46 protein-coding genes (2 of these 46 cut by a window edge) are annotated in these 57,671 nt (G+C 69.4%); 17 read left to right on the top strand and 29 right to left on the bottom strand.

Annotated features, from left to right (window positions below; translation table 11 throughout):
- Window positions 1-491, top strand: the 3' portion of a protein-coding gene (locus ACIGJO_RS30870; protein ID WP_266922497.1) for a histidine phosphatase family protein. 148 nt of this gene lie to the left of the window's left edge; 491 of the gene's 639 nt are visible here — the last part of the coding sequence; its start codon lies off the left edge, out of view; it ends in the stop codon at window positions 489-491.
- Window positions 492-523: 32 nt separating this feature from the next.
- Here the strand turns inward: ACIGJO_RS30870 and metG are convergent, their stop codons facing one another.
- Window positions 524-2,245, bottom strand: coding sequence for a methionine--tRNA ligase (gene metG, locus ACIGJO_RS30865; RefSeq protein ID WP_266922496.1), 1,722 nt, complete (start codon window positions 2,243-2,245; stop codon window positions 524-526).
- 326 nt (window positions 2,246-2,571) lie between these two features.
- Here metG and ACIGJO_RS30860 point away from each other — a divergent pair, with 326 nt between their 5' ends.
- Both ACIGJO_RS30860 and ACIGJO_RS30855 read left to right on the top strand, forming a co-directional pair.
- Complete coding sequence (locus tag ACIGJO_RS30860; protein ID WP_399963792.1) at window positions 2,572-3,876, top strand: nucleotide sugar dehydrogenase; 1,305 nt, start codon at window positions 2,572-2,574, stop codon at window positions 3,874-3,876.
- A gap of 14 nt (window positions 3,877-3,890) precedes the next feature.
- Window positions 3,891-4,904, top strand: a complete 1,014-nt coding sequence (locus tag ACIGJO_RS30855) for an NAD-dependent epimerase/dehydratase family protein (RefSeq protein WP_266922494.1) — start codon at window positions 3,891-3,893, stop codon at window positions 4,902-4,904.
- Window positions 4,905-5,032: 128 nt separating this feature from the next.
- On the opposite strand, the gene ACIGJO_RS30850 is transcribed toward ACIGJO_RS30855, so the two are convergent.
- Window positions 5,033-6,178: a DNA cytosine methyltransferase gene (locus tag ACIGJO_RS30850; protein WP_266922493.1), complete on the bottom strand. Its 1,146-nt coding sequence runs from the start codon at window positions 6,176-6,178 to the stop codon at window positions 5,033-5,035.
- A 384-nt stretch (window positions 6,179-6,562) separates the two neighbouring features.
- Here ACIGJO_RS30850 and ACIGJO_RS30845 point away from each other — a divergent pair, with 384 nt between their 5' ends.
- Genes ACIGJO_RS30845 through ACIGJO_RS30835 form a run of 3 tightly spaced genes read left to right on the top strand, consistent with a single transcriptional unit; the run spans window position 6,563 to window position 14,867 of the window.
- Window positions 6,563-8,395 (top strand): hypothetical protein, encoded by a 1,833-nt coding sequence (locus ACIGJO_RS30845; RefSeq protein ID WP_266922492.1) that lies wholly within the window; start codon window positions 6,563-6,565, stop codon window positions 8,393-8,395.
- The gene (locus ACIGJO_RS30840) at window positions 8,395-9,834 is read left to right on the top strand and encodes a hypothetical protein (protein ID WP_329167193.1); all 1,440 of its coding nucleotides are present in this window, start codon (window positions 8,395-8,397) and stop codon (window positions 9,832-9,834) included. Before ACIGJO_RS30845 ends, ACIGJO_RS30840 begins: the two co-directional genes overlap by 1 nt.
- Window positions 9,831-14,867 carry an FtsK/SpoIIIE domain-containing protein gene (locus tag ACIGJO_RS30835; RefSeq protein ID WP_266922490.1) on the top strand — a complete coding sequence of 1,679 codons (5,037 nt, stop codon included), beginning with the start codon at window positions 9,831-9,833 and terminating at the stop codon, window positions 14,865-14,867. Before ACIGJO_RS30840 ends, ACIGJO_RS30835 begins: the two co-directional genes overlap by 4 nt.
- A 124-nt stretch (window positions 14,868-14,991) precedes the next feature.
- On the opposite strand, the gene ACIGJO_RS30830 is transcribed toward ACIGJO_RS30835, so the two are convergent.
- The 8 genes from ACIGJO_RS30830 to ACIGJO_RS30795 all read right to left on the bottom strand — a co-directional run bounded on the left by ACIGJO_RS30830 (window position 14,992) and on the right by ACIGJO_RS30795 (window position 23,604).
- Window positions 14,992-15,495, bottom strand: coding sequence for a very short patch repair endonuclease (locus ACIGJO_RS30830; protein ID WP_266922489.1), 504 nt, complete (start codon window positions 15,493-15,495; stop codon window positions 14,992-14,994).
- Between the two features lie 202 nt (window positions 15,496-15,697).
- Window positions 15,698-15,886: a hypothetical protein gene (locus tag ACIGJO_RS30825; protein WP_073788316.1), complete on the bottom strand. Its 189-nt coding sequence runs from the start codon at window positions 15,884-15,886 to the stop codon at window positions 15,698-15,700.
- Between the two features lie 608 nt (window positions 15,887-16,494).
- The gene (locus ACIGJO_RS30820; protein WP_399963787.1) at window positions 16,495-17,034 is read right to left on the bottom strand and encodes a Pycsar system effector family protein; all 540 of its coding nucleotides are present in this window, start codon (window positions 17,032-17,034) and stop codon (window positions 16,495-16,497) included.
- A 206-nt stretch (window positions 17,035-17,240) separates the two neighbouring features.
- Window positions 17,241-18,689: a DUF4407 domain-containing protein gene (locus tag ACIGJO_RS30815; RefSeq protein WP_399963785.1), complete on the bottom strand. Its 1,449-nt coding sequence runs from the start codon at window positions 18,687-18,689 to the stop codon at window positions 17,241-17,243.
- The gene (locus tag ACIGJO_RS30810) at window positions 18,682-19,758 is read right to left on the bottom strand and encodes a hypothetical protein (protein WP_399963783.1); all 1,077 of its coding nucleotides are present in this window, start codon (window positions 19,756-19,758) and stop codon (window positions 18,682-18,684) included. Before ACIGJO_RS30810 ends, ACIGJO_RS30815 begins: the two co-directional genes overlap by 8 nt.
- Window positions 19,755-22,031: a hypothetical protein gene (locus ACIGJO_RS30805; RefSeq protein ID WP_399963781.1), complete on the bottom strand. Its 2,277-nt coding sequence runs from the start codon at window positions 22,029-22,031 to the stop codon at window positions 19,755-19,757. The genes ACIGJO_RS30810 and ACIGJO_RS30805 overlap by 4 nt, the downstream gene beginning before the upstream one ends.
- Window positions 22,024-22,887: a hypothetical protein gene (locus ACIGJO_RS30800; RefSeq protein WP_399963779.1), complete on the bottom strand. Its 864-nt coding sequence runs from the start codon at window positions 22,885-22,887 to the stop codon at window positions 22,024-22,026. Before ACIGJO_RS30800 ends, ACIGJO_RS30805 begins: the two co-directional genes overlap by 8 nt.
- A gap of 93 nt (window positions 22,888-22,980) precedes the next feature.
- Window positions 22,981-23,604, bottom strand: coding sequence for a Crp/Fnr family transcriptional regulator (locus ACIGJO_RS30795; RefSeq protein ID WP_329942852.1), 624 nt, complete (start codon window positions 23,602-23,604; stop codon window positions 22,981-22,983).
- 793 nt (window positions 23,605-24,397) lie between these two features.
- On the opposite strand from ACIGJO_RS30795, the gene ACIGJO_RS30790 reads away from it, so the two are divergent.
- Window positions 24,398-25,204: an SGNH/GDSL hydrolase family protein gene (locus ACIGJO_RS30790; protein WP_399963776.1), complete on the top strand. Its 807-nt coding sequence runs from the start codon at window positions 24,398-24,400 to the stop codon at window positions 25,202-25,204.
- A gap of 107 nt (window positions 25,205-25,311) precedes the next feature.
- Here ACIGJO_RS30790 and ACIGJO_RS30785 read toward each other — a convergent pair whose 3' ends face one another.
- Entirely contained in the window at window positions 25,312-26,664 is a 1,353-nt protein-coding gene (locus tag ACIGJO_RS30785) for an MFS transporter (RefSeq protein ID WP_399963774.1), read from the bottom strand.
- Between the two features lie 193 nt (window positions 26,665-26,857).
- Here ACIGJO_RS30785 and ACIGJO_RS30780 point away from each other — a divergent pair, with 193 nt between their 5' ends.
- On the top strand, window positions 26,858-27,388 hold the full coding sequence (locus ACIGJO_RS30780) for a winged helix-turn-helix transcriptional regulator (protein ID WP_399963772.1): 531 nt from the start codon (window positions 26,858-26,860) through the stop codon (window positions 27,386-27,388).
- Window positions 27,389-27,601: 213 nt separating this feature from the next.
- Here the strand turns inward: ACIGJO_RS30780 and ACIGJO_RS30775 are convergent, their stop codons facing one another.
- Together ACIGJO_RS30775 and ACIGJO_RS30770 are read right to left on the bottom strand one after the other, a co-directional pair.
- On the bottom strand, window positions 27,602-27,961 hold the full coding sequence (locus tag ACIGJO_RS30775; protein WP_399963810.1) for a nuclear transport factor 2 family protein: 360 nt from the start codon (window positions 27,959-27,961) through the stop codon (window positions 27,602-27,604).
- 146 nt (window positions 27,962-28,107) lie between these two features.
- Window positions 28,108-28,944 (bottom strand): class I SAM-dependent methyltransferase, encoded by an 837-nt coding sequence (locus ACIGJO_RS30770; protein WP_399963770.1) that lies wholly within the window; start codon window positions 28,942-28,944, stop codon window positions 28,108-28,110.
- Window positions 28,945-29,033: 89 nt separating this feature from the next.
- On the opposite strand from ACIGJO_RS30770, the gene ACIGJO_RS30765 reads away from it, so the two are divergent.
- Window positions 29,034-30,848 carry a S9 family peptidase gene (locus ACIGJO_RS30765; RefSeq protein WP_399963768.1) on the top strand — a complete coding sequence of 605 codons (1,815 nt, stop codon included), beginning with the start codon at window positions 29,034-29,036 and terminating at the stop codon, window positions 30,846-30,848.
- Window positions 30,849-31,177: 329 nt separating this feature from the next.
- Window positions 31,178-32,080 carry an SURF1 family protein gene (locus ACIGJO_RS30760; protein WP_399963766.1) on the top strand — a complete coding sequence of 301 codons (903 nt, stop codon included), beginning with the start codon at window positions 31,178-31,180 and terminating at the stop codon, window positions 32,078-32,080.
- A 250-nt stretch (window positions 32,081-32,330) separates the two neighbouring features.
- On the opposite strand, the gene ACIGJO_RS30755 is transcribed toward ACIGJO_RS30760, so the two are convergent.
- Both ACIGJO_RS30755 and ACIGJO_RS30750 read right to left on the bottom strand, forming a co-directional pair.
- Window positions 32,331-33,404 carry a DUF917 domain-containing protein gene (locus ACIGJO_RS30755; protein ID WP_399963764.1) on the bottom strand — a complete coding sequence of 358 codons (1,074 nt, stop codon included), beginning with the start codon at window positions 33,402-33,404 and terminating at the stop codon, window positions 32,331-32,333.
- 66 nt (window positions 33,405-33,470) lie between these two features.
- Window positions 33,471-35,000, bottom strand: coding sequence for a hydantoinase/oxoprolinase N-terminal domain-containing protein (locus ACIGJO_RS30750; protein WP_399963762.1), 1,530 nt, complete (start codon window positions 34,998-35,000; stop codon window positions 33,471-33,473).
- Between the two features lie 809 nt (window positions 35,001-35,809).
- On the opposite strand from ACIGJO_RS30750, the gene ACIGJO_RS30745 reads away from it, so the two are divergent.
- On the top strand, window positions 35,810-36,526 hold the full coding sequence (locus ACIGJO_RS30745) for a PucR family transcriptional regulator (RefSeq protein WP_399963759.1): 717 nt from the start codon (window positions 35,810-35,812) through the stop codon (window positions 36,524-36,526).
- Here ACIGJO_RS30745 and ACIGJO_RS30740 read toward each other — a convergent pair.
- The 5 genes from ACIGJO_RS30740 to ACIGJO_RS30720 form a co-directional block, all read right to left on the bottom strand.
- A complete protein-coding gene (locus ACIGJO_RS30740; RefSeq protein ID WP_399963757.1) occupies window positions 36,496-37,839 on the bottom strand; it encodes a hypothetical protein in 1,344 nt (447 codons plus the stop codon). The two genes, ACIGJO_RS30745 and ACIGJO_RS30740, sit on opposite strands and share 31 nt — an antisense overlap.
- The gene (locus ACIGJO_RS30735; RefSeq protein ID WP_073719508.1) at window positions 37,836-38,411 is read right to left on the bottom strand and encodes a SigE family RNA polymerase sigma factor; all 576 of its coding nucleotides are present in this window, start codon (window positions 38,409-38,411) and stop codon (window positions 37,836-37,838) included. Before ACIGJO_RS30735 ends, ACIGJO_RS30740 begins: the two co-directional genes overlap by 4 nt.
- A 359-nt stretch (window positions 38,412-38,770) precedes the next feature.
- Window positions 38,771-39,835, bottom strand: coding sequence for an aspartate-semialdehyde dehydrogenase (locus ACIGJO_RS30730; protein ID WP_399963755.1), 1,065 nt, complete (start codon window positions 39,833-39,835; stop codon window positions 38,771-38,773).
- Entirely contained in the window at window positions 39,832-41,103 is a 1,272-nt protein-coding gene (locus ACIGJO_RS30725; RefSeq protein ID WP_399963753.1) for an aspartate kinase, read from the bottom strand. The genes ACIGJO_RS30730 and ACIGJO_RS30725 overlap by 4 nt, the downstream gene beginning before the upstream one ends.
- Window positions 41,104-41,403: 300 nt before the next feature.
- Window positions 41,404-42,426 carry a hypothetical protein gene (locus ACIGJO_RS30720; protein WP_399963750.1) on the bottom strand — a complete coding sequence of 341 codons (1,023 nt, stop codon included), beginning with the start codon at window positions 42,424-42,426 and terminating at the stop codon, window positions 41,404-41,406.
- 592 nt (window positions 42,427-43,018) lie between these two features.
- Here ACIGJO_RS30720 and ACIGJO_RS30715 point away from each other — a divergent pair.
- The gene (locus ACIGJO_RS30715) at window positions 43,019-43,393 is read left to right on the top strand and encodes a PaaI family thioesterase (protein WP_399963808.1); all 375 of its coding nucleotides are present in this window, start codon (window positions 43,019-43,021) and stop codon (window positions 43,391-43,393) included.
- Window positions 43,394-43,522: 129 nt separating this feature from the next.
- Window positions 43,523-44,641 carry an abortive phage infection protein gene (locus ACIGJO_RS30710; protein WP_399963747.1) on the top strand — a complete coding sequence of 373 codons (1,119 nt, stop codon included), beginning with the start codon at window positions 43,523-43,525 and terminating at the stop codon, window positions 44,639-44,641.
- A 42-nt stretch (window positions 44,642-44,683) separates the two neighbouring features.
- Here ACIGJO_RS30710 and ACIGJO_RS30705 read toward each other — a convergent pair whose 3' ends face one another.
- The 3 genes from ACIGJO_RS30705 to ACIGJO_RS30695 form a co-directional block, all read right to left on the bottom strand.
- A complete protein-coding gene (locus ACIGJO_RS30705) occupies window positions 44,684-45,343 on the bottom strand; it encodes a DUF5063 domain-containing protein (protein ID WP_266922467.1) in 660 nt (219 codons plus the stop codon).
- A 65-nt stretch (window positions 45,344-45,408) separates the two neighbouring features.
- Window positions 45,409-46,008, bottom strand: coding sequence for a recombination mediator RecR (gene recR, locus ACIGJO_RS30700; protein ID WP_266922466.1), 600 nt, complete (start codon window positions 46,006-46,008; stop codon window positions 45,409-45,411).
- Window positions 46,009-46,074: 66 nt separating this feature from the next.
- Window positions 46,075-46,410, bottom strand: coding sequence for a YbaB/EbfC family nucleoid-associated protein (locus ACIGJO_RS30695; RefSeq protein WP_399963806.1), 336 nt, complete (start codon window positions 46,408-46,410; stop codon window positions 46,075-46,077).
- Window positions 46,411-46,829: 419 nt separating this feature from the next.
- Between ACIGJO_RS30695 and ACIGJO_RS30690 the strand changes: the two genes are divergently transcribed.
- Complete coding sequence (locus tag ACIGJO_RS30690) at window positions 46,830-47,621, top strand: SLATT domain-containing protein (protein ID WP_399963744.1); 792 nt, start codon at window positions 46,830-46,832, stop codon at window positions 47,619-47,621.
- Window positions 47,622-47,752: 131 nt separating this feature from the next.
- Here ACIGJO_RS30690 and ACIGJO_RS30685 read toward each other — a convergent pair whose 3' ends face one another.
- The 3 genes from ACIGJO_RS30685 to ACIGJO_RS30675 all read right to left on the bottom strand — a co-directional run bounded on the left by ACIGJO_RS30685 (window position 47,753) and on the right by ACIGJO_RS30675 (window position 50,875).
- On the bottom strand, window positions 47,753-48,403 hold the full coding sequence (locus ACIGJO_RS30685) for a hypothetical protein (RefSeq protein ID WP_399963741.1): 651 nt from the start codon (window positions 48,401-48,403) through the stop codon (window positions 47,753-47,755).
- A gap of 184 nt (window positions 48,404-48,587) precedes the next feature.
- Entirely contained in the window at window positions 48,588-49,391 is an 804-nt protein-coding gene (locus tag ACIGJO_RS30680; RefSeq protein ID WP_399963738.1) for a GntR family transcriptional regulator, read from the bottom strand.
- Window positions 49,392-49,501: 110 nt separating this feature from the next.
- Entirely contained in the window at window positions 49,502-50,875 is a 1,374-nt protein-coding gene (locus ACIGJO_RS30675; protein WP_399963735.1) for an aspartate aminotransferase family protein, read from the bottom strand.
- A gap of 160 nt (window positions 50,876-51,035) precedes the next feature.
- Between ACIGJO_RS30675 and ACIGJO_RS30670 the strand changes: the two genes are divergently transcribed.
- Together ACIGJO_RS30670 and ACIGJO_RS30665 are read left to right on the top strand one after the other, a co-directional pair.
- Window positions 51,036-51,692: a DJ-1/PfpI family protein gene (locus ACIGJO_RS30670; RefSeq protein ID WP_399963731.1), complete on the top strand. Its 657-nt coding sequence runs from the start codon at window positions 51,036-51,038 to the stop codon at window positions 51,690-51,692.
- Window positions 51,689-52,216: a MarR family winged helix-turn-helix transcriptional regulator gene (locus tag ACIGJO_RS30665; RefSeq protein WP_399963729.1), complete on the top strand. Its 528-nt coding sequence runs from the start codon at window positions 51,689-51,691 to the stop codon at window positions 52,214-52,216. The genes ACIGJO_RS30670 and ACIGJO_RS30665 overlap by 4 nt, the downstream gene beginning before the upstream one ends.
- A 118-nt stretch (window positions 52,217-52,334) precedes the next feature.
- On the opposite strand, the gene ACIGJO_RS30660 is transcribed toward ACIGJO_RS30665, so the two are convergent.
- Entirely contained in the window at window positions 52,335-53,162 is an 828-nt protein-coding gene (locus ACIGJO_RS30660; RefSeq protein WP_399963726.1) for a response regulator transcription factor, read from the bottom strand.
- Window positions 53,163-53,955: 793 nt separating this feature from the next.
- Between ACIGJO_RS30660 and ACIGJO_RS30655 the strand changes: the two genes are divergently transcribed.
- Window positions 53,956-55,917 (top strand): ABC1 kinase family protein, encoded by a 1,962-nt coding sequence (locus tag ACIGJO_RS30655; protein ID WP_399963724.1) that lies wholly within the window; start codon window positions 53,956-53,958, stop codon window positions 55,915-55,917.
- A gap of 102 nt (window positions 55,918-56,019) precedes the next feature.
- On the opposite strand, the gene ACIGJO_RS30650 is transcribed toward ACIGJO_RS30655, so the two are convergent.
- Together ACIGJO_RS30650 and ACIGJO_RS30645 are read right to left on the bottom strand one after the other, a co-directional pair.
- On the bottom strand, window positions 56,020-56,862 hold the full coding sequence (locus ACIGJO_RS30650) for an ABC transporter permease (RefSeq protein ID WP_399963722.1): 843 nt from the start codon (window positions 56,860-56,862) through the stop codon (window positions 56,020-56,022).
- A 37-nt stretch (window positions 56,863-56,899) separates the two neighbouring features.
- Window positions 56,900-57,671, bottom strand: partial view of an ATP-binding cassette domain-containing protein gene (locus ACIGJO_RS30645; RefSeq protein WP_399963804.1) — the 3' portion only. Its footprint extends 170 nt past the window's final position; only the last 772 of its 942 coding nucleotides appear in the window; the start codon falls outside the window, past its right edge; it ends in the stop codon at window positions 56,900-56,902.

The raw sequence follows: 57,671 nt of genomic DNA, 5'->3' as shown, positions 1-57,671 counted from the left end.
GACTCGTGGCCGACCAGATGCTCGTCAGCCCGATGTCCAGATGTAGTGAGTCGGCCGCACTCCTTACGGCCCCGCTCACGCCGGCCGACGCACGCGTGGACGATCGACTGGCAGCGAAGAACAGCGGCCATCTTGGTGGCCGGCCCAGAGACCTCGCGGCGGCAGAAGCCGACCGTCAAGGTGTCCCCATCTACCAGCTCCGCACGCCGGGCGGCGAATCATCCGAAGACGTACAAGCCCGCTACTCGCACCTGTGGGACGAACTATCCACCGGACCGCACCGCACGACCGTGCTGGTCGGACACGGCGGTGGGATCGCCTGCCTCCTGCTGAAGCTCACGCAACACGGCTTCGAGCACTACCTCGAGTATGTGCCCGGCTCCGGAGGCGTGACATGGATCGAGATCGACGAAGGTACCCCTCGAATCCAGCTCATGAACGTGCCGCCCTCCGAACTGGCCGGGCGTCTCAACGCCCGTACCGCCCGATGAGGCCAGGGCCGGTACGGGCGCACGGGGCCTCGTCAGACGTCGGCGCCGCCGAAGCGGGTCCTGTAGGACTCCAGGTCCTCCTCCGAGATCTTCGCGAAGAGCACTGGCGGCACAGTGAAGGCTGTACCGGCGGGAACGGCGTCCAGGGACTTGGCCTGCTCGGCGGTCACCCAGGTCGCGGTGTCGCCTTCCAGGGCGAAGGCACCGCGCATTGCGGCGGCCGAAGCCGGGATGAACGGCTCGGAGACGACCGCGTAGAGGTGGATGAGGTTCATCGCCGTACGCAGGGTCAGGGCCGCACCCTCCGGGTCGGTCTTGATCTCCAGCCAGGGGGCCTTCTCCTCCAGGTAGGAGTTGCCCGCCGACCACAGGGCGCGCAGCGCGGCCCCGGCCTTGCGGTACTGGAGGGCTTCCATGTGCTCCTCGTACTCGGCCAGCAGGCGCGCGATCGCGTCTCCCAGCCGCGCCTCCACCTCGCCGGCTGCGTTGCCCTCAGGGACGTCGTCCCCGAAGCGCTTGCGGGAGAAGGACAGCACGCGGTTGACGAAGTTGCCGAGGGTGTCGGCGAGGTCCTTGTTGACCGTGGCGGCGAAGTGCTCCCAGGTGAAGGAGGAGTCGTCGGACTCGGGGGCGTTGGCGATCAGGAAGTAGCGCCAGTAGTCCGCCGGCAGCATCTCCAGCGCGGCGTCAGTGAAGATGCCTCGCTTCTGGGAGGTGGAGAACTTGCCGCCGTAGTATGTGAGCCAGTTGAATCCCTTGACGACGTCGACCTTCTTCCACGGCTCGCGGACACCGAGTTCCGTGGCCGGGAACATCACCGTGTGGAACGGGACATTGTCCTTGGCCATGAACTGGGTGTAGCGCACGGTGTCGTCGGCCTCGTACCACCACGACTTCCAGTCCCGCAGCTCGCCATCCGGTGCAGCGTCCGACCACTCCTTCGTCGCGCCGATGTATTCGATCGGGGCGTCGAACCAGACGTAGAAGACCTTCCCCTCGGCCGCGAGCTCCGGCCAGGTGTCGGCCGGAACCGGGACGCCCCAGTCCAGGTCGCGGGTAATCGCCCGGTCGTGCAGACCCTCGGTGAGCCACTTGCGGGCGATGGAGGAGGACAGCTGAGGCCACTGCTCCTCGTGCCGGGCGACCCACGCCTCGACCTCGTGCTGGAGCTTGGACTGCAGCAGGAACAGGTGCTTGGTCTCGCGGACCTCCAGTTCCGTAGAGCCGCTGATCGCCGAGCGAGGGTTCAGCAGGTCGGTCGGGTCGAGTACGCGGGTGCAGTTCTCGCACTGGTCACCGCGGGCCTTGTCATAGCCGCAGTGCGGGCAGGTGCCCTCGACGTACCGGTCCGGGAGGAAGCGGCCGTCGACCGGCGAGTACACCTGGCGGATCGCCCGTTCCTCAATGAAGCCGTTCTTGTGCAGCTGGCGCGCGAAGTGCTGCGTGATCTCGACGTTCTGCTGCGAAGAGCTGCGTCCGAAGTAGTCGAAGGCGAGCTGGAAGCCGTCGTACACGGCCTTCTGCGCGTCGTGGGCCTGCCCGCAGAACTCCGCCACCGACACTCCGGCCGCCTTGGCCGCCAGCTCGGCCGGTGTCCCGTGCTCGTCGGTCGCGCAGATGTACAGGACGTCGTGACCACGCTGGCGGAGGTACCGGGAGTACACATCCGCCGGAAGCATCGACCCGACCATGTTGCCCAGGTGCTTGATCCCGTTGATGTAGGGAAGCGCGCTGGTTACCAGGTGTCGAGCCATCCTTGGATGCTCCATTTCGTACGTAAGGCGCCGGCGGCGGTGCCGCGGCGGGCCCAAGTCGGGAGGCTGCAGCAGGCGCGACCACTCAGGTCGCTCAGTCGGGTGACGCACGGTGATGGGTCGGGTCTGCAGGCCGCCGCCATCGTATCGAACCTGGGCATCCCCCCGGCGAGCTGTTTATCCCGCGGACGAGCCCGCGTGGAAAAGGCGCTCGGCCGTCCGAGACAGGCGGCCAAGCGAGTCTCGTACGGCCGAGGCATTCCTCATTTTAGGACAACCGCGCCCCGGCAGTTCTGCACGCACTGTCCTCAACCCACTCCAAAGAGGTGGTCCGCATGATCACGAAGAGCGAGGTTCAGCCGCGGCACGTACTCATCGTGGGGCAGGGGTACGTCGGGCTCCCCCTCGCTGTCCGGGCTGCTGAGGTGGGGCACCGCGTCGTCGGCTTCGACGTCGCTGCCGAGCGTGTGAAGCGGTTGATGGCTGGCGAGTCGTACGTCGAGGACGTTCCGGACGCGAGGCTAGTTCCGCTCCTGGCCTCCGGGGCCTATCGCGCCAGCCTCGACACGGCTGACTGCACGGACTTCGATCTCGCGATCGTCACTGTCCCCACGCCACTCCGGGATGGAGCCCCCGACCTCTCGCACGTCGAGGACGCTGCGTGGATGCTCGGTCGTCACCTCAAGCCTGGGGCGACCGTCGTCCTGGAGTCCACTACGTACCCCGGCACGACCGAGGAGCTCTTCGGCCCGATCCTCGAACGAGCTTCCGGCCTGACCGCCGGCCGTGACTTCCAGCTCGGCTACAGTCCCGAGCGCATCGATCCCGGCAACCGGGAGTGGCGGCTGGAGAACACTCCCAAGGTCGTCTCCGGCATCGACGCCGCATCGGCAGCGGCCATCCAGGACTTCTACGGCTCGCTCGTCGACACGATCGTCCAGGTCTCCAACTGCAGGGAGGCCGAGCTGGCGAAGCTGCTGGAGAACACCTTCCGGCACGTGAACATCGCCCTGGCCAACGAGCTGGCAATGTTCGCCCACGACCTGGGCATCGACATCTGGGCCGCGATCGACGCCGCGGCCACCAAGCCCTTCGGCTTCATGCGCTTCACGCCAGGACCTGGCGTCGGCGGTCACTGCCTGCCCATCGACCCGTCCTACCTCTCCTGGCAGGTCCAGCGGACTCTGGGCCGCAGCTTCCGCTTCGTCGAACTGGCCAACGACGTCAACAACCACATGCCTGACTACGTGGTCCGTCGCCTCGTGGACGCACTCAACAAGCGCAGGAAGGCGCTCAACGGCTCCCGCATTTTGCTGCTGGGCCTGGCCTACAAGGCCAATACCGGCGACGCCCGAGAAACCCCAGCGGCTCGCATCGCGGAACTACTGACAGGCATGGGCGCCGAGGTCCAGGCCGCGGACCCTCACGTGAACGACGATGCCCACCCCCGTGCTGCCGCTCTGGAGAACCTCCAGCGTGTCGATGCCACCCCGGAGCACCTCGCCGCAGCCGACGCCGTCGTTCTTCTAGCCGACCACGACGCCTTCGACTACGCCGCGATCACCGCTCACGCCCCGTACGTACTCGACTGCCGCCGCCGGCTGGCCGGCGCCCACATCGACGCTCTCTGAAGGGAAACCTCCTCGTGAACATCGTGATCACCGGCGGCGCCGGATTCATCGGCAGCAACCTCGCCCGGACCCTGGCGAACGACCCTGCGATCACCCAGATCCGAGTGATCGACAACCTCAGCACCGGGTCGAAGCAGAACCTCGCGGACCTGGACGTCGACTTCTTCGAAGGTGACATCCAGGACGTCGCTCTCCTGGACGAGGCGTTCCACCGCGCGGACGCCATCGTTCACCTCGCCGCTCTGCCATCCGTCCCTCGCTCCGTGAAAGATCCGCTGGCCAGCCACCATGCCAACGCGACGGGAACGCTCCAGGTCCTCGAAGCCGCCCGCCGTGCCGGCAACCTGCACGTGATCGCGGCTTCCTCATCCTCGGTCTACGGCTCGAATCCATGCCTGCCGAAACATGAGGGCCTGGCCACCGCCCCGATGAGCCCGTACGCAGTCACCAAGCTCGCCACCGAGGCGTACCTGGGGGCGTACCACCACAGCTACGGCCTGCCGGTCCTGCCGTTCCGCTTCTTCAACGTCTACGGCCCGGGGCAGCGAGCCGACCATCCTTACGCCGCCGTCATCCCGAAGTGGATCAGCGCCACACTCGCCGGCCAACCTGTCACTGTGCACGGCGACGGCACTCAGACGAGAGACTTCACGTACGTGGGCACTGTCTGCCGCGTCCTCACGGACGCGCTCCTCCGCCGGGCCTCCGAGCCGCGCCCCGTGAACCTGGCCTTCGGAACCCGCATATCCCTCATGGACCTGATTCGAGTGATCGAGACCGCCACTGGTCGCACCGTCCAGCGCAAGCACTCGTCCAATCGCGTCGGCGATGTCCCGCACTCTCAAGCCGACAGCAGCCACCTACGAGCGCTCTTTCCGGCAGTGACACCCGTGGCACTTAGGGAGGGAGTCACCACGACAGTGGACTGGTTTCGCCCCTCTATCGAGAGCGCAGACCCAGCTGAATTGCAGGAAAGAAGAAATCGAGGTAAGCCGATTGCGTTCGCCGCCCTACCTAGTAACTCGTGATTCCGCCAGCACTACTTGATCATTTGCGGCAGAGACTCTTTGCGTGAAGCGCTCCGTGAAAATACGGCCACCACCAGGATAATTGCCCGCCTCTACTACCCTCGGCCGGACATCAGTTCGTTGGAGGCTCAGCAGGCGAGATCTACAGCAGCGGTAGCGAAGCCATCATCGCGCTGTCGAGACGCGTCGCTCTTCGCCTGCAGAACTTCAGCATCGAAGAGCCTGGAGGTCAACGCCTCGGTCAGGGGTGGGGGTACGGCGTTGCCAATGATGACCTGAACCTCGGTGCGAGTCAGCTCGTAGCGAGGCTTGACCCTCTCGTCGACGAACTTGAAGTAGTCCGGGAAGCCCTGGATGCGCGCGGCCTCATGGGCGGTTAGACATCGAGGAACAGCAGGGTGGACAAAGCGTCCGCGCCCCATCGTCGCAAATCCGCTGGTAATGGTCTGAGACGGACGGTCCCACCATAGACGGCCATACATGGCGGTATAGTTATGCTCGCCGCGATGGCATTCGGGGCGCTCTTCGTTCGGCAGATTGTGCTCGTCATTCTCGAAGAGATACTTCATACGCCGCTGGTTGTCCGCGTTGGGTATGGCAGCTTCATCAAAAAATGATTTGGCGGGAACGTCGAGCAGGTCACCGATCGCCCAACGCAGGTCATGCGGTACGGCAATGCCGTCCTCGACCTTCAGCAAGTCAGCAGCCGAGAACCCAAAAGGCAGCGCGTCTTCGCGGATGGCCAGTAGTATGTGGCGCTTGCGTGTCTGAGCGACCCCGAGCTTGAGCAGGTCGATACGCCCAGTGGCGACATCGTATCCAAGCCTCTTGAGGTGAACGATGGCGCGGGAGACCACCTGCTGCTTGTCGTTGACAACGGCCAGCACGTTCTCAATGACGACTGCGCTGGGGCGCAGAACCTCTGCGGCACGAGCCATACGCAGGTACAGCCGGTTCTTGGGATCATCGCGGCGGGTGTGGTTGTTGAGGTTACTGTGCCCCTGACACGGTGGCCCACCGATCAGGAGCTCCACCTGACCCACCGTGGATAGAGTCTTCTCCTCCTGAGCGGTCAACGTGGCGCCAAGGTCACCATCGAAGAAGGATTCGACGGTCCCCTGTTGGACGTTGGCCTTGGGAAAGTTAGCCTTGAAGACCTTGGTGGGAGCCGCCTCAAAGTCAACCGCGAGACGAACGTCGAGCGAGACGTCAAGCCTGTGCGCTGCCTGGGCAATACCGAGGGTGAGGCCACCGCAGCCGGCGAAGAGGTCCACGACTCGCAGGGAACCGACACCCTCCTCAAACTTCGGCCGACGCTTGGCCCGCAAGGGGTGTCGCTCACCCACGTATGACCCCCATCTGCACTTGCTCGTAGAACCGGCGGAACGAGCGGTCATCGTACTCGATCAAGGTTGATCACGCGCTGCAGACGGGCACATACCCATCGGCTGACGTGCCGATCACGTCGGGTTCGCGCCCCCTGAACAACCTCGTCAACGACCATCGTCCTGCGGCCCTGTTGCTGCCTACGTTCCTTCAAGGGGGCCAGAGCCAAGCCAGGAGCGTTTTCGCGCCGTGTCGCAGCATTTGATCTACTGTCAGGCTCGCTGGCAGCTAAAATTCTGCAGCTCTGGGTTCGGTCGACGAAGGACAGCAGCATGCCGCTAGAGGTCAACAAACACGTCCAACGGATACGTCGTTATCAGCCGTTCGACGTCGACACCTCTGAGATGGTCTATGAGCTGCAGGCAGACTGGACACAGCCACAGTTCCCCGTCGTGACGCTGGACTACCTGCTAAGCGCCATCGAGCGACAGACCACGAAGACCATCGTCCTCACCGGAGACGCCGGGCATGGCAAGACGAGCCTGTGCGCCAGCCTTCTGGCCAAACTGCGGGCTGGTGACGAGCCGATCACGCCAGATGTCCGGAAGGCGGTCTTCCTCGGCCTGTCCGAGGCAAAAGGCGCGAGCCGCCCTGTCGGCCGGACCCGTAACGGACGCCCGCTGTACATCCTCAGCGATCTGAGCGAGCTCAGCCCGCAGGCCGGTGCTCACAAGCTCGTGGAGCTTCTCGACCCTCCGGACAAAGGCATCGCGATCATCTGCGCGAACGAGGGCCAACTACGCAAGTGCGTCGCCGAGGATGACAACCTCGGCAAAACCGGCACGGGACGTGCCAAGGTTCTGGTGCAGACCCTCACGGAAGGCATAGTTCGCGGGCAGGTCAGTGACTCTGATGGTGCAGTGACCGTCATCAACCTCAACTACCAATCCGTAGCGGCAGACAGTTCCAACGGCGGGCTCATCCCTTGGATCCTGAAGCAGTGGACAACGACCCAGTCATCGCGGTGGAAGCGGTGCGAGACCTGTGATGCACGCAAGGTCTGCCCGATCCTGGCCAATCGCAACGAACTGAGTGATCCCACCCGCGGGCCACAGCGCCGGGTCGCGATCCGGGACATGTTCGCTGCGGCCGAGCGGACCGGGGCCGTAATCACGACACGTCAGGCGCTGTCGGTCACCAGCTACATGCTCACCGGCGGCCTCTCCTGCGATGACGTCCACGCCAGGTACCAGCGGTCGCATTCGAACCGGCAGTGGCAAGCTCCCCACCTGTACCACCAAGCGCTCTTCGGCGACCGGTTGAGTCAGCAACAGCGCCACCTGGTTCCTGCCTTCTTCGCGCTACGGAAGTTGGACCCGGGCCGGGTCTCCCGTCGCCAGGTCGACGACCGACTGGACCCAGATACGGGGGGCGACTTCCCTCCCGCGGATGCCAGCAGCTACCTGCAGAAGGTCCGCACGAATCGGGACGCCCAGAAGCAGGCCGAACAGTTGCGGGGCCTGTACACGTTCCTGCGGCGAGCCGACTTCTTCAACAGTGACGACGATACGGACCGTTTCGCCCGAATGGGTCTGCAGGCCGGAGACGACTTTGTGCGTGTCCAGGACAAGAACCGGGACCCGGCAGACACCAGAGTGCGAGACCTATTTCTCAAGGGCCTGGAGGCCGTCCAGGGCATTCACCGGGCATCGAGCAACCCTGACTTCTTCGTACTTGACCCCGCCTTCTTCACACACCGCGCCCGCGCGGCCGTGGTCTCCCGGCGAGTGCCCAGCAAGGGCGTCGAGGTGGTCGACCAGGTCACCCAGTGGCAACGGGAAGCCGGGACGAGCACCACCCCCGAGATGCGGAACGCCGTCGAGTGGCTCAACCGGGCCATCTACATCCGTATCCCAGCCGTCGCCCCTGACCAGGACGCAGTCTCGGTGGAAGCGGACCTCTTGCGTTTCGAGTTGTTGACGCGGTGGGCCGCGGGCCTGCGCAGCGAGGTGCAGCACGAGGCAGAGATCCGCGGCCTGAGTGGATCCCTGGCTGAGCTGGCTGACTCGTCGAACAAGGACGACGAGATCCAGGTACTGGTGGGCAACGTCATGCGAAAACTCATGATCGACGTCGGCGACAAGATCAGGTCGGTGCGTGCGTAATGGCTGATCGTTCCAAGGCCGAGGTGGTCCTTCGCCTCTTTGGGGTGAATCTCGAACAGCAGGGCCGCGGTTTCTACATCCCGCTTGAGATGCTCGCGATCGCCCGCGGCGTCTACCTGGCGCATCAGGAGGACCCGGAGCAGTTCGCAGGGCTCCTGGACAACGGAGCCGGCACGGCTTACAAGAGAACCTCGCACGACCTGGCCCGGCGAATCGCGACCAAGGCCCCCATAGTCGAGGGCGATGAAGAACTAGGCAAGGCCGTCGAGCTGGACTCTCCCGAGACGATGGAAACGCTCCACGCCCTGTTCTCCTCCCTGTTGGTTGAGATCCCAGGGCGTCGCAGCCAGCCCAGTTGGTTCGGCGCGCACATCTATCCGTTCGTCGGTGAGCTCATCCATTACGACGCAGTCGAACGACGAGTCAAGCAAATCGATGCCAAGAAGAGCGCTAAGAAGCGCAAGCAGGCCACCAAAGTCGATGTCGGCATCAACGCTCCTATTATCGAGCGCTACCTCTTCCGCGATGGTGGGAGTTGGGCCTACAAAGCCCTTCGTGCCGACCTCGATCCTGACCGCAAGGAAGCGACCCGGCAGGGCCTGAGCGACCTCGTGCAGGACAGCGAAACCCCGCTGGGCAATCTCGCGAAGGCCCTCAGCGCGCACGACTTCGACTACGACGAAGCTCCCGTGGAGGGCTCAGACACAGGAATCGAGCTGTATGAGGAGCTCAGCCCGTGGCCTGATCTGCTGAGGGAGGGGACCTGCAACATCGTCAGTCGGATCGCTACGGTCCCGAGGGCCAAGCGCACGGAGAGCCTCATGCACTGGGTCCCCTACTGCTTGGCACGCCATCAGCTCCACCTCGCACGCACCAAGCTCGGTGCCACCAACCGTGAGTCGATCCTGTTGGACTTCGGCAACGAGGCAACCCCGCTGCGCAGGGAATCGCAGAAGAACCTCGCTGGCTTCCGCAACGACATCGTCAAAGCGATCAACGTCCAGGCCCAGGTGATGATCGGCGAAGCCGAAGGCGACGAGGGTAAAAAACGCCGCTACGAGAGATTCATGAAGGAAGGCGGCACCGCGGTCGCCTCACCCCGAGCGTTCTTCAGCGAGACCCTCGCCGCTGTCGGAGCCTTGAACGCGACGGCCGGACGACGACACTTCACCATGAAGCCACCGATGCTCGAGGCTCTGGTCTCTGCCACCGTCGCTCAGGAAGCGGAGATGGAGTTCGACAAGTTCTGCACGCTGCTGTACGAGAGGTATGGGCTTGTGATGGAGGACAAGGTCGCGGCAGCGAGCCCGTTGGCCTACGAGGTCGACCCATCGGTCCTTGACCACAACGGCAAGGCGTTCCGGGAGAAACTCGCCGCTATTGGTCTGCTCACTCAATATTCAGATGCAACCAGCATGGTTCGAGGGGAGCCCCGGTGACCGACAGCAGCATCCGAGCGCTCGGGCGGTTCGTCGCCGACGAAGCACTTCGCAAGGTCACTGAGGCCAACGGGGCCCGCGCCGTCCTACGGGTCAGCGGCTTCGACCGACCGACCGTGGCCGAGGCTCTCCGCCGCACTGCCCGGCAGCTGTTGGGCTCGCAGGACTGTCAGGTTGTCGTCAAGGTCGGCACCTCAGAGCCAATCGAAGGTGTCCCCGCTGACTACCTGTTGGGGCCGCAGGACCAGCTGACCAAGTGGCGAAATTCAGGACAGGGCAGGGCGGTGTTGCTCTTCGAGTGGGGGCAGTCTCCGGACGCACAGGGGCTGGCGGCCATGAACGCCCTGAACGATGCCACGATCCTGGGCAACTACCGTGACTCCTCCGGCGAGCGTGGGTTCGACAGATTCATGGCGGAAGCATGGCGGGAAGCGGGGGGTATCGGCACTGTTCCAGCCGCGATGGGCACCGTTCTGCCGGCGATCTGGGGTGCCGTCACGGATGAGGAGCCCCGGTCCTTGCACCGCTGGGCAGCCTTCCTGGTCGACACTGCGCAGAAGGTCGCAGCAACTCAGGTCCGCACCCCTGACGTGGTCTACCCGGAGATCTCTGCTGCCCTGCCGGCTCTTGATCTCTTCCCAGACCGAGGACTCTTCGTCAAGCCCGCCGCGCTGCCCACCCGGATCAAGAAGAACGTCTCGGTAAGTGCCTTCAAGCAGCCCACGGGCAAGGAGATCACCGAGGACGACCTGATAGACCGCATAAGCGCGACCGAGTTCAGTGCGGAATCCTTGGACCACGTCGGCACGGACTCCGAGACTGCCAAGGAGCTCATGCGCGGCCTCGTACTCAACCTCAATCGCAGTGGCTCCACTCCGCAGGATTCTCGTCAGTTGCGCCGAGAGCAGGACCTGACCCTCTGGCTGGAAGTCTTCGAGCAGAAGTCCAAGAAGATCGGCCTGGGCCAGCAGGTCCGGCAGGAGATCGAGAAGGCCGACGCAGATCGGGTCGACGAGTTCGACGCCATGGTGATCGAAGATGCACTCGACCTCGGAGATCAGGAAGCCGCACAGCGTTTCCTTGACGAGGCTCCTATCGGCGGGGCGGAGCCTCTGGCCGACCTGCTGTCCAAGCGGTCGCGCCGCAAAGTCGAGAAGCTTGCCTTTCCGGACTCTCAGTTCGTCCAGGACCCACTGCGTGCCCTGCTGCGCGAGCTGACCTACTTCTCCGATGAAGAGGAAGGCTCCGTCGTCGTCGGGCTGGAAGGCAACCAGGAAGTTGGGCGGTGGAGCCGTTGGCTCTTCGCTTTCCTGTACGCCAACACCCTGGATGACGTCCGGGAATCCACCGGTCTTCGCCTGACTCTGGACGTCAAGAAGTGCCTGTTGGACCTGACCAAGCCGCCCCTCCCGGAGGAGGACGAGCCGTTCGATCCGAACACGGAGTGGGCCCCGCTGCGCATCCTGGTCGAGATGGACGGCGCCCAGCGACGCTTTCGCTGGGACCCTCTTGGCATCCCGGGGCAGATCGCGCTGGCGGCTCTCATACACGGCTGGCAAACTCCCCCTGGCCAGACCGGTAAATTGACCTTTGACACCTTCCTCGAAAGGTTCAATGACCCCCGGCAGTGGCAGGCCGACGAACCCTTGCCTGTTTCCGAATCGCAGTTTGCCAGTCAGCTGGAGCGCCTCAGGCTGGAGCATTTCAGCCGCTTCTGCGACGGGCTTGACGCCGGGAAGATCAACGATTACGTACGTGAGTGGGAAGGCGTGCTCCGCGAAGCTCGCACCACCCTGGTTCCCGACAACGCTCCGAACGCAGACCTCGAGGCTGTCGTCCTGACCGATGTTGTCGGGCTTGCCGACCACCGCATGATGATGCTGGCCACTCACCCGCTGAAGCTGCGCTGGCTGGCAAAGAACTACGAGGAGGCTGCTGACAGCATCGAGACCGCCCTGAACAAGGAGGGAGGTCTGAGCCTAAACCAGGAAAACGAGGAGCTCTTCTTCGACGCCATTGACCGTATCTCCCCACACGGGACACCTGCTGTCCTCGTCGGTCCCGGCGGCACGATTGCCATTCCGATGCGGGAGTCGGCCGGGCACGAGGAGTACGCACCGGTCCGCTACGGCGGAAACGAGTCCAAGGACTGGCTCTCCAGCGTCGACGAGACCGCGATCGACGAGATGGTCCGCGTCATCACCGACTACCTGACGACCTACCCCCACAAGCTTGATGGGCTGCGCGTACTGCTTCTGGACCGCAACGGCGACCCTGTCCTACCGATGCGCGTGGCCAAGCAGATGCGGGCCAAGAACCCTCGTCTGAAAGTTGATCTGGTTGTACTGGCTCCGCAGGCCACCCACCACGAGATCATCCAGGGTTTCGACCTGCAGTTCTCCGGTACGGAGATGTCCGACGACAGCTTCCTGCCCGACGTCCAACTGATCCTTCAGGCATGGGAGCCCGACCAGGAAGCAGACCTGTCAGGGCTGGAGGACACCATCGACCTCGCTCTGGCGCCGGCACTGTTCGGCACGCAGACCAGTATGAAGGAGAGCACCAAGAAGGAGTCCCTGTCGGGCTACTTCAACCCCTGGAAGCACCCAGCCTCACACAACCTGGCTCAGACCAGCGAGAACGTCGTGAGAGCGCTGTTGCCTGAGACCGCCGACGAGACTCTTGAGTCCTGGTCGACCTTGTGCGTGCGCTACGACCGCCGTTCCCCGGTCTCCCGGGAGAGTGTCGACGGCATCGACTACTTCGAGATGCAGGTGCAGTTCGACCAGCACCAGAACCTGTTCGAGACCCTGCACCGTGTGGCCCACTGGGTCGTCACTCTCGACAGCTTCATCGGCCGTGAGCAAATCGATGCCCTGCGCAACCGCCCTGACGTCATCCTCGTCAAGCCCAGCGTCGGCAAGAACGAGTCCTACACCCTCATTGTCAGCTCGCAGACCGGTCGGCAGTTCGTCGTTCAGCGACTGTGCCGCCGCCTTGAGCAGATCGGTGTCGTCACCCCGCAGGACTCGGAAAGCACCGCTAAACGAATCTACGAGGTCGGCCGCAACGTGGCCCCTGGCGCCGTGCTGCGCTCCCTCGGCATTGGCACTACGGTCAACGAAGTCGTCGGCCTGGTAGCCACGCGGTTTGTCATCGACCAGCAGTTTCCCGTCTCTAGGCAGGGCACGAGCCTGGTCACGTGGATCAGCTTCGACGAGCACCACCGCTGGTTCGGCCGCGGACACAAGACCCGTGCCGACCTCGGCCGGTTTGTGCTGACGGTCCAGGACGACGGCACTGTTCGCCTGGATGTCCTGGTCGCCGAGTCCAAGTTCCGCCAGACCTTCGACGTCGGTTCGGCTGAGGAACAGCTCAACCGCACCACTGACCTGTGTAGGGACGCCTTCCGTTCGGACGGCGAAGCTCGCCACGACCGCCCCTTCTGGCTGGACGAGCTTGCTGCCGCGATCGCTCAGACCAGTGGAAAGACCACGCAGGCCGAAGACCTTCCAGCTCGTACCCTGATCGGTAATGACGACCACCGCCAGGTCGAGGCGAAGGTCCTTGATGCCCTACGCTCCGAGGATGTCCAGCTCGGCCACGTCACTGGCGTTGCCGTGGCTATCTCGGCAGAGGACGATCAGTCGGCACCCGCGGTCGGAAGCCTCGGCAGGCACACCCTGGTGAGGTTGAACAAACGGGAACTGCTGAACCTCATCGGCGCTCTACGCGCCAAGGAGGACCCCACCAACGCCGATCCCCTTGTTGTCTCTGGAGACCTCAGCGGGACCATGAAGGCCGCTGACACTACCGTCGAAACCTCCTCTGTGGGCCTTTCCGCCGAACCGCCCACTCTGGAAGAAACAACGGCATCTGCCGAGGCCGGCGGGGCGGCCGCTCTAACAGCTGCGCCAGGAGCGGTACTTGCGCGTCACCCTGCCGCAGAGGCAGGTCCTGCACCTCTGAAAGCTTCCCGCGGTGGGCTCTCCGAGGAGGAGCTGGCGCTTCGATACAACAAGATCGTTGACGTCTTTGCCCGCCACAAGGTCGCGGTCACCGCACCGGAGGTCGGCAAGTGGCAGGAGGGACCCGGCTTCTATATCTTCCGGTTCATCCCCAATCCTGGGGTCACCGTGGACAAGCTGACCAACCGACGCGACGAGATCTTCCTGGCCCTGGCGCTCCCCTCCGGGTTCAGCATTCGTGCCCGCAGCGACCGCGGCTCCGTGCTCTTCGAGATCCCCAAGATCGACGACGAGAAGTACGGGGTCGACGCCAAGGCGCTGTGGCTGCGGTGCCCGGCCAATCCCGAGAGCCTCATCGCCCCGCTGGGCGCCGACATCGAGGGCAACCCTGTCACCATTGACCTCTCCTCTGCAGACTCACCGCACTTGCTGGTGGCCGGCACTACCGGATCAGGAAAGTCCGTCGCGCTGGATACGATCCTCAAGGGCCTGGTCCGGTACGACAAGAGCACCCTGCGACTCCGCCTCGTTGATCCCAAGGGCACCGAGCTTGTCGACTTCGAGGATGACCCGCACCTTGACGGCGTGATCGGTATGGACGCTGCCGACGCCATCGAGATCCTTGAGGAAACCGTCGAAGAGATGGCCGTGCGCTACAAGGACATGAAGGCAATCCGCACACGCAAGCTCGTCGAGTACAACGCCAAGGTCGACAAGGCAGATCGAAAGCCCTGGATCGTCATCGTCCTTGATGAGTACGCCGATCTCACTAGCGATCCCGAAGAGAAGAAGCAGATCGAAGCGCTGCTCAAGCGCCTGACGCAGAAAGCCCGCGCTGCGGGCATCCACGTCATTACAGCCACGCAGCGACCGAGTGCGGACGTCATCTCTACGACCATCCGCTCCAACTTCCCTGCCCAACTCGCCCTGCGGGTCAAGACAGCGACCGACAGCCGCATCATTCTGGACGAGACGGGAGCCGAAGCTCTGGCCGGACAGGGCGACGCCTTTTTGCACACGGCTAAGAGCACCACGCGACTGCAGGTGGCCTACGACGGGAGCTGACCAGGTCCCGCCAGGTTTGATCAACTCCATCTCGTAGAGAGGCCAAAAAGGCCACCACTGGTACGAGCTCTTCTCGCTGAACTCGGCGGAGTTCAGCTGACCGCTGCCGCCAGCGACGTGACGGTCAGGAGGTCTTCTTCGCGTGCTTTGAGGCTTGGACCTCCTGCCGCCGGGCCGCCACTGCCTCGATGACAGTGGCGGCACACGCCTCTGGTTCGAGGTGTTCCCAGAAACGGAGCACCAGCCAGCCTGCCTCCGTGAGGCGGTTGTCTGTGTCCCGGTCGCGCTGGATGTTCCGGCCGATCTTTTCTTCCCAGTACAGCCGATTCGTCTTGGGCATCACGAAGTGCTCCGGGCAGCCGTGCCAGAAGCAGCCGTCGATAAAGACTGCGACCTTCGTAGGGCGGAAGACCATGTCGGCCGTGCGGCGCATCTTCGGGAGCGGCTTTGCCGCTACCCGGTAGCGCAGTCCAGCGGCGTGGACAAGCGAGCGGAGGAGCAGCTCGGGCTCGGTATCACGACTTCGGTTGCCAAGCATGCTCCGCCGGGTCGCGGCCGACGACGCCCACGACCCCTCCGGCAGTGTCCACTGCTCGGCCGGCGCTTCTGGTACTTCTTGCTCGCTCATACTCCCAGCAGCTCAGAGACAACTTCCTCCAGGGCGTCCCGCCCGGCGAGGACCTGTTCCTGTCCGTCCAACTCCATTCTCGGCGCTTCCCCGTGCCGAGGTCGGGCGGTCGCAAGTCTCGCACCCACGGACGCCACCTGGCTGCACACCGACCTCCCCGATCGCTGCAACGGGAATGGCCTCGCGGCGGTGGGCTCCCCACTCACAGAGTTCCGTCCTGCAGCAGGGCCTTGAAGGCGTCTACCTCTCGCTGCAGCACAATGCGCCCGTCGCCGTCGCTGAACGCCAGGATCCGGCCGCCTGCATCCAGGCCCGCCTCCGCGAGGAGCCCCAGCGGCAGGGACACGCGGCCGTCGTCATCGATCTGCAGTTCTGCTGGTTCGCGTATCACAATCGCAGTCTGCCAGGCTCCAGGTAGGGCTGGGCTGCCCTGACAGGTCCGGCGATCAGGGCAGCCCATGAGCATTACCCTCTTTGACACGTAGATCCGCAGAGGTGAGCAAGAATTGCGATGGTTAACGGACATAGCGCAGACCCCCGGTCCAGGGCAGGTCGGGGCTGACAGGATTGTTCCATGCGCCGTATGTCGCGTGGTCGCCTGCTGCAGAATGCTGGGCCAGCTCCGCGTGGCTCAGCCGAATGTCGAACTGCTCGCCTCGTCGGCCTCCGTGGGTGGCGCGAAACGCGGACTCAGCAGCGGTTGCCTGAGGTCTCGCTGGGAGCCATCTGGGAGCCAACCCGCTCCCCAAGCCCCTTCGAGACCACCCGAGACCAAGACAGACCGACGCTCTGACCAGCGCAAACGCCATCCGCACTGGCTAGATCAGTAACCGGCCCTCATTCGGGACGAAGAGGTCGTGGGTTCAAATCCCGCCACCCCGACAGCTGAAATACCAGGTCAGGGGCCTGATCCACTTAGTGGATCAGGCCCCTGAGTGGTTTTCTGGGGCTGTTGCTGGCGCCACTCCTCAGGTGTCGCTGTGGCGCGGGAGCTGCCGCTCAGGTCGACGCTCCGATCACGATGCCCAGCAGCGCGGACGCGAAGAAGACCGTGCCCCAGAACAGTGCGTGGCGTATGCATCGGTATTTGGTCCAGGCGATCTGGGACAGGATCGCCAGCTGGCTCAGGTCCCGGGACACGGCATCGGTGCGGCGCACTGTCCGCTCCAGGTGAGTGGCCGACATCGCGAGCCTCGCGTCGCCGAAGTAGTGCGTGCGGGAGTAGTGGGGGCTGCCGAGCCGTGGAGTGATGGCCAGGCCCAGCAGGACGAGTGCCGGTACGCAGGCGGCACAGGCCACCCAGAGGAAGAACTGCGGGACGACCGCGTACTGCCGCAGGGCGATGACGCCGCTGCCGATCGCGCCGAGCAGGGCGGTCAGGGCCGCGCCCAGGGACGCCAGTATGAGGCCGGCTTTGCTGTCGGCCTTCGTGAGTTCCTCACGGGCCTCGGACAGCAGGACCCTCGCGAGTTCCGCGCTGTGGTCGGCCGCGGCGCCGGTGTCCGGGACCATGCCGGTGTCGTCCCCGGGTGTGGTCATGCTTCCCCCTCCGTTCCGGTCGGTATCGGGCGGCCGCCCCGGCAGGCGAGGCGGCCGTAGTGCTGTGTTCCTGGTCGGCGTGCCTGGCCGACGTGTTCCTGGTCGGCGTGCCTGGCCGACGTGTTCCTGGTCGGCGTGCCTGGCCGACGTGTTCCTGGCCGACGTGTTCCTGGCCGACGTGTTCCTGGTCGGCGCAGGCGGGTGCGTCAGACCGCCGACGAGCGGCGGATCTCGTCCTCCAGCGCGTTCACCGCCTGCCGGACCCGGATGTTCATCGCTGCCGTGTGTTCCCGGTGCGCCGCCTCCGACTCGGCACGGTGCCGCCGGACCTCCTGTTCGATGGCGTCCTGGGCGATCTCGATGTCCGCCATGGCCCGGCGCTCGGCGAGCCGGGCCTCCTCGTCGTGGATCTTGACGGCGCTGTTGCTCGCGCTGGTGAGCATGCGGTCGTACGCGGACTCGCCGCTCAAGTACTTCACCAGCACGGGGAGCACATCGAGCAGGACGAACAGCAGGCGGACCAGCCAGATGCCCACGAACAGCACCGGGTTCCCGGCCGCGAGTTGGTCAAGCGCCCGCATCCGTTCCAGGACACCGATCCCCTTCTGCTTGGCCCGCTCCTCGCCCAGCCGCCGCTCGATGCCGTCGGCCCGTGCCTGGAGGAAGGCGCCGCGCGACACGGTCTGTTCGGCCTCGATCTCCAAGGTGCGCCTGTTCATGCGGGTCAGCCGCTTCTCGTTCTCGCTGGTGCGGTGGGTCGCCCGGTAGTCCCGCGCCTTGTCGCGCAGACGCAGGCACTCGGACGTCCGCTGGTAGAGGCCGGTGGCGGCTGTACGGATCAGCCTGCGGCACTCGTTCCGTACGTCGGAGTCGATGGCCTCCAGCCTGGTGGTGTCGCGGTCCACCCGCTTCTGCAGGACGGCGGCGTCCGAACGCAGGGCGGCCAGTTCCTCGACCCGTTCACCGGGTGTGTCGCCGAACGAGAGGACGTACGACCTGCCGCAGCCCTCCGGGGTGGCGGTCCGCGTCGTGGACGGTACGGGGTTGCAACGGACCAGGTTCGTACGCAACCGGTCGATCGCGTCCGTGCGTTCGTCGGCGACGCGCTGCTCGATGGCCGTCTGGAAGATGCGCAGCACCAGGGGCTCGGCGATCACCATGCCGAGCATCAGGGCGATCAGCAGGCGCGTGAGAAGGGGACCGGCCCGTCGCCGCGCGTTGGGCTGCGGAGTGACCAGCCAGCGGTCGAGGTTGAGCACGAACAGCATCCAGATGACCGTCGGGACGAGGACCACGGGCGAGAAGCCGCCGAGCGCCTCGGTCGCGAAGTTCCACATGGAGAACGCAGCGATGACGGAAGTGCCGAGCACCACCCCGCCCAGGGCCGTGTACTTGCTCCGCTCGTACCTGACCCTGGCCAGCAGCTCCTCGTCCACACCGGTCAGGGACCGCAGCCGCCGTGGGGCGTCGAAGCCATAGGAGCGGCGGGCGGTACGGGCAGGGGCGCCGTCCCCGCCGGCGCGTGCGGCGGGGACATTCCCGGCGGTGCGGGCGGCGGCCCGGCGGCCGGCGGTACGCGCGGCGGCATCATGGCCGGTGCCCTGTCGGTCCGCCGTGTCGGGGGCCGTCACGAGGTTCGTCAGGAAGTCAGTCAACGAGATCGTCCTCGTCCTTGACGAAGCCGCCCTGCGGGTCGCGCGAGCCGTCCCGGTTCGCCTCGGCGCGGCCGGGGCTCACCCGTCCCGACTCCACCATGCGGCCAGCACCGGCGGCGGGTCCGACGCCGGGCGCGCTCCGGCCGCCGCCCGTCTCCTGCAGGACCTGTTCGAGGACCTGGTGATAGTCGATGTACTCGCTTCCCCCCATCTGCCGCAGCAGCGTCAGCAGCATGTCGCGGCGCATCTGCGCCTCCGCCGTTTCCCGCGCCTGTGTGTGGGTCCGTTCCGACGTCTCGGCCTCGTGGCCGCGGGCCGACTCCTCCTGGGTGGTCCGGTGGATGCGGGCCGCCGCCTCGGTGATGCCGATCTCCTTCCGGGCGATGCCGAAGGCGTCCACGTGATCGGAGCCCTGGGAGAGCAGTTCCGCGATCCGGAGCGCGTCCTGGGTCTCGAAGTCGCGCTGCCCCCGCTGGAGTTCCCAGAGGCGTCGCTCATCACGCAGCTTCTGCTCCCAGTCCCGCAGGTCCTGCGACGCGTGGACCTCGGCACTGACGAACTCCACGCTCATCCCCGCGACCCGCGGCGGCACGATCGCGCTGTAGGCGGTCATACGGTGACTGACCTCGGTCCGTACCGCGTTGACCTCTTCCACGCGGTGTCCGGCGCTCACCCTCGGCAGGTCCCCGTCGGCCACCAGGTAGGCGCGCAACGGAACGGTGACGTCGATGATGCCCTGCCGGGCGATGACGGTCGGATCGGTCACCTGGCAGGTGAAGGACGTCCGCACCGTGAAGTTGTCCGCCTCGCTCAGCGACGGGAGCGTGCGCTCCACCTCGACCAGGCGCGCCCGGGTGTCGACCAGGCTGACGGAGGAGGCATCGATCACGTCGGGATGGGTCGGGTCGAACACCATGCCCTCGGGGTACGGGCGGTAGTTCCCGCCGACCCTGAAGACGTAGACCGCGCCGGGCGACAACTGCGGCACGTCGTCGCGACGGCGACGCCGAGACCACCAGGTGCCCTGGACCGTGGCCAGGATGTGCTCGGCGATGACGGGGTAGTTCACGTGCTTCGGCCTCCTTGAACGGAAGGGAAGGGAGAGGTGGATATGAGGGACGTGGTGGTGCGCCGGGAGCTGCCCGGCGGTCTGCCGCGCAGGGATCCGAGGAGCACCTGCGCCAGTTGACGGGCACCGGGGATCGCATAGTCAGGGTGCCTGAGAGCGATGGACAGGTGGTGGCGCAGCGCGGCCCACTGGGGCGCGCTCATGGCGTTCCGCATGGCCTCGCCGAGTTCGCGTACGGCGCCGGTGACGGACGGGTCGTCGCGCAGCTGCACCAGCGTCCGGCACAGCGCGCCGACCGCCCGGCTCCGGTGGCCGCTGTGCAGGACATCCACCCACAGGGAACCGAGGTGGCGGGCGCTGCCCGGGGCTGTGCGCAGAAGGGCCGCGGTGACGGGCTCGGGAGCCTCCGGCCGTTCGGCCTGCAGGAGCTGGATGGCGGCCCGCAGCGCGATCGACCGCTCCTTGGACCCCCGTGCGGCTCGGGCGATCATGGTCCGTACGTACCTGAGGATGAGCAGCGCGTGCTCCGGGTCCTGTTCCGCGGACTGCAGCAGCAGGACCAGCGAACGGTGGGCCGAGAACGCGATCCGCTCCCCGCGCTGGGTCAGCGACCAGAGCTGGTTGAGCGCGTCCAGGCGGTACAGGGAGCCCAGGCGGCCCGTCAGCGCCATCGCCGCCGTCACGGCGCGGCGCGGCCCGCTGTTCTCCGTCCAGCCCAGGGCGATGTACAGGGCCTGCGGCGCGAGATGCTCGGTGTCGCACATGAACTGGAGCGTCAGCGCGGCGGTCACTCGCTGGCTGATGAGCCCTTCGGACCACACCTTCAGCATGTTCTCGTCGACCTCGGCCAGCGCGTGCCGGGCCAGCAGCGCGACGCCGCGGGCCACCTCCGTACGGGTGCCCAGATCACCCACCAGAGCCATCTCGGCCAGCCACTGGCGCATCGGGTACCAGAGCTCGTAGCCGTACAGGTCGTGCAGCTCCGCGATGACGAACTCGCGGACTCGCGGTTCGGTGAAGACCAGGTGCCGCTCGCCACGCCCGGCGTTCCGGCTCGGCCCGGACCGGTGCTCGGTGGTCACGAGGCCCACCGCCCGCTCCTTCCACCGGGCCCGGGACTGCTGGGCCACCGCACCGCGCAACACCGTCCTGCCCTCGCTCTCCGGCTCCGCGGCCGGCATCTCGCCGCTCTGTTCCCAGTCGCGTACAAAGGCGGCGAACACGGCGCACTGCTTCTCGAACGTCCGCTCCGGGATGCCCTCCAGAAAGGCCAGGGCCGCCAGCGGGATCAGGTCGTCCGCGCACGGCTGCTTGCGGAACAGCTCACGCACCAGCTCTCGGCACCGGTCCCGAAGGGTGTCCAGCGCCTTCTCCGCGCCCTCCCGGGACAGGACCTCGGCCGCCGCGACTATGTCCGCGGGCCGGCGCTGTTCCCCGACCCGCTCCCGCAGCTCCCGCTCGATGTCCGGCGCGAGGGCGGTTCGCGGGAGCCGGTCCCTGCAGTGCTCGAACAGCTCCACGGGGTCCGGAGCCCGCCACGGCACACAGTGGTCCCGCAGCGCCAGCCGCCGACGAGTCGTGCCACCCGCCGTCATCACCAGGTACGACCCCTTGCGGGCCAGTTCCTCGCCCAGCCGCCTGATCGAGTACGCCTGCACGGCCTCGACATTCAGCTCGCCGACGTAGTCGAGGATGACGTACCCCTGGCCCGGCTTGAGGTCCCGCGAAGCGGCCAGCTCGGCAAGGGCGTTGGCGGGCGACAGGCTGCGCAGCCTGGCCTCCCCGCCCAGGATCTCCCTGAGCAGGGCGAGGGAGCCTGCGCCCCGGCCGCTGCTGTCCTCCCCGGTCAGCACGACGAAGGCGTCCCTGCGCAGTTTCCCGAGCGCCTCGTCGAAGCAGGGCCGGGGCGGGACGTAGAACCGCAGGGCGCGGTTCATCTCCTCGGGCTCGATCGTGCCGGGGGCCAGACCGGGGGAGGATACGGCGCCGAAGCCGAACGCCGCTCCGGAGGCGTCGACGACGCCGTAGAAGTTGTTGTTGACGAGCTGATGCACACGGCGCAGATCGTCGTAGCCCCGGTCGTCCTCGTCCCGTTCGTCCGGCTCCCGGCGCCGCTCGGGAGCCGGTTCCGGTCCGGCATCCGGGCCGGGGATGTCCTCGCCGGCTTCCGGCTCACCGGCGACCTCGTCCGGTACGTGCGGCGCGATGTCCTCGTCGGCAGCGGATACGGGTGGTACGGCCGGCCCGTCGTGGGGGTCCGGTTCATCAGCCACCGGAGCTCCCGAAGCCGAAGACAGCACCCCGGGCGTCGACGGAGCCGGCGATGTTGGTGACGCTGATCTGATCAGCGCCGTATTGGTTGCTGATGTCCGCCCCGTCGGAACCGCCCGCCCCGTCGGAACCGCCCGCCCCGTCGGAACCGCCCGCCCCGTCGGAACCGCCCGCGACGGCCGGCCCCGGCCGGACCGCCGCGGGCTCCCCCGGCGCAGGGTCCACGGATCGCCCCGTTTCCGTGGTCCCGGGCTGGTGCGAGGAGACGGCCGGCGCACCGAGCGCGGGTACCCGCAGCCAGGCCGTGGCCTCGTATTCCTTCACCTCGACGGCGACGCGGGTGAAGTCCTCGGGAAGCAGGGTCGTATGACGGCCCACCACCATGGAACGGAAGACATCGTCCGACAGCAGGAGCACCAGGTCGGCCTCGGGGTACGCGGCCAGGGCCTCGTAGAGCGGACGCGCGTTCAACAGGCGCGCCGTGGCCACCACGGCAGTACCGGCGAGACCGTTGTCGGCCAGTTCCACCAGCCCCTGATGGATGACGGCCCGCAGCCGCATCCGGGCCGCGGGAACCCTCAGGGCATTGAACTCGCGGAGCTCGGAGGCGAGATGGCGGATGTAGTCGTCGACCAGGCGCGGCTCCTTGCCGTCCACGGGCCGCACCGCCAGCTGCTCGTCACCCTTGTTCTGAATCTGCCACTGCGCGCGGTCCAGGCCGGCCCTCCTGGCGGCGCGGTCCAGAAGCCGCGGCAGATCGTGCTGGATCTCGGACTGCCTACGGTCGTTGTTGCTTCCGTAGCCCTGCGCGTCCACGGCAATGCAGGTGCAGGGATAGAAGTCAGGCCACGCAGCCACCCGATCATTTCCTCTCTGGGCAGGTGATGGGCAGACGCTGCCCATGAAGTGCTGCCCGAAAGGCTAGGAGTGCGTACGCAAAGTGATCCCGTATCAGTACGGGTTTTCCGCCACGACTTTGGCGAATTCGAGCAGCTTCGGAACATCACAGATGGTTATGTTCCGGTAACTGCGTTCCACGAGCCCCTGAGCCGTCAGCACGGCCAGGTTCTTTTCCGCCGTGTTGAGCTTGAGTCCTGCCAGCGAGGCGAGTTCCTTCTGCGTCAGCGTCACACCGAGATCGCAGCGCTTGCCGTCACTGTCCGGTTCGGGCCGGGCGTAGGCCTGGCTCAGCTCGGCCAGGACCCTGGCCAGCCGAGTCAGCGAGTCGTACGCCTGGAAGTCGATCCGGCGCCGGTTGGCCCAGCGCAGCCGGGCGCACTGCATATGGAGGACGGCCCGCAGGGCGTCCGGGTGGCGGGAGAGGAAGCTCTCCAGCGCCCGCACCTGGATGATCCGCGCGTTCACGTCGCTGCACGCGATCACCGTGCCGGACCTGGGGCGCTCCTCGAAGGCCGCCATCTCACCGACCAGGTCACCCGCTATGCGGACGGCGAGCAGCATGTCGTAACCGCTCTCCGCGCTGGCGACGACCTTGACGACGCCCCTCGTGATCAACAGGACGTGCCGACTGTCGTCACCCTGCCGGAGCAGGGCGCGAGACGGCGGATAATTCATCGGCGTTCCCTGGCCCAGGAGTTCTTCCCGCGTCGAGTCCCGCAGCCGGCCGAGAAATGTGGATGGCGGCCATGCGTGATTCACCAGTACCCCCGACGATCCCGCTCCGCGGCGCAACGCACCGCTCAAGCCTGGTCATGCTGCCGTCGAACCGAGTCCCGGCAAACAGGCCAGACCGGATGTGGCCTGTTTTCTTTGCCATCAGCCAGAATTGACCGAACATGCATTCCAGATAAGCAACAACTGACCTACTCACGATCTCTCATGACCGACTCGGCGGACACCGACCGAGGCCCCACCGAGGCGGCCTCGACGCGGACCGCCGAGGCCGGCCCCTCCGAGCTGCCCCCTCCTGGTCGGCTGCGGAGTCGGCCCCTCGGGAGCGAACCGGGCGGCGCGGCAGGACGGTTCACCCGGCCCGACGACGCGCTGCGATGCAATGTGACGCGATGCGATGCGATCGGGGCGGCCCTTCGGTGCGCGCATGCCGCTGTCGGCCGGGCGGCGCTGTGTGCGCGTGCCCGATGGTGCCGTGCTCGCGCTCCCACGCCGCCCCCGGCCATCGACTGTCGGCGGCGGCGCCGCCGGGTGTGGCGAAAGTTCCACCGAAGTTGCCTGTTCTCACACCGGCTTGAGGGTTTATCTACGCGCGGAGCACTGGCTCCCGAACGATCATTCGGGCATATCAGACGACTTCTCGCCAGGCCATTACCGGCGGGTACCAAGAGCTGCTAGAAACTGGGGCGCTCCACCAATCCCCCCACCCCCCACACACTTCGAAGGGCTGGCAGCCATGTCAGTACGAAGAATTTGGGCATCCGTCTCCACCCTGGCTGTCGCGGCCGTCGCCGCCCTCGGTGTCGCCGGGCCCGCCGCGGCCGCCGACTCGGCCGCCGCAGGCGGTTATGTGGCGCTCGGCGACTCCTACTCCTCCGGCGTCGGCGCGGGGAGTTACCTCTCCGACAGCGGCGACTGCCGGCGCAGCACCAAGGCCTACCCCTACCTCTGGGCAGCCGCGAACTCCCCCGCCTCGTTCGACTTCGTCGCCTGCTCGGGAGCGACCACCAGCTCCATCGCCAGCAGCCAGCTGGGGGTGCTGAGTTCGTCCACGTCGCTGGTCAGCGTCACCGCGGGCGGCAACGACGTCGGGTTCGCCGATGTCATGCAGGACTGCGTCCTGTCCAGCGAGGCCACCTGCGTCGGGAGTGTGAACTCGGCGGTCTCGCAGATCCAGACCTCCCTGCCGTCGCGGCTCGACTCGCTCTACGGCAGCATCCGGGCCAAGGCTCCGCAGGCCCGGGTGGTCGTGCTGGGCTACCCGCGGTTCTACAAGCTCTCGGGCAGCTGCATCGCCGGGCTCACCGAGACCGAGCGCAGTGCGATCAACAACGCGTCGGACGTACTGAACGGTGTCATCGCCAAGCGGGCGGCCGACGCCGGGTTCACCTTCTCCAGCGTGGCGGACGAGTTCTCCGGGCACGAACTCTGCTCCGGTGACGCCTGGCTCCACAGCGTCTCGATCCCGATCTACAACTCGTACCATCCCAAGGCTGCGGGACAGTCGGGCGGCTACCTGCCCGCCTTCCGGTCCGCCGCATAGGGACGCACGGCACGCACAGCTCCACCCCCCACAGGTACGGCGGTCCACCGGGTTCGGCCCGGTGGACCGCCGCTGCCGTTCCGTCGCCCTTCCGTTGCCGCGTCCGCTCAGGCGGCGTTCGGTGCCGCGGCCGGGCGGGGCAGGGCCAGTGCGGTCCCGGCGGCCAGTACGGCGATGGCCGCGGCCGCCCACCAGCCGTCCTGGAACACCTCCAGCGCCGCGTCGGGGGCGGCGGGGGCCCCGATCAGCGTGACCATCAGCGCCACCCCCAGTACCGAACCCGTCTGGCGGGCCATGGTCGTGACGGCCGATCCGGTCGCGAAGCGGGTGGGCGGCAGAGCGGCGGCGGCCGCGCCGACCAGGGTGGTCAGGGCGAGGCCGACCCCGATGCCGGTGATGAGCATGCCGGGCAGGAAATCGGTCGCGTAGGCCGGTTCCGTACCGAGCCGCAGGGCCCACCAGGCCATGCCGACGCCGAACAGGAAGCAGCCGAGCGCGGCCGTGCGACCGGCGCCGAAGCGACGGACGACCGGGCCGGAGGCGACGGCCAGCAGCGGCACGACGAGCGGGCCCGGGGCGATGGCCATTCCGGTACGGATCGCCGAGTACCCCCACACCTGCTGGCACCAGAGCACCGCGGTGAGCAGCATCGCCGCGAACGCCACCGTGAAGAGCAGGGCCGCCAGGGTGGCCGCCGCGAACGCCGGCGTACGCAGCATGGGCAGTTCGACGATCGGTGCCGGATGCCGGGCCGAGCGCAGGACGAAGCCCGCGGCCAGCACGACCGCCGCGAGGAGCGCGCCGAGGGTCACCGGCGAACTCCAGCCCCAGTCCTCCGCCTTGACCAGTCCGAGCGCCAGGGACCCGATTGCGAGCGTGAGCAGCGCGGCGCCCGCCAGGTCCGGCAGGCGGCCCTCGCGGTCCGGGCGCGCGTCGGGCAGCAGGCGGGCACCGGCCACCACACCGACCACGCCCACCGGGACGTTGACCAGGAACACCCAGCGCCAGTCGGCCTCCACCAGCACGCCCCCGACGACCGGGCCGAGTCCGGCCGCCACGCCGCCGATCGCGGCCCAGCTCCGGATGGCCCGCGGGCGGTGCTGCGGCGGTGTGTTGACGAGGAGCAGCGCGAGCGAGGTCGGCATCAGGGCGGCGGCCCCCGCCGCCTGGAGGACCCGGGCCGCGACCAGCCAGCCGACGTCGGGGGCGAGGGCGCAGAGCGCGGAGCCGACGGTGAAGACCGCCAGCCCCAGCAGGAAGACCCGCCGGTGGCCGTAGCGGTCGGCGAGCCGTCCGGCGACGACCAGCAGCGCGGCGAAGACGATCGCGTACGCGTTGAGCACCCAGGACAGCGAGGCGAGGGAGCTGCCGTCGAAGGAGTCGCCGAGCGCGGGCACGGCGACGTTGACGATGAACAGATCGAGGTTCACGACGAAGACACCCGCCGCGATGATCCACATGGCGGCACGCGACCGCTCCGGAGCCGGGGCTGCGGTCGAGGCCGGAGCCGGGGAGGCGTTTGCCGACGGGGCCGGGGAAGCGGGTGAGGGCGGGGCCGGGTAAGCGGGTGAGGGCGGCACGAGTGGGTTTGATTTTCCAACTGTCATGACGGCAAGCTAGCGCCAGTGAGTTTGAGATGGCAACCTAGTAGGGATGAACGCTTCGACGAACCCGGAACCCCTCGCCGTCACGCTGCCCGGACGGCCCTGTTCCGCTGCCGCCGCACTCCATGTGGTGGGCGAGAAATGGGCGCTGCTCGCGGTGCGCGAGATCTTCTTCGGCAACCACCGGTTCGAGGCGATCGCCCGGAACACCGGTGCGCCCCGGGACCGGATCGCCGCCCGCCTTCGCGCACTGGAGCAGGCCGGTGTGGTCGAGCGCCGGCTGTACAACGAGCGGCCGCCGCGCTACGAGTACCACCTGACCGCGTCGGGCCGGGACCTCGCACCGGTGATCCGGGCGCTGCTGGACTGGGGCGACCGGTGGGTGAACGAGGAGCCGCCGGTCGTGATGGTGCATGAGCCCGGGGACGAGCAGGAGGCGGAGAGCCTCCACGCCCACCCGCACGACCTCGATGCCGTCTGGATCTGCCGTACCTGCGGCGAGGAGGTCGCGACGACCGCCCTCACCGTGGACGTCCGCGCCCCCGGCTGGGACCGCGCCGGCCCGGTCCCCGCCGAGTAGGGCCCGCGCTCCGGCACCGTGCTCCGGCACTGGATCGGAGGCGGTGCACAGGTGCCCACGGCTCAGACGGCCATGACTCAGGCGCCCACGACTCATGGCGCCTATCGATCAGCGCTCTGCGCGTAGTCGCTCTGCGCGGTGCAGCTCTGCGCGGTGTGGCTGTGTGCTCTGTGTGCTCTGTGCGCTCTGTGCGGTGTGCGGTGTGCGGCGTGCTCAGTAGCGCTCGACCAGATGCTCCCGGCCTGCCGGAGGCTCGTACGACTCGGGCCAGAAGTCCGTCACCGCCGTGATCCGCCCCTGCGCGTCGAACGTGAAGAAGTGAATCGCGTGCAGTTCCTCGCCGGCCGCGGTGACATGTGTCCGCGCGGCGGCCTGCCGGCCCTCGCCGTCGGCCACGATCCGCTCGATCCGGATGTGCCGGTCCCCCGAATACTCCCGGGTGAACCGGACATAGCGCTCCTTGCCCCGGATGCGCTCACGGCTCTGCGGCAGGTCGTACACCACCTCGTCGGCAAGGGTCGCCGCCAGGGCGTCCCAGTCACGGGCGTCCGCCGCGGTCCAGTACGTCTGCACCACCGCACGCAGTTCCGCGCCGGTGGCGGCACGGCCCGTCCCCTCCGCCGCGCCCGCGCCGCCCGCCCCGCCTGTCGTGTCCGTCGTGTCCTTCATGGACCGAGTGTGGCCCCCACCACTGACAATCGGCCGCGAGCCACCGGCGTTCAGCCGCTGACCTGGCGCGATGCCTTGATCGAGTACATCAGCGGAATCCGCGGCCGGTCCGCGGGGAAACGGTAGAGACCGTCCGGGTGGTGCTCCAGCGTGCCGAAGCGGGCGACCGGCGCGACATCGTGCTCACGCAGGAACTCGATCCGCAGCCCTGCCGCCGCCAGCGCCGAGACCACATCGCCCACCGTGTGCTGCCACTCGACGCTGCGGTTGTGGACGGTCGGGGCATCGAGGTCCGCGTACGTTCCGGGCGTCTCGTCCACCCACGCCTCACGGCTGAAGTAGTCGTACATGACCGTCGCCCCCGTCGAGTCGTCCATCGAGTCGGTCAGCGGATGGAATTCGACGAGGTAGAGGAAGCCGCCGGGGGCGACGAGCGAGGCCGCGGTCTCCGCCCAGCGCCCGATGTCGGGCAGCCAGTTCAGCGCGCCTATGCCGGTGTAGACGATGTCGTACGACGAGTCGGGAACGGCTTCCCTCGCGTCGTACACATCAGCGGCGACGAACGCCGCCCGGTCCGCGGCGAGGCCCAGCGACCGGGCAAGACCGCGGGCGGTCTCCACCGCGGGCTCGGAGAAGTCGAGACCGACGACGTGTGCGGCACCGTGCCGGGCCCAGGACAGGGTGTCGAGCCCGATGTGGCACTGGAGGTGCACCAGGGACTTGCCGGTGACGTCGCCGACCTCGGCGAGCTCGAAATCGCGAAGGGCGTCCTTGCCCGCCCGGAACCCGTCCAGGTCGTAGTAATCGCTCGCCGCGTGGATCGCCACGCGCTCGTCCCAGCGCGCGCGGTTGGCGTCGTGCCAGTCGTCCGGGGTCGGTGAGTACATGAGCGGAAAGTTACCCACAGGCTGAGCGGTGGCGCGAGTGGTTATCCACAGGCTGCCCGCTCGTGCGTCCGATCGGGTTGGATGGTGCCATGAGCGATACACAGAACGCCTCGTCCGCACCGGAGTGGGAGCAGCGGTTCCGCGCGCCCCGGGTTTCCCTTCCCGACTGGGCCGAGGACGCCCCTGAGCGCTCACTGTTCGTCTCCAACGCCACCGGCACGTACGAGCTGTACGCGTGGGACCGGACGAGTGGGGAGCAGCGGCGGGCGACCGGCCGGCCGAACGGGACGACCGACGGCGTGCTGACCCCCGACGGCGAGGCCATCTGGTGGTTCAACGACACCGACGGCGACGAGTTCGGTGTGTGGATGCGGCAGCCCTTCACCGGGGGCGAGGACGAGCCGGCGGCTCCCGGCCTGGAGCCCTCCTATCCGGCCGGTCTCGCCATCGGGCGGGACGGGACCGCCGTGATCGGCCGCTCCACCGACGAGGACGGCACGACCGTCCATCTCGTACGCCCGCGGGAGGAGCCCACCGAGATCTACCGGCACCGGGAGTCCGCCGGGGTCGGGGACCTCTCCCACGACGGCACGCTGATCGCCCTGGAGCACACGGAGCACGGTGACGCGATGCACTCCGCGCTGCGTGTCGTGCGCCCGGACGGTTCCATGGTCGCCGAGCTGGACGACACCGAGGGCGGCACCAAGGAGCTGGGCCTCGCGGTCCTGGGCTTCGCACCCGTGGCCGGTGACTCCCGGCTGCTCGTCGGCCATCAGCGCAGGGGCCGCTGGGAGCCGATGATCTGGGACCCGGTCGCGGGCACGGAGACCGCCCTCCCCATCGACCTGCCGGGCGACGTGGGCGCCGAGTGGTATCCGGACGGCTCCGCGCTGCTGGTCGAGCACAGCTTCGAGGCGCGCAGCGAGCTGTGGCGGTACGAGCCGGGTGCCGACGGTCCGGTCAGGGTCGAGACCCCCGCGGGTACGGTCTCGGGCGCCACCGCCCGCCCGGACGGCACCGTGGAGTATCTCTGGTCGTCGGCCGCGCAGCCGCCGGCCGTCCGTTCCACCGCCGGTTCCGTGGTCCTCGACCCGCCCGGTGCCAAGGCCCCCGACTCGGTGCCGGTCGAGGACGCGTGGGTGGACGGCCCCGGCGGCCGTATCCACGCCCTCGTGCAGCGGCCCGCGACCGGCGACGGTCCGTTCCCCACCGTCTTCGAGATCCACGGCGGGCCGACCTGGCACGACAGCGACGCCTTCGCCTCCGGCCCGGCCGCCTGGCTGGACCACGGCTTCGCGGTCGTCCGGGTCAACTACCGCGGCTCGACCGGCTACGGCCGCGCCTGGACGGACGCGCTCAAGCACCGGGTCGGTCTGATCGAGCTGGAGGACATCGCGGCCGTACGGGACTGGTCGGTGAAGTCCGGGCTCGCGGACCCGCAGCGGCTGATCCTGGCCGGTGGCTCGTGGGGCGGCTATCTGACCCTGCTCGGCCTCGGCACACAGCCCGAGTCGTGGGCCCTCGGACTGGCCGCCGTGCCCGTCGCCGACTACGTCACGGCCTACCACGACGAGATGGAGGCCCTGAAGGCGATGGACCGCACGCTGCTGGGCGGCACTCCCGAAGAGGTCCCGGAGCGCTTCGAGGCCTCGTCACCCCTCACGTACGTCGATTCGGTGCGCGCCCCCGTCTACATCTCGGCGGGCGTCAACGATCCGCGCTGTCCCATCCGTCAGGTGGAGAACTACGTGGACCGCCTCAAGGCGCGTGGCGCGGTGCACGAGGTGTACCGGTACGACGCCGGGCACGGCTCGCTCGTCGTGGAGGAGCGGATCAAGCAGGTCCGGCTGGAGCTCGACTTCGCGCTGAAGCACCTGGCGGATCCCCCGGCGGCCACAGCCTGAGAGCCGGGGCCTGGGCCTGAGGTCCGGGGCCTGGGGATCTGGGCCTGGGCCTGGGGATTTCAGCCTGAGGGCCTGGGCCTGGGCCTGGGGAACTGGGCCTGAGGATCTGGGGCGCGGCCGGTGGCGGGCTCCGGGCGAGCGTGGCCGGAGCGGACAGCCGGGGCTCACGGTGGCCCAGGGCAGAGCCCGCAGCCGGCACTCCGGGTGCTCCGGGCGGTGTGTGACGTCAACGTGGCGGCCGCCCGTCACCGCCCCCGGGGACGCGTAAGGGACGGATAAATGGTGTACCCCGCTCCGGGCGGCCGGGGCGGGGACCGTACCGTGGAGGGGTGTACCGGTTCCTGCTGACCCCGCGATGGTGGGGGATCAACCTGTTCGTCGTGCTGGCCATCCCGTTCTGTGTGTTCATGGGCACCTGGCAGCTCGGCCGTTTCGAGGACCGCGTGCAGACGCACGAGCAGGCCGAGAAGCAGCCCGACCCCAGTACCCGGGCCGCCAAGCCGCTCGACTCGCTGCTGCCCGTCGACAAGGTGACGTCCGGCCGCCCGGCCGTCGCGTCCGGTACGTATGCCGACCAGTTCCTGGTCCCCGGCCGCGAGTTGGACGACCGTAACGGCTTCTACGTCCTGAACATGCTGCGGACCGACAGCGGCAAGGCCCTGCCCGTCGTACGCGGCTGGCTGCCCGGCACCGCGGGGCGCACCGCCGTTCCGGCCGCGCCGAGGGGCGAGGTCACCGTGACCGGTGACCTCCAGGCCTCCGAGAACATGAACAGCGACGGCGTCAACTCCGAGGGCGGGCTCCCCGAGGGCCAGCTGGGCATCATCAGCGCCGCGTCGCTGGTGAACCTCGTCCCGTACGACGTGTACGACGCCTGGGTGACGCTCCCCGAGGCGGAGGCCGGAGGTACGGGCGGCGCGATGAAGCCGGTCCCCGCTGCCGCGCCGCAGGGCAGCGGGCTCGACCTGAAGGCCTTCCAGAACCTCGGCTACACAGGTGAGTGGTTCGTCTTCGCGGGCTTCGTGCTCTTCATGTGGTTCCGGCTCCTCCGGCGTGAGGCCGAGGCCGCACGGGACCTGGAGCTGGGCCTCGTCCCCGAGACCGGGACGACCGGGACCCCGGCGAACGAGACCACAGCGACCGCGACCTCGGCGACCGAAACCGAGGCCCCCGAGGCCCCGGCCGACGAGGCCCCCGCACTCTCGCGCGACGAGGACAAGGCCTCCGCCTGAACCTGGTCCCGGGCCCGCCCGGGACCACTGCCACTACTGCCGCGGCCGGAACGCTGCGACCGGAACGCTGCGGCCGGAGCGCCGCGGCCGGAACGCTGCGACGGGAGCGCTGCGACCGCGGCCCCGGACCCCAGCCCCCCGGACCCCAGCACCCGGGCTCAGTCCCCTGCCCCCGATCCCCCTGACCCCGGGCCCCCGGGGTCAGGCAGGTGGCGGGAGGTCACGGTCACAGCGTTCCCGGCCGGTGTGCTCAGGCCGTGCGGAAGGGCACGTAGTCCGTCTCGTACCCGAAGTAGCGCGGCCCCGCGAGTTCCAGGCCCCCGGGGCTGGTCCAGCGCGGGTCGCACGGCGCGGCCAGCACGCTGATGCGCAGCCCGTAGCGCAGGCCCTCCGTGGTGACCGGATCGCCGGAGTCGGTGTCCAGCACACAGATCAGGTCCGGAGTCGTGGCCACCGTCTCGCCGTCCCTGGTGGCGAGCAGATGCTCGTTCTGGAAGTCCAGCTCCAGCGTCCGGCCCGCGTCCGTGCCGACGCCCTCGACGCGGGCCCGGCCGCGGGCGAACCCGCCCTCGGTGCGCCGGCTGACGTCGGTCACCTTGCCGGTCAGCAGGTGGGTGCCGGACAGCAGGTCCCGGGCCGCGGCCACCGGGTCGGTGTGCGCGGCGCGGGCCTCCCGTACGGCGGCGCCCAGGTCCTCGGCCAGCGTCAGTGTCGCCGGAACCAGGCCCGCCGCCAGCTGGTCGCCCCGCAGGACCGTGTCCGCGCTGGAGATCTGGCAGCCGAGCTCGACGCAGACCGCGCGGGCGATGCGTTCGGCCGCGTGGTTGTCGACGGCCTCGATGATGATGCTGTTGCCCTTGTCGTCGGAGATGGCCATCGGGGTGTTGCGGACCCCGATCAGTCCGGGCAGCACCATCTGGGCCTCCGGGAAGGCCCGCCCCATCGCGTCCCCGTCCACGATCGGCAGCCCCGCCTCGGCGGCGCAGGCGATCGGCAGCATGGAGTTGACCCCGCCGATCTCGACCGGGGCGATGTGCGTGGCGGGGCGCCCGATGTACTTCTCCAGCGCGCGCAGGGCGGCCAGTTCCTCGCGGCCGTTGGGTACCCGCTCCAGCAGGACGGTCGGCGCCCCCATGCCCGAGATCGGTACGACAGTGGCGTCGGGTGCCACCTCGTCGAAGTCGACGACACGGACGGGTCCGTGCCTGCGGATGGCCTCGCGGGCGAGCAGCATGCCGATGTAGGGGTCGCCGCCCCCACCCGTGCCGAGGATGCCGGCGCCCCGGGCGATGTCTTCCAGGTTGTCCAGGGTGATCTCACGCATGTGCCGCTGCTCCGGTGGCGCGGGCCGTGCCGTTCACGGCGGTGTGTGCTGCCTCGGTGATACGGGTCAGGTCCGGGTCGCCGACCGCCTTGACCCTGATCCGGGTGGCGCCGCCGGGCAGATAGGCGAGCGGCACCTCCTCCAGGTCGACGATGCGTACGGTCCCCTGCCTGGCCCCGGCGCGTCCAGGGCGCGGCCCTCGGCCTCTTCACGGGCCTGGGCGAGAACCTGGTCCCGGCGGCCCTCGGGGACCTGGAAGACCCGGTCGACCTCGCCGCCCACCTGGGCGATGGCGGCGCCGACCGCGTTGGCCACGTCGAAGTGACCGGGCCTGCGCACATCGTCGAAGCCGGGCAGGGCCCCGGGCACCAGGATCGAGCCGCCGCCGACCGCGACCACGGGCAGCGGGGCGGCGGAGGTGCGCATCCGGTCGACGGTCTCCGCCAGGCGCCGGGCGATCCGGTCCAGGGCGCGTTCGGCGAAGTCCCGGTCCAGGTGTGCGACCAGGGCGGCGTCGCCCACCTCGGCGCGGCCCGCGGCCACCGCGAGGTCTGTGGCCGTCAGCCGCGTACCGCCGAAGACCAGGGCCTCCTCGGTGAGCCGGTAGCCGACCGAACGCGGCCCGGTCGCGCCGTCCTCCGATACGTGGGAGCCGCCGCCGATACCGAGCGAGAGCACGTCGGGGATACGGAAGTTGGTGCGGATTCCGGCGGCCTCGCTCTCGCCCGCCGCCTCCCGGGGAAAGCCGCCGACGAGGATGCCGACGTCGGACGTCGTGCCGCCGACATCGACGACCGCGCAGTCCCCGGGCCCGGAGAGATGGGCGGCGCCGCGCATCGAGTTGGTGGGCCCCGAGGCGAAGGTGGCCACCGGGTACGTGCGGGCGAAGTCGACGTCCATCAGGGTGCCGTCGTTCTGCGAGAGGAAGAACGGCGCGGTGATGGACACCTCGGCGAGCGCCTTGCCGAACGACTCCACGATGACGGTGGCCAGGTCGCGCAGCCCGGCGTTGATGATCGTCGCGTTCTCGCGGGCCAGCAGTCCGATGCGGCCGAGTTCGTGGCTGAGTGAGAAGTGCACGCCGTCGCCGAGTTCGTCGGCGAGTATCCGTGCGGCGCGCCGCTCGTCCTCCTCTGCGACGGGCGAGAAGACGGACGAGATCGCCACGGAGGTGATGCCGCGCGCGGCTATGTCGGCGGCGGTACGCCGCAGTTCCCCGGGGTCGAGCGGGGAGAGCGGCCGGCCGTCGAACTCGCGCCCGCCGTGGCACAGATAGCCGTGGCCGCCCACGGCCCGCCGCTGCCGCTCGGGCCAGTCGACCATCGGCGGCAGCGCGGCGGTCGCGGGCAGTCCGAGCCGTACGGCGGCGACGGGTGCCAGCCGGGCGCCCTCGATGAGCGCGTTCAGGAAGTGCGTGGTGCCGATCATCACCGCGGTGATGGCCTCGATGGGCGGATTCAGGGCACGGATCGCCGCGGTCACACCGGAGGTGATGTCGGACGTCGTGGGGGACTTGGCGGCGGCGATGACCCGGCCGTCGTCCCTGAGGAGGGCGGCGTCGGTGTTGGTGCCTCCGACGTCGATACCGATACGCATGGGGGTGTCCGTCTCGTGAGTTCGTACGCGGGTGACTCGTACAGGGGTGGCGAGGTGTGGTCGGGGGTGACGAGGTGTGGTCGGGGTGGCGAGGTGTGGTCGGGGTGGCGAGGTGAGGTCGGGGGGACGAGGTGAGGTCGACGTGGCGCGGTGCGAGGTGAGGTCGGGGGTGTCCGTCCGTACGGGTGGCGCAGGTCTGTGTGGGTGGTTCCCGGTTGTCCGGGGGTCCCGGGGCCGTGTGGGTGGTTTCCGGTCGTCCGCCCCGCCCGGCCGTACGGGGCTCGGGGGATGTACGGGGCTCAGGTGCCGTACGGGGCTCAGGTGCCGTACGAGGCTCAGGTGCCGGACGAGGCTCAGGTGCCGGACGAGGAGGGCGCGGCAGAGGCCGGAGCGGACGGCGAGGTGCGCCTCGCCTCGGCCGCCCGGCCGGGTCACGCGGGTACGGCGGTCCGCGCCGTGCTCGCGCTGGCGGCGCTCGCCGCCACCGGCGGGGCCACGGGCGACGTACCCGTACGCTCGCGCGGGCAGCTCCTCGCCGAACTGCTGACCGCGCCCCGCGACCGGGCGCTGCCGCTGGCGGCCCGTGGGCGGGCGCTCGGCCTCCCGGTGGATTCCTGGCACATCGCGCTGCGCCTGGTGCCCGTGGCGCTCGACGGCACGGAGCGCTACCGGGTCCTGGAGAACGCCGCGCCGGAAGCGCTGAACCTGCTGCGCACCGTCCTCCCGTACGCGGCGCCCCCGGCCGCGCCCGCGTCCCCGCCCGCGCACGCCTCCACTCCCCCGCCCGCATCCGCCCCCGCGCCACGCCCATGTCCGCGCCCGCGCCCGGCGTCCAGTGGAACGCCACGGTCGTCGACGACGCCCTCACCCTGCTCTGCACCCTGTCCGCCGACCCCGGCACGGAGGGTCGTCATCAGGTGCTCGGGGCGACCCGGCGGGCCGTGGAGCGTCTGCGCCGTCTGCACCCCGACGCCGATCTGCGCTGCGGCGTCGGCGTCCCGCACCGCGGTCCGCTGGGGATCAGGTCGTCCGCCCGTGAGGCGCGCGCCGCACTGCCGCGGGCCGGGGGCGACCCGGTGGCCGCGCACGACGCTGCGGGCGTGGACCGGATGCTGCTGGAGTGGTACGCCTCCGAGGCCGCACGCGAGGCGGTCGGGGAGCTGCCGGCCCCCGTCATGGCCCTGGGACCCGAGCGCGCCGAACCCCTCCTGCGCACCCTCCAGGCCTACCTGGACCACAACAACTCACCGGCCCGCGCCGCCGAGGTCCTCCATCTGCACCGCAACGCGGTGGGCGCCCGGATCCGCAGGTTCACCGAGCCGACCGGTGCCGATCTCAACGACCCGGAACAGCGCATCGCCCTTCAGCTGGCCTGCCGCGCGGGTCTCGCCCCACCGCCACCGCCCCGAACGGCCGGTGACACCACGGGACCACTACCGCGGAGCCCTCTACGCCCGGCACGGGGCACACCCCGCACCGGCGGCACGCCCCGCGTCTACGACGCGGTGAGCACGCCCGTCCGGTAGATGGTGCCCGCGCAGGCGTTCGGGATCTTCGTCTCGGCGGTCGGGGCGCCCGATTCCGGGGTGTGCGTCACGGCCACGCTGCCGTCCGCCGTGCCGCCTCCCTCGCCGCTGGCGAACTGTGCCTGCGGACCCTCCGCCGCAGGGGCTTCGCCGGTCGAGCCCCCGGCACCGTCCGGCGGGGTCGGGCTGGGGCTGGCGCCGGTGGTCGGACAGGTGTCCGTCGGCACCCAGGCGAACTGCACCTCGTACGCCATGGACGGCTTCAGCAGCACCGTTCCCGGCTCCTGCGAGGGGTCGGGGAGGGCGCTCGCCGCGTCTCCCGCCGTGTGCTGGACGACATCGATCTTGTGCTGGTCGGCCGCGCCCATGGCCGTGAAACCCACCGTGCCGTCGCTGCTCACCGAGCAGTCCTTGCCGGACACGTTGGCGATCTTGAAGCTGCCGTACACCGTGCCGTCGGCGCCCGCGGCGCCCGTTCCGGCCGAGGCGACGCCGAGCTGGCCGGGGTCACAGGCCGGCATGGCCGCGGCCTCGGAGCGGGGTGAGTCGGCGGTGCCGCCGGTCTCGGAGCCCTCGGCGTCCTCGCCACCGCTCGCCGAGGGCGAGCCGGAGGTGTCGGGCAGGCCCTTGCCGCCCTCGTTCTCCCGGTCGGACGCCCCGGAGGGCAGGTCGTCGCCCGCCTCGGCACCGGGCTCGGTGCCATTGCCGCCGTGGGCCTGCTCGCCGTGTCCGGCGATCGCGGGCCGGGCGTCGGAGGAGCCGTCCGAGTTCGCGACGTGGACGAAGGCGGGGACGGCGGTGCCGATCAGCAGGGCCGCCGCGGCCGCCCCGACGACGGCCTGCCGCCGCCTGGTGCGCCGGGCGGGAACCGCGCGGCGCAGATGGTCGAGGGTGCCCTCGACGGGTTCGAGGCCGTCCACCGCACCGCGCAGCATGCGGCGCAGCGCCACCTCGTCCAGCTCACCGCCGCCCGCGCCACCGGGACCGCCACCGCTCCCGCCGGGCGCCCGGCCCGCGAAGAGGTCGGTCAGCGTGCCCGGGAGGCCGGTGTCCGCGGATTCGCCGTCCGCGTCCGGCGAGGCGCTGCTCCCCGGTGCGTCGTCCTGGGCACGCGCCGCTGTGTCGTCCTGGGCACGCGCCGCTGTGTCGTCCTGGGCGCTCCCCGGTGCGTCGTCGTGGGCGCTGCCCGGCGCGTTGTCCCGGGCACCGCCCCGGCTGTCGTCCCGCGCGCTGCCCGGGGTGTTCTCCGGCCCGTGGTTCACAATTCCGTTTCCAGTCCGGTCATTCTCGTGCCTGCCCTCGGGCCCGCTCATGCCTGCGCCTCCATCACGACGCGCAGGGCCGCGATACCGCGCGAGCCGTACGCCTTGACCGAGCCCAGCGACACCCCCAGCGTCTCCGCGACCTGCGCCTCCGTCATGTCCGCGAAGTAACGCAGCACCAGCACCTCGCGCTGGCGCCGCTGCAGCCCCTTCATGGCCTTGATCAGCGCGTCCCGCTCCAGCTGGTCGTACGCGCCCTCCTCGGCGCTCGCCATGTCCGGCATCGGCTTGGAGAGCAGCTTCAGCCCGAGGATGCGGCGGCGCAGCGCGGAGCGGGAGAGGTTGACGACGGTCTGCCGGAGGTACGCGAGCGTCTTCTCCGGTTCCCGTACCCGGTTGCGCGCGGAGTGCACGCGGATGAACGCCTCCTGCACCACGTCCTCGCAGGAGGCGGTGTCGTCCAGCAGCAGGGCGGCGAGGCCGAGCAGCGAACGGTAGTGGGCGCGATAGGTCTCGGTGAGATGGTCGACCGTGGTTCCCGCTGCCACCGTCTCCTCAGCGCCCTCGCGCTGCGACGGCAGTCGCGCGGGACGCGCGGCGGGCATGGGCGCGATCACCGGCATGCCGCCGGGCGCGCGGGGCCGCCGGAGCGGACGCACCGAAGCACCCCGCAACGGGCCCACCACTGTGATATCGAGAACCTCTGCCACGCCAGTTGGACACACTGCCCCCCGTCAGGGTTGTACGCGTACGGCACCGCGTTCAGCGCTGTGCGATATGCCCTCATGCGTACCTGCTCTTCCCCAAATGCCCCAAAATTGCGCCCCGCCGCGCAAGAAGTGACGGCATAGACGCTGCCCGACCGACATGCGGTTGCAGGTGGCCGGGAGATCATCGTCGGATATGACAACGCCCCAGCTCAAGGGGTTCAGACCAGCGAATTCTGCAACGGGTGTTCACAGATCCTACAAAATAGGTTCGATCAGCCCCGGGGGAATTCGGCGGCCACGGATTCAGCGATCTGAGCAACGTTCAAAGCAGCACCTTTGCGCCGATTGTCGCCACAAATGAACATTTCGAGTGCGCGTGAATCGTCCATTGAGCGCCGCACCCGCCCGACCCAGGTCGGATCGGTTCCCACGACATCGGAAGGCGTGGGGAAATCGCCGGAGGCCGGGCTGTCGAACAGCACCACGCCGGGAGCGGTCGCCAGGATCTCGTGCGCCCGGTCGACGGCGACCTCGCTCTCGAAGCGCGCGTGGACGGACATCGAGTGCGTCGCGATGACGGGAACGTACACACAGGTCGCCGTGACCTTCAGATCCGGCAGGTCCAGGATCTTGCGGCACTCCTCGCGGATCGCCAGTTCCTCGGACGACCAGCCGTCCCCGGCTTCGGTCCCGGCCCATGGCACGACGTTCAGGGCCACGGGTGCGGCGAAGGGGCTCCCGTCGCCGTCGCCGAGTGCCCGCCGTACGTCGCCGGGGTGCGTACCCAGCTCCGTACCGGCCACCAGCGACAGCTGTTCGCGCAGTGCGGCGACACCGTCGCGGCCCGCGCCGCTCACCGCCTGGTACGAGGAGACGATCAGCTCCCGCAGCCCGAACTCGGCGTGCAGCGCGCCGACCGCGACGATCAGCGACAGCGTGGTGCAGTTCGGGGAGGCGACGATTCCGCGCGAGCGGAGCCGTACGGCGTGCGGGTTGACCTCGGGGACGACCAGCGGCACGTCGTCGTCCAGCCGGAAGGCCGCCGAGTCGTCGATGACCACGGCGCCCTTGGACGCGGCGAGCGGGCCCCAGCGGGCGGACACCTCGTCCGGCACCAGGAACAGGGCCACGTCGACACCGTCGAACACGTCCTCGTCGAGCGCGAGGACCTCGGTCTCCTCACCGCGTACGACCAGCTTGCGGCCGGCCGAACGCGGTGAGGCGACAAGCTTCACCTCGCCCCAGACATCCGCGTGCTGCGAAAGGATCTGGAGCATGACGCCACCGATCACCCCGGTCGCGCCGACGACCGCGAGCGAAGGGCGGCGGGCGGTCATCGTCCGGTGCCCCCGTACACGACGGCCTCGTCGGAGTCGCTGTCGAGGCCGAAGGCGGTGTGCACGGCGCGCACGGCCTCGTTGACGTCGTCGGCGCGGGTGACCACCGAGATACGGATCTCGGAGGTCGAGATCAGCTCGATGTTCACGCCCGCGTCGGACAGCGCCTCGAAGAAGCCCGCCGTGACGCCCGGGTTCGTCTTCATACCCGCGCCGACCAGGGAGATCTTGGCGATCTGGTCGTCGTAGCGCAGCGAGTCGAAGCCGATGGTGCCCTTGGTCCGCTCCAGGGCGTCGATGGCCTTGCGGCCCTCGGCCTTGGGAAGGGTGAAGGAGATGTCCGTCAGTCCCGTCGACGCGGCGGAGACGTTCTGCACCACCATGTCGATGTTCACCTCCGCGTTCGCGATGGCGCGGAAGATCGCGGCGGCCTCGCCCGGCTTGTCGGGGACGCCGACAACGGTGATCTTGGCCTCGGAGACGTCATGGGCGACTCCGGAGATGATGGCGTGCTCCACCTGCTGGTCCCCTTGCGGCTCGTTGCTGACCCAGGTGCCGCGCAGTCCGGAGAAGGACGAGCGGACGTGGATCGGAATGTCGTATCGGCGTGCGTACTCCACACAGCGGTGCAGCAGCACCTTGGAGCCGGACGCGGCCAGCTCCAGCATGTCCTCGAAGGAGATCCAGTCGATCTTCCGGGCCTTCTTGACGACCCTCGGGTCGGCGGTGAAGACACCGTCCACATCGGTGTAGATCTCGCAGACCTCGGCCTCCAGCGCGGCCGCGAGGGCGACGGCGGTGGTGTCGGATCCGCCCCGGCCCAGCGTGGTGATGTCCTTCTTGTCCTGGGACACACCCTGGAAACCGGCGACGATCGCGATATTGCCCTCGTCGAGCGCGGTACGGATCCGCCCCGGCGTGACATCGATGATCCGCGCTTTGTTGTGAACCGAGTCGGTGATGACACCGGCCTGACTGCCGGTGAACGACTGGGCCTCGTGGCCCAGGTTTTTGATCGCCATGGCCAGCAGGGCCATGGAGATCCGCTCTCCCGCGGTCAGCAGCATGTCGAATTCACGCCCGGCAGGAATCGGGGATACCTGCCCGGCGAGATCGATCAGCTCGTCCGTCGTGTCGCCCATCGCTGACACCACGACAACCACTTGGTTGCCGTTCTTCTTGGCATCGACGATTCGCTTGGCGACCCGCTTGATGCCCTCGGCATCGGCTACGGAGGAGCCTCCGTACTTCTGCACGACAAGGCCCACGTGCGCTCCTCGCTCAGTCCATTACTGCGGTCGGCTCAGTTTAACGAGCAGTCCGGAATCGCCCGCCTCATACCAGATGGTGAGATGTCCCGCCCGCCACATGATCCGGCGTGTCGTCCCGGACTGCTCGTACCGGGCTGTTGCCCGCCGATCGCCCCCGCACTCCCGTATGTGTCCCAGCCCACACACGGCGTCACCGGGGTGGCGGGTCGGTGCGCCGCCTCCTTGACTCCATGGTGCCCCGACCGGGTCTCCCGCACGCTCATCGATCTCTCGCACGCTCATCGATCTCCCGCACGCTCATCGGCGCGACCTCGGCCTCGGCACCGTGACCGTCCCACGCCCCGCGGCCGAGCGCAGTTCGGCCACCCGGGCGGCGACGTCCAGCGGCTGACGCGGCCGGGCCAGGAAGGTGTCCGGTACGTCGCCATCCGCCCCGCTCGCCTCGTCGCGGTCGATGTCGGCGCGGCAGTCCCCGCAGACGCCGTCGACCAGCGTGGCCGTGGTCTCGTCCTCGTCGCAGAAGGCGCACATCATCAGGGCGCCGAGAATCTCCTCATGGTGGCCGTCGGTCTTCCCGGGCTGCGGGGCGGGGGGCATCTTGTTCTCCAGTCGGGTACGCAGGAAGGCTCCGGCGGAATGCACGGAAGCGGGCAGCCCCGCCACCAGGGCCCGGGTGATCTGCTCCTGGCCGAGCCCGCGCACGAACCACTCGTCGACCAGGTGTTCCAGCGCCACGCACTCGCCGTCGGACAGCTGGAGCCTCGGCTCCCGGCCGCCGAGCGCGGCCAGGAGCCGGTACGCCTCCGAGCGCGGCGCGGGAACGCCCGGCTCCGGCTCCGGCCGCCGCGGTTCCCGCTGCGACGACCCGGGCTGCCGCTCCCGCTCCACCGCGTCCGGGGCCGGTGGCTGGCCGGGGGCGTCGACGCCCCGGACGAACCGCACGTACCGCGCCCACCAGGCGGCGTCGCGGGCGGTGCGGGAGAAGTACGTACGCGTCACCCAGCGCCTGCCGCCGTCGGCCACGGTGACATGCACCTTGATCCGCCGCAGGTGCCCGGCCCGGGTCAGCCGGTCCAGCGCGCTGCGGCAGGCCTGTTGGCCGTACTGCGGCAGCTCCTCGGCCAGCACCTTGTAGCCGATGGCGGCGCCTTCGGGGAGCCGGTCGACGTACGCGGCGACGGCGGCTTCCCGGGCGTCCAGATGGCCGAAGTCACCGGCGCCGCGCGGGGCTTCGTCGGGCGCGTGACGCTTGCCATACCCGGCTTTGGCCATGGGATGGGCGGGAGCACGCAGGGCAGCACTAACATTGGCGTCAGCCATGTGGATCGAATTCCTTGGTTGTTCGATCTGGTACGGCCAGACCCCGGTTGGTGTTCCTGCACCGCCGGGGTCGTCCGTTCTCTGGAACATGGGTTGCTCGGCACGAATCTAGAGCGCGCACACACTGCGGCGCAAACCGGTCACCGAATGTCACCCCCGCCCCGCCCGCTCGCTCATCTGCGCAGGTCCGCACGGGACTTGGGAGGGTGGGTGGGTTCAACCTCAACCACCCGTTCCCACAGAAGAGAGCTCGGAGCCCGAGGCCCGCGACTCGGGGCTTGAGCCCCGGGACGACCTGCGGCAACAGCCCCCGAACGGCGGCGGGGAGGCGGCGGAGCACGGGCCTCCACCACACCCCCGGTGCCATGATGATCGCCGTTCGGCGGGTTCCCGCCCGTGGACCACCCGGTCCGCCCGCGCACCCGCCCCACCCGGTTCGAGCATCGTGATCCCTGCCGAAGGAGAGCCCGTGAAAGACCAGTCACAGCAGGAGCAGAAGCAGGAGCGGAAGCAGGAACTGGAGCAGGAGCAGGAGCAGGCGAGCCCCGAGGTGCAGGCCCGTATCCGGGCCGGTTTCGACCGCCACGGTCTGATGCACCACCTCGGTGCGCGGATATCGCGAATCGCGCCGGGCCGCGTGCACATCGTGCTCCCGAGCCGCCCCGAGGTCACCCAGCACAACGGTTTCATCCACGCGGGCGCCACCGGCGCGATCGCGGACACCGCCGGTGGCTTCGCGGCGGTCACCCTGTTCCCGGACAACGCGGAGGTGCTCACGGTCGAGTACAAGATCAACCTCCTCGCACCCGCCCTCGGTGACCACATCGAGGCAGTCGGAACCGTCCTGAAGCCCGGACGCACCCTGACCGTGTGCGGGCTGGAGGTGTTCGCCGTCCAGGACGGCCGCAGGAAGCTGGTCGCCAACGGCCAGCAGACCCTGATCCGCGTGACCGTGCCCGAGCGGTAGGCCTCAACCGCCCTCGTACCGTGCGACTTTCGTCGGCCCGCCGTAGACCATCGGCCGACGCCCCGGCCGCCCCGCGCTCACGACACTGGGCACCTCGACCGGAACGCCGGAACAAACGGGAGGCACCCAGTGCGGAGCAACGGAATCAGCCGGGCACGGTTTCTGGCCGGGACGGCGGCACTGGGGGTGGCGGGGGCGGCCGGCCCCCTGCTCACAGCGGCCCCGGCCGGTGCGTCACCGCGCCCGGGACTGACGTACCGGGGCGTGCTGTACGAGGTCACGGACGGCGAGAACCCGGCGACCGGGTGGAACGCGACGCGCATGCGCGGTGACCTGCGGGCGATCAAGGACGATCTGCACGCCGACTCCGTCTCGGTCTGGGGCGACGGCGTCGAACGGCTCGCGGCAACGGCGGACGAGGCGGCCGAACGCGGCCTGTGCGTCTGGCTCCAGCCGCGTCTGGGCGACGTCCCGGAGGCGGACATCCTGGAACACCTCGCCGAGACCGGCCGGCACGCGGAGCGGCTGCGCCGCCAGGGGGCGCGCGTACACCTCAGCGTCGGGTGCGAGTTCGTGCTGTACGTACCGGGGATCGTCCCGGGGGACTCCGCGCTCGAACGCGTGGAGAACCTGCTCAACGGGACGTTCGACCCCGTGCTGATGCAGCGGCGTCTCACCTCGTTCATCGCGCGGGCGGCGAGGACCGGGCGATCCGTGTTCCGGGGGCCGCTGACGTACGGCGCGGCGCACGAGGACGTGGTCGACTGGGACCTCTTCGACCTGGTGAGCGTCAACTACTACGCGTACCACCGCAGTCGGGCCGGTTACGTCCGCGATCTGCGCCCGTATCTGCGGTGGGGCAAGCCGGTCGCGATCACCGAGTGCGGCACGTGCACCTTCGTCGGCGCGCCCGAACTGGGCGGCATGGGCTGGAACGTCGTCGACTACGAGAAGGGCGAGATCAAGGGCGGCCTGGTCCGCAGCGAACGGGTCCAGGCGGCGTACCTGACCGATGTGTTCGACGTCTTCGAGTCGCTGGGCCTGTACGCGGCGCTGGTCTACGCCTTCTCCGCCCCCGACACCCCCCACCGCCCGGACGACCCGCTGCACGACCTGGACATGGCCACGTACAGCCTCGTGAAGACGATCCGCGACGGCGACCCCGACGACCCGGCGTCCCCCTGGCACTGGGAGCCGAAGGAGTCCTTCCACGCGCTGGCCCGGCATTTCGCGAGGGCGGGGCGCTGAGGGCGGGGCGCTGAGGAGCGGCTCCCGAGGGGATCGCGCCCGCTACTTCACCGGCCGCAGCCCCAGCGGTCCCGCGATCTCCTGCACCATCACACGGCCCGCCTCCTCCGCCAGGTCGTCCTCGCCCGGGTCCTGGTCGATGTCCAGGCCGTCCAGCTCTTCGAGGGGCTGGTTGAGGCGGATGTGGGCGATCAGGGACTGGAGGGCGCGCAGGGTGGCGGAGGCGGTGGAGCCCCAGTTGGAGAAGTACGAGAACTGCCACCACCACAGCGCCTCGGCCGTGCGGTCGGCCTCGTAGTGCGCCAGACCGTGGCCGAGGTCGGTGACCAGGTCGGCCAGGTCGTCGGAGATGCGGTGCGGGACCGGGGCCTTGCGGGGCTCGTACGGGTCGAAGACCTCGGAATAGACGTCGATCGGCTCCAGGAGGGCCGCGAAGCGCTCGCGCAGGCCGTCCGCGTCCGGCTCGGCGCCCAGGTCCGGCTCGTAGCGCTCGTCGGGCAGGACGTCCTCGTACGCACCGAGACGGCCGCCCGCCAGCAGCAGCTGGGAGACCTGGAGGAGCAGGACCGGAACGGCTTCCTCGGGCTCCTCGACCTTGGACACCTCGGTGACCGCGACGATGAACGTCTTGATCTGGTCCGCGATCTGGACGGCGAAGTCGTCCGGGTCCTGCGTGACGGAGTTCAGCGTGGCGTCAGACATCGAGGGGACCTCCCGTGGGCGCGGTCTCGAACGGTGGGTGGGGCCGGACATGCACGGCGGCGGCGTCAGACATCGAGCAGCCGCCTTCCTTCGAAGGCGCGGCCCAGGGTGACCTCGTCGGCGTACTCCAGGTCACCGCCCACGGGCAGGCCACTGGCCAGCCGGGTCACCCTGAGCCCCATCGGCTTGACCATCCGGGCCAGGTACGTGGCGGTGGCCTCGCCCTCCAGATTGGGGTCGGTCGCGAGGATCAGCTCCGTGATGGAGCCGTCCGCGAGTCTGGCCAGCAGTTCCCGGATCCGCAGGTCGTCCGGGCCGACGCCCTCGATCGGGCTGATCGCGCCGCCCAGGACGTGGTAGCGACCCCGGAACTCGCGGGTCCGCTCGATCGCGACGACGTCCTTGGGCTCCTCGACCACACAGATGACCGTCTGGTCGCGGCGCGGGTCCCGGCAGATCCCGCACTGCTCCTGCTGGGCGACGTTCCCGCACACCGCGCAGAACCGGACCTTGTCCTTGACCTCCAGGAGGGCATGGGCGAGACGGCGCACGTCGGTGGGTTCGGCCTGCAGGACGTGGAAGGCGATCCGCTGCGCGCTCTTGGGACCGACGCCGGGCAGCCTGCCCAGTTCATCGATGAGGTCCTGAACAACGCCTTCGTACAACGGAACGCCTTTCCTCAATGCTGCTTCGTACCGTAGTGGGTACGGGTCGGTACCTGTAGGGCTCGGTCAGAAGGGCAGACCGGGCATGCCGCCCAGGCCCTGCGCCAGCGGGCCCAGCTTCTGCTGCTGGAGCGCCTGCGCGTTCTCGTTGGCCGCCTTCACCGCGGCGACCACGAGGTCGGCGAGCGTCTCGGTGTCCTCGGGGTCCACGGCCTTCGGATCGATCACCAGGGCGCGGAGCTCACCGGCACCGGTCACGGTGGCCTTCACCAGGCCGCCGCCCGCCTGGCCGTCGACCTCGGTCCTCGCCAGCTCCTCCTGGGCCGCGGCAAGGTCCTGCTGCATCTTCTGGGCCTGCTGGAGCAGCTGCTGCATATTGGGCTGACCACCACCGGGAATCACGGTCACTCCTGGCATTTCGACGACGAATGTTTCGGTATGCCGAGCCTACGTGCTTGCCGGTCGCCACGCCCCACCCGCCGGAGACCAACTCTTTCGGGTGAGATTCCGACGGCCTGTAGCAGCCTCCTATACCTGATCACAGGCCGTGCGCAGGCGGGAATCCCGCGATTTCGACCCCACGGCCCACCATTCGGCGGTAGGAAGGGCACGCGCATCACTACGCATACCGGCATCACCGGTAACGCAGAGTTACCCGGGCGGGGCCGTCGGCCGCGCCGACTGCCCCCGTCCCCGAGTCACGCCCGGGAATCACGTCGAGTCAGTCGAGTCAGTCGCTCCGCCGAGTCCGCCGAGTCCGTCGCGTTCTTGGACAGAGTCCTTAAGCAGAGTCCTTAAGCAGAGTGCAGAGGAGTGCCCCGGTGAGTCAGCCGGAGATGCAGCCCGAGGGGCCGCCCCGCAAGGAGACCGACGCGGGATCCGGTGGAGATACCGGAACCGAGCGGTCCGTCCCGGGTTCCGGTGCGGGGCCCCGCGACCTGACCGCCCGCGCCTTCCCCCCCGGCGACTGGGGCGATCCCGCCGAACGTCTCGACGAGCTCTACCGCTGGGTCGAGTCGGGTGCCCTGCGCACCGCCGACTGGTATCTCCGCGACCGGGTCCGCAAGCGGCGCCGCGCCCGTGCGCTGCGGCTCGGCACCGCCGCCGGGGTGGTCGCGGGGGCGACGCTGCCGCTGCTCGACCTCACGGGCGCGCTGGACGGGTCGGCCGGCTGGGGCTATATGTCGCTGCTGCTGGGCGCCGCCTGCATGGCCGGCGACCGGTACTTCGGTCTGACCTCGGGCTGGATGAGGGATTTCGCGACGGCCCAGGCCGTGCAGCGGCGCCTTCAGGTGCTCCAGTTCGACTGGGCCTCGGAGTGCGTGCGCGAGGTGCTCGGGCCGACCGAGGGCACGGCCAGCGAGGCCGCGGAGCGGTGCCTCGGGGTGCTGCGCCGGTTCTCGGAGGACATCACGGAGCTGGTCCGGTCGGAGACCGCGGACTGGATGGTGGAGTTCCGGGCCGGTCCCGCGCCCATGGGCACGCAGTCCCTGGTGACCGGCGGCGGGAACAGCCGTGCGGAGCCGGGGCCGGGGGCGGGACGGTTCTCGATGCCGTCGGTCGCCACCCGGCCGAACATGCCCCGGCAGCGGCCCCCGGAGTCGCCCCGCTGAGGTGCGGCCGCCGAGGGTGCGGCCCGTTCCCGACCGGGGCCGGGGACGGGCCCCGGTCGGGAACGGGCCCGATCGGGCCGGGCAGCCCCGGCCGGGAAGCGGGCGGACGCGGCCGGGACGGGCCCGTGCGGTCAGCTGAAGATGATCATCGAGCCCTGCGCCAGACTGCGCGTCACGGCCGCGTGCAGGCCCAGCCAGACGTGCCGCTCACGCGCGAACGGGCTCTCGTCGTACGGGATCGGGGCCGCCGGTTCCTCCAGCGAGGTCGGCCGGGCGGGCGGCTGCGGGGCGACCGGCGGGTTGGCCGGGTCTATGCCGATGGACGGAGCCACGAACTGCAGCTCCCGCAGCAGCCCGTGCGACGAGCCCAGCGGCCCACCGCCCTCCAGGAGTTGGTCATTGGCGAGCGGGTACAGGAAGTCCACCGGGACGTACGCCCCGGCGTGGTCGTAGTGCCAGACCAGGTGCGACTGCTGCGCGCTCTGCTCGAACATCTCCAGCAGCTGCTCGTAGTCCCCGCCCAGCGCGTCGACGGGAGTGACGGCGAGCCCGCTCAGCCGGAGCAGATACGTGCGGCGCAGGAGGTGCAGGGCGTCGTAGTCGAAGCCCGCGACGGGGGCGACATCCCCGGTCAGGCCCGGCATGTAGGCGTAGACGGGGACGGGTGGCAGCCCCGCGTCGCTCAGCGCCTTGTCGTAGACGGCGATCTCTTCGGCGAACGGATTGTCGGGGCTGTGGCACAGCACATCGACGAGGGGGACCAGCCACAGGTCACAGGCCACGAAGTCTCGCTCTCCAACGGGTTCGGGCGGTCGTCGGGACAGCGTAATGCGACCCGTACGCCGCGCACAGTGCCCCCGCACGTACTGCGGCGGGGACGGAAGTGATGGCGGGGGGAAGGGGGTGAGGGGGCGGGCATCCGGTGGCGGGGCAACCGGGAGCCCCGCGGAGCCGGGAGCCCCGCCGTCAGTCCCGCGTCCCCCCGGAGGCGGGAGCCGAGTCGGGATCGGGTTCCGAAACGGGGTCAGGAACGGAATCGGGGTCGGAATCGGGGACGGGGTCGAGGTCGGACGGGGCGGGGGCCGGGGCGCCTGCCCGGCTCTCCTCCTCCTCCAGCCGGTCCGCCCACGCCAGCGCGTGCAGGTAGTACGCCCGCATCGTCGCGTGGACCTGGTCGCGGTCCTCACGCGCGATCGCCTCGACCAGTTCCTCGTGGCCGAACCACAGCCAGCTCCCGCGGTCCTCGTTGCCACGCAGCCGGTGCACGGCGAACACCCACGCCTGGACGCGCAGCCTGCTGAGGAAATCGGTGATGTACGGGTTCAGGACGAACGCCCCCAACTCCCGCCAGAACCGCAGGTCGTACCCGATCAGTACGTCGAGGTCGCCGCCCTTCGCCGCGCGTACCGCCTCCGCCGCGCGGCGCCGGATCGATGCCATCCCGTCGCAGCGCACGGCCACCTGGTCCCCGGGGCTGCGGAAGATGCCCTCCACGACGAGGGAGCGCGCTTCCACCATGGACCGGTAGTCGGCGACGGTGAACTCACGGACCTGGAAGCCGCGGTGCTGGTCGGATGCGAGCAGTCCCTGCGCGGAGAGGTCGAAGAGCGCTTCGCGGACGGGCGTCGCGGAAACGCCGTACTGCTCGGCGATCTGCTTGACCGTGAACTCCCGCCCCGGTGTCAGACGTCCCGCCAGTACCTCGTCACGCAGTGCGTCGGCAATCTGCTGACGCAACGTACTGCGGGTCACACCTCCGCTCGCACACATGACGCCCCCTCCCCTTTTCGGCTCCGGTCACCTTAAGCCACCGCCCTGCCCGGATCCGGGCAGGGCGAGGAGGAGCGGAGAGGGGTGGAGGAGGCGTCGTGTCCGGCCGGCTACGCCGTGTGCTCGTCGGCGACCGCGAGGGCCGCGTCCAGGGCCGCGAGCCCTTCCTTGGCCTCGGCCTCGGTGACGTTGCAGGCGGGGACGGCGTGGGTGCGGTTCATGTTGATGAAGGGCCACAGGCCGTGCTTCTTGGCGGCGGCGCCGAAGGCCGCCATCGGGGCGTTGGCCTCTCCCGCGGCGTTGTACGGGACGAGGGGTTCGCGGGTCTCCTTGTTCCGGACCAGGTCCAGCGCCCAGAACGCGCCGAGGCCGCGGACCTCGCCGACCGAGGGGTGACGCTCGGCCAGTTCGCGCAGGCCGGGACCCAGGACCGTCTCACCGATGTGCGCCGCGTTCTCGATGACCTTCTCGTCCTCCATCACGTGGATGGTGGCGACGGCGGCGGCGCAGGCCAGCGGGTGGCCGGAGTAGGTGAGGCCGCCCGGGTAGGGGCGGGTGTCGAAGGTGGCGGCGATCTCCGCGTTGATGGCGACGCCTCCGAGCGGTACGTAGCCGGAGTTGACGCCCTTGGCGAAGGTCATCAGGTCCGGCACCACGTCGTAGTGGTCGGCGGCGAACCACTTGCCCGTACGGCCGAAGCCCGCCATGACCTCGTCGAGGACGAACACGATCCCGTACCGGTCGCAGATCTCGCGGACGCCCGCGAGGTAGCCGGGCGGCGGGGTCATGATCCCGGCCGTGCCGGGGATGGTCTCCAGGATGATCGCGGCGATGGTGGCCGGTCCCTCGAAGGCGAGGGTGTCCTCCAGGTGCTGGAGCGCGCGGGCGCACTCCTCGGCCTCGGTCCCGGCGTGGAACGGCGAGCGGTAGAGGAACGGGGCCCAGAAGCGGACGACGCCCGCGGAGCCGGTGTCGGAGGGCCAACGGCGCGGGTCACCCGTGAGGTTGATCGCGGTGGAGGTGGCCCCGTGGTACGAGCGGTAGGCGGAGAGCACCTTCGTACGCCCGGTGTGCAGCCGGGCCATGCGGACGGCGTTCTCGACGGCCTCGGCACCGCCGTTGGTGAAGAAGATCTTGTCCAGGTCGCCGGGGGTGCGCTCGGCGATGAGGCGTGCGGCCTCGGAGCGCGCCTCGATGGCGAAGGCGGGGGCGAAGGTGGCGAGCCTGCCCGCCTGCTCCTGGATCGCGGCGACGACGGTCGGGTGCTGGTAGCCGATGTTGGTGTAGACGAGACCGCTGGTGAAGTCCAGGTAGCGGTTGCCGTCGTAGTCCCAGAAATACGCCCCCTCGGCGCCGGCGACGGCGAGCGGGTCGATCAGGCCCTGGGCGGACCAGGAGTGGAACACGTGCGCGCGGTCCGCGGCCTTCACGGCCGCACCGGCCGCGGAGTCGATGAACGGGACATGAGAGGCATGAGGGGTCATGCGGCGAGCGTAGGGGGCGGCAGGGGCGGCGCTCCATGGCCACCTTGTATGGCATGGGGCGCGTGGTTCGGCAAGGTGTCGGGTTTCGCGGGAGGCCGCATCTTTTGACAGCACGCTGTCGTTATGACAGCATTCTGTCATCGAGGTTGAGGAGGTCGCCATGACCAGCACGAACGACACCGGCACGACCGGCGCCGGCGACGGGACGAGCACGAACGACGGGACCGGCAGAACCGTTCACCTGGCCGTCTACGACACGTTCGCCGACTGGGAGACCGGGCACACCACCGCCCATCTCGTCCGGAACGGCTACAGGGTGCGGACCGTGGCGGCCGGCCCCGGAGCCGTCACCACCATGGGCGGCATGCGGGTCCAGCCCGACCTGACGCTCGACGACCTCGGGCCCGAGGACAGCGCGCTGCTCATCCTCACCGGGGCCGACCTCTGGGACTCCGGGGACACCCTGGCCCCGTTCGCCGCCAAGGCCCGCGCCTTCCTCGCGGCGGGCGTGCCGGTCGCGGCGATCTGCGGAGCGACGGCCGGGCTGGCCCGCGAAGGGCTGCTCGACGACCGGGCGCACACCAGCGCGGTCTCCTTCTACCTCGACGCCACGGGGTACGGAGGCGGCGAGCGGTACGTGGACACCGACGCGGTCACGGACGGCGGGCTGCTCGTCACGGCCGGACCGACGGAGCCGGTGGCCTTCGCCCGGGAGGTGTTCGCCCTGCTCGGGGTGTACGAGCCGAAGAAGCTGAACGCCTGGTACCGGCTGTTCCACGACTCGGACACGAGCGCGTTCGAGGTGCTGCAGGGGTGAGCGCGCGACGGGAGCCGGCCCCTGGCCGGGAGGAAGCGGCCCGGGGCCGGGCGAACCAGGACCGGTTGAGCAGCGCCGCGCTCACGGCCTTCCGGCTCAACGGCCAGTTCCTCGGTGTCGCGGACGGGCTGGCCCGGCCGGGCGGACTGACGGCGGCGTGGTGGCAGGTGCTGGGCGCGGTGCTGCACGAGCCGTTGCCCGTGGCCGGGATCGCGCGGGCGATGGGGATCACCCGGCAGAGCGTGCAGCGGATCGCGGATCTGCTGGTCGCCAAGGGGCTCGCGGAGTACGCGCCCAACCCGGCCCACCGCCGGGCCAAGCTGCTCCGGCCCACCGAGGAGGGGCTGGCCGCGGTGGGCCGGATCAACCCCGGGCACGCGGAGTTCGCGGCGCGGCTGGCCGGGGAACTGGGCGAGGAGGGGTTCGCGCGGACGGTGGAGGCGCTGGAGCGGCTGTCGGCGGCCCTGGACGTGGTGACGGCGGACCCCGGGGCGGACGCCCCGACGGAGCCGGCGGCCGGGTGAGCCCGCGGTGACGGCGCCCGTGCCGTCACCCGGGGCGGGGGGAGCGGACCGGCGGCCGGAGGTACGGCGGGCGGCCACCGGTCCGGTGGCCGCGACGGCGCTGCGCGCGCCGGAGGGTTCAGATCAGGCCGACCTGCATGGCCCGTGCCCCGGCCTGGAATCGGCTGCGCGCGTCGAGCGCGACCATGGCCGACGCGACGTCGTTGCGCACGGTGCGGACGCTGCACCCCAGCCTGCGGGCGATCGCGTCGTCGGTGAGGCCCTCGGCCAGCAGACGGAGCACGACCTCCGAGCGGGGGCGCCGGGTCGCGGCCCCGGGCTGCCTGCCCGTCTGCCGTACGGTCGCTCCGCGCTCCCAGAACCGCTCGGCGAGAGCGCACAGCCGTTCCAGCTCCGCGGGGGAACGCACAACACGGGCCCCTTCGGTCTCGTCGATGACCACGGCCACCGCACCGTCCATAATCACCGCGCGCGGCGGCACCGTACCGACCGAGTGCAGCGCGGCACCCTCCTGGGCCAGCCACTGGGCGTGCGCCATGGCGGCCGGCGCCTGGAGCACCGAGGACGCCCAGACGGAACGCAGTCGCGCGCCGCGCCTCAGCACCATGTCCGCGACGGGGCGGGAGAACTCGAACCCGCCCTCGCTGTGGGCGGGGACGAGGAAGACGACCTCGCGCTCGACCTTGGCCACCATGCGTTCGACCATGACGGACACGTCGTGCCGGCTCTCGCCGCCGGCGGCGGGGTCCCCGAACCGCTCCGCCTGCTCGTGCAGGGCGATGAACCGGCCGATCTGCACCGGGCAGGGCTGCGGCGAACGGCCCTCACGCATCCGCCAGGCCAACAGCGCCGGCAGGGCTATGCACGGCTCCACCGCGCGGAACGCCTCGCCGTCCCCGGTGACACTGGCGAGACCCTCGGTCCGCAACGCGTCCAGTACTCGCACCACTTGATCCGCCGGCCACGCGAGAGCCTGTGCCAGCTCCGGTGTCCGCCACGTCGCCCGCAGGAGCAACTTCCGGTAGAGGAGCTCCGAGCGCGCATCCAAACCGATCCCCGTGTCCGCCACGTCAACCTCTCGGCAGTGTCTTTCTCACAGGCTGGTTCAGCCCGCGCTGTCGAGCTCAACCTAGGACGCGTCCAGCACAGTCAGGGCTTTCGAGGACCGGTTTCGACAGCTTGGTGCCAAGGCTGCGATGGTTTCTGCCCGTACACGACCGGGTAGGTGGAACAACAGGCCAACTCTCCATAGTGCGTATCGCATCTTTCCGGGGGAGCATCGGCGATTTCCAGACAAGGCATCAGAAGACCCTTGTCCCCGCCGGTTCCGCCTGTACCCACCCTCGCGAACAGCCCCCGGACGGGGCCATGCCCTCCGGGCCGACGCCCCGTGCCGCCCGACTCCGTGTCATGCCCCGGCCATGGCGGGCGGAGATGACATAGTCTCCGTCGTCAGCCGCGGAACCCGACGCCTCGGAGGGGAACGGCTCGCGCAAAGCCGACGCCCGGTCACTTCGCCCCGCAGCACGGCCCGCAGGCCCGCACGTCCTGCCGGGGACATCGCCCGCCGGCGCATCTGCAGCTTCCTGCAACAGGTCACGGTGGAGCGCCTCCGGCGGGCCCAAGAGAATGGCCGACAGCCAGGAGGACCGCGCACCGGCCGCCCGGCCACTCCCGACCCGCTGCCGGCGCACGGCCCCGTACCCGCACGCGGACTCCGGTCCGGGAAGGCACCGCCCATGCAGCACACAGCGTTCCTGATTCTCATACCAGTCCTGTTCGTGTTCACGCTGGCAGGCCTCTCGATGGGGGCCCGTCGCCTGCTCGGTATAAGAATCGGCAAGATCCGGGCGGCGATCAGCGGGACCGTAGGTGTTCTGGCGACGATGCAGATCATCTCGGCCATGGGCCCGAGCAGTCACCGCCCGGCGATGACCTCCGTACAGGTGGGCTGCGGAATCCTGGTCACGATGCTCTTCCTGGCCGTCTCGGAGGTGCTGCTGCCCAGCCGGGTGCTGTCCGATCTGGTCCGGCTGCCCAGTGAGATACGGCGTCGGGTGGGGCGCACCCGGCGCTACGCGGAACTCAGCGCCATAGCCATGCGCCACGGCCTCTCGCCCTCGCTGCGCGGACTCGGCCGGGCCGGCTCGCCGAAGGGTTCGGCCGAGGGCCGCCGGCATTCCGCGCGGCAGCTGCGGCTGGCCCTGGAGGAGGCGGGCGCGACCTTCGTGAAGCTCGGGCAGATGCTCTCCACCCGCTACGACCTGCTCCCCGCCGAATACGTCGAGGAGTTCTCCCGGCTGCACCACCAGGCGGCGCCCGAGCCGTGGGAACGGGTGCGGGAGGCGCTGACCGAGGAGCTGGGCCGCGATCCGGAGACGGTGTTCGCCTCGTTCGACCGGGAGCCGCTGGCCGCGGGATCGATGGCGCAGGTCCACCGGGCCCGGCTGGCGAACGGCCAGGAGATCGCGGTGAAGGTCCAGCGCCCCGGGGCCGGACCGGTCGTCGAACGCGACCTGGACATTCTGCTCCGGATCGGCCGCAAGCTGGAGGAGCACACCGCGTGGGCACAGAGTCTGGGCCTGTGCGAGCTGATCAACGGCTTCGCGGCCTCGCTCCACGAGGAGCTGGACTTCCGGACCGAGGCCGGCAACATGGCCGCCGTCACCGCGGGGGCGGCGGAATCGGGAGCCACCGCCACGATCCGTACGCCGCGCGTCCACGAGAAGTACAGCACCCGGCGGGTACTGACCCTGGAGTGGCTGGACGGCGTTCCGCTGACCTCCGCCGGGGAGGCCATCGCCGAACGGGGCCTGGACGGCGCGAAGCTGTCCCGGCAGCTGCTGGACTGCGTCCTCGAACAGATCATGCTCGGCGGGGTGTTCCACGCCGACCCGCACCCGGGCAATGTGCTGCTCCTGAGCAGCGGCGAACTGGGGCTGATCGACTTCGGGTCGGTGGGCCGTCTCGACCGGACGATGCGCTCGGCGCTGCGCGATCTGCTGCTGGCCTTCCACCGCGACGACCCCACGGCGCTCAGCGACGCGCTCCTGGAGATCGTCGACCGTCCGGAGCAGATCGACGAGCGGATGCTGGAGCGGTCCCTGGGACGGTTCATGGCCCGCTACCTCACTCCCGGGAGCAGGCCGAACCGGGAGATCTTCTCCGAACTGTTCCTGCTCGTCGCCCGGCACGGCCTGACCGTGCCGCCGGAGGTGGCCGCGACGTTCCGGGCACTGGCCACGGTGGAGGGGACCGTCGAACGGCTCGTGCCGGACTTCGACATCGTGACGGAGGCCCGCAGGTTCGCCACCGCCCGCATCCAGGAGCGGCTGACCTTCGAGCGGGTCAAGGACTCACTGGTCGACGAGGCGATCTCGTTCACGTCCGTCCTGCGCCGGCTGCCCCGGCGGGTGGACCGGATCAGCAGCGCCCTGGAGGACGGCCGGCTGGGGGTCCGGATACGGCTGCTCGCGGACGAGCGCGACCGGCGCTTTCTGCGCGGGCTCGTCCACGATGTGCTGCTGTCCTTCATCGGCGGGATCATCGCGCTGGTCGGTGCCGTGCTGCTGAGCATCGACAGCAAACCGACGATCATCGGTTCCGTCTCCCTCAGCCAGCTGATCGGATACAACCTGCTGGTGATCAGCTGCATCCTGGTCCTCAGGGTGATCTTCTCGATCTCCCGCGGCCGGGGCTGAAAACGCGCATCGGCCGGGAGGCGGGGCATCCCGCCTCCCGGCCGGGGGCCGGCCGGCACACCGGTCAGAGCGGCGCCGGCCGGAACACACGGTGGCCGTGGGTCACAGCACCTTGAAGGAACGGTTCGCGATCGGGGCGCAGACCGCGACCAGGACGAAGGAGACCCCCAGGGTGGCGAGCATCTCCGTGAGCGTGGCCTGCCCGGCCACCAGGCCGCGCATCGCGTCGTTGGCGTACGAGATCGGGTTCGCCTCGGCGACCACGCGCAGCCAGACCGGCATCGACTCCGGGTCGACGAAGGCGTTGGAGGCGAACAGCAGCGGGAAGGTGCACAGGGTGGTGATCATGCGCAGCACGTCACCGTTGCGCAGCACCGCGGCCAGGGCGATGAAGATCCAGCTCATGGACCAGCCGACGAGCAGGGCCAGCAGGATCGAGCCGACCACACCGAAGAATCCGCCCGGCGGGTCGAAGTCGAAGATCAGCGCGGCCAGTACGGCCACGGCGATCAGCTGGTAGAGCGACCGGGCGGCGTCCGCGAAGCTCCGGGCCAGCAGCACGCTGAACCGGGAGATCGGCATCGTGTGGAACCGGGTGATCACATCGTTGCGCAGGTCGTTGATCAGACCGTTGCCCGCCTGGGCGCCCGCGGCGACCGAGGTGATGATCATGATCGCGGGGGCCAGACTGGCGATGTAGGACATGTCGCTCTCGGGCACGGCGGTTTCACCGAGCACCCGCAGCACACCTCCGAACATCAGCAGCATGACGAGCGGCTCGATGAACGTCACGACGAGCACCCCGGCCTGGAGGTACGGCCGGATGGACCGTCCGGTGAGCGCGAGGGTCTGGGTGAACAGGCTGCTGCCGCCCCATTGTTCGGCGGTGCTCGGCGCCGGGGGCGCCGTCGGCCGGGGCTTGGTCTCGGCGTCGATGACCGTCATCGGAACGCTCCTTCATCGGTGAGAGTGATCGGGACGGTCATACGAGCACCGGCTTCCTGGTGGCCTCGCGGGTCAGCGTCAGATAGACGTCGTCCAGGGTCGGTTCGGTGAAGGCGAGTTCGGCGATCTCCGTACCGGCGTCGCTCAGGATGCGTACGACGACGGCGAGGTCGGCCGCGGCCGCCACCGGAGCGCTGAGGGCCCTCCCCGACTCCTGCGCCACCGCGCGGATGCCCGCGGCCTCAAGGGCCTTCACCGCGACGGGCACGTCCGGGTCCGCGGCCATCGTCACGGTCACCATGCGCTGGCCGACCTCGGCCTTGAGCTCGGCGGGGTTGCCGCCCGCGACCACGCTTCCCTCGGACAGCACGGTGATCTGCTCGCAGAGGCGGTCGGCCTCCTCCAGGTACTGGGTGGTGAGCAGCACCGCGGTGCCGTCCTTGGCCAGCCGCTCGATGGTCTCCCACACGCCGATACGGGAGTTGGGGTCGAGCCCGGTCGTGGGCTCGTCCAGGAAGATGACCCGGGGGCCGCCGACGAGACTCGCCGCGATGTCCAGCCGCCTGCGCATACCGCCCGAGTACTGGAGCACCGGACGCGTGGCCGCGTCGGTCAGCTCGAACATCTCCAGGAGTTCATCGGCACGGGCGAGTGCCTGACGCCGGGAGGCGCCCAGCAGGCGCGCCACCAGCGCGAGGTTCTCCCGGCCGTTGAGCTGCTCGTCGACGGACGCGAACTGACCGGTCAGGCCGATGCAGCGGCGTACTTCCTTCGGTTCGGCGGCCACGTCGAAGCCGCAGATCCGGGCG

The sequence above is a fragment of the Streptomyces sp. NPDC079020 genome (genome assembly GCF_044542225.1).
Taxonomy (GTDB): Bacteria; Actinomycetota; Actinomycetes; order Streptomycetales; family Streptomycetaceae; genus Streptomyces.
This window is presented reverse-complemented; position numbering and strand designations above follow the sequence as displayed.

Bases quoted from the DNA above. Each gene is read 5' to 3' on its own strand.
- metG (WP_266922496.1), bottom strand. From the start codon at position 2,245: ATGGCTCGACACCTGGTAACCAGCGCGCTTCCCTACATCAACGGGATC.
- ACIGJO_RS30845 (WP_266922492.1), top strand. From the start codon at position 6,563: ATGCCGCTAGAGGTCAACAAACACGTCCAACGGATACGTCGTTATCAG.
- ACIGJO_RS30840 (WP_329167193.1), top strand. From the start codon at position 8,395: ATGGCTGATCGTTCCAAGGCCGAGGTGGTCCTTCGCCTCTTTGGGGTG.
- ACIGJO_RS30830 (WP_266922489.1), bottom strand. From the start codon at position 15,495: ATGAGCGAGCAAGAAGTACCAGAAGCGCCGGCCGAGCAGTGGACACTG.
- ACIGJO_RS30820 (WP_399963787.1), bottom strand. From the start codon at position 17,034: ATGACCACACCCGGGGACGACACCGGCATGGTCCCGGACACCGGCGCC.
- ACIGJO_RS30795 (WP_329942852.1), bottom strand. From the start codon at position 23,604: ATGAATTATCCGCCGTCTCGCGCCCTGCTCCGGCAGGGTGACGACAGT.
- ACIGJO_RS30790 (WP_399963776.1), top strand. From the start codon at position 24,398: ATGTCAGTACGAAGAATTTGGGCATCCGTCTCCACCCTGGCTGTCGCG.
- ACIGJO_RS30785 (WP_399963774.1), bottom strand. From the start codon at position 26,664: ATGTGGATCATCGCGGCGGGTGTCTTCGTCGTGAACCTCGATCTGTTC.
- ACIGJO_RS30780 (WP_399963772.1), top strand. From the start codon at position 26,858: ATGAACGCTTCGACGAACCCGGAACCCCTCGCCGTCACGCTGCCCGGA.
- ACIGJO_RS30770 (WP_399963770.1), bottom strand. From the start codon at position 28,944: ATGTACTCACCGACCCCGGACGACTGGCACGACGCCAACCGCGCGCGC.
- ACIGJO_RS30765 (WP_399963768.1), top strand. From the start codon at position 29,034: ATGAGCGATACACAGAACGCCTCGTCCGCACCGGAGTGGGAGCAGCGG.
- ACIGJO_RS30755 (WP_399963764.1), bottom strand. From the start codon at position 33,404: ATGCGTGAGATCACCCTGGACAACCTGGAAGACATCGCCCGGGGCGCC.
- ACIGJO_RS30750 (WP_399963762.1), bottom strand. From the start codon at position 35,000: ATGCGTATCGGTATCGACGTCGGAGGCACCAACACCGACGCCGCCCTC.
- ACIGJO_RS30745 (WP_399963759.1), top strand. From the start codon at position 35,810: ATGTCCGCGCCCGCGCCCGGCGTCCAGTGGAACGCCACGGTCGTCGAC.
- ACIGJO_RS30740 (WP_399963757.1), bottom strand. From the start codon at position 37,839: ATGAGCGGGCCCGAGGGCAGGCACGAGAATGACCGGACTGGAAACGGA.
- ACIGJO_RS30735 (WP_073719508.1), bottom strand. From the start codon at position 38,411: ATGCCGGTGATCGCGCCCATGCCCGCCGCGCGTCCCGCGCGACTGCCG.
- ACIGJO_RS30730 (WP_399963755.1), bottom strand. From the start codon at position 39,835: ATGACCGCCCGCCGCCCTTCGCTCGCGGTCGTCGGCGCGACCGGGGTG.
- ACIGJO_RS30720 (WP_399963750.1), bottom strand. From the start codon at position 42,426: ATGGCTGACGCCAATGTTAGTGCTGCCCTGCGTGCTCCCGCCCATCCC.
- ACIGJO_RS30715 (WP_399963808.1), top strand. From the start codon at position 43,019: ATGCACCACCTCGGTGCGCGGATATCGCGAATCGCGCCGGGCCGCGTG.
- ACIGJO_RS30705 (WP_266922467.1), bottom strand. From the start codon at position 45,343: ATGTCTGACGCCACGCTGAACTCCGTCACGCAGGACCCGGACGACTTC.
- ACIGJO_RS30680 (WP_399963738.1), bottom strand. From the start codon at position 49,391: ATGTGTGCGAGCGGAGGTGTGACCCGCAGTACGTTGCGTCAGCAGATT.
- ACIGJO_RS30675 (WP_399963735.1), bottom strand. From the start codon at position 50,875: ATGACCCCTCATGCCTCTCATGTCCCGTTCATCGACTCCGCGGCCGGT.
- ACIGJO_RS30670 (WP_399963731.1), top strand. From the start codon at position 51,036: ATGACCAGCACGAACGACACCGGCACGACCGGCGCCGGCGACGGGACG.
- ACIGJO_RS30655 (WP_399963724.1), top strand. From the start codon at position 53,956: ATGCAGCACACAGCGTTCCTGATTCTCATACCAGTCCTGTTCGTGTTC.
- ACIGJO_RS30650 (WP_399963722.1), bottom strand. From the start codon at position 56,862: ATGACGGTCATCGACGCCGAGACCAAGCCCCGGCCGACGGCGCCCCCG.